This window comes from Curtobacterium sp. MCLR17_044, from assembly GCF_003234435.1.
GTDB lineage: Bacteria > Actinomycetota > Actinomycetes > Actinomycetales > Microbacteriaceae > Curtobacterium > Curtobacterium flaccumfaciens.
Window position 1 is genome coordinate 57672 of record NZ_QKTC01000006.1, and the last position, 54577, is coordinate 112248.

The following is a 54577-nucleotide window of genomic DNA, read 5'->3' on the forward strand; positions in this document are numbered from 1 at the left end:
CTTCGTCGCGGCTGAACTGCCGTCGACCAAGACCGCCCGCACGCTCCTCGAGAAGGTCGCGCCCGTCAAGAACGTGCTCGTCGTGCTCGAGACGGACGACGAGCTGACGCTCAAGTCGATCCGCAACCTGTCGAACGTCCACGCGCTCTCGTACGGCCAGCTCAACGCCTACGACGTGCTGCGCTCGGACGCCGTCGTCTTCAGCAAGAGCGCCCTCGACGCCTTCATCGCGTCGAAGACCGCGAAGGAGATCACCGCATGAGCGGCTTCAACAAGGACCCGCGCGACGTCATCATCTCGCCGGTCGTCTCGGAGAAGAGCTACGCGCTCATCGACCAGGGCAAGTACACGTTCATCGTGGACCCCCGCTCGAACAAGACCGAGATCAAGCTCGCCATCGAGAAGATCTTCGACGTCAAGGTCGCGAGCATCAACACGCTGAACCGCCCGGGCAAGACCCGTCGCACCAAGTTCGGTCTCGGCAAGCGCAAGGACACCAAGCGCGCCATCGTGACGCTCAAGTCCGGTTCGATCGACATCTTCACGGCTGTCGGCTGAGGACCAGAGGGATAAATCATGGCTATTCGTAACTACAAGCCGACGACCCCCGGTCGTCGCGGTTCGTCGGTCGCCGACTTCGCTGAGATCACCCGTTCGACTCCGGAGAAGTCACTGCTTCGTCCGCTGCCGAAGACCGGTGGTCGCAACAGCTCCGGCCGTATCACCACGCGTCACATCGGTGGTGGCCACAAGCGCCAGTACCGCGTGATCGACTTCCGTCGCTCCGACAAGGACGGCGTCGACGCCAAGGTCGCTCACATCGAGTACGACCCCAACCGCACTGCGCGCATCGCGCTCCTGCACTACGTGGACGGCACGAAGCGGTACATCATCGCGCCGAACAAGCTGAAGCAGGGCGACGTCATCGAGCAGGGCCCCGGCGCCGACATCAAGCCCGGCAACAACCTGCCGCTGCGCAACATCCCCGTGGGTACCGTCGTGCACGCCATCGAGCTCCGCCCCGGTGGCGGCGCCAAGATGGCTCGCTCCGCCGGCGCCTCGGTGCGTCTCGTCGCCAAGGACGGCCCCTACGCGCAGCTCCGTCTGCCGTCGGGCGAGGTCCGCAACGTCGACGCACGCTGCCGCGCCACCATCGGCGAGGTCGGCAACGCCGAGCAGTCGAACATCAACTGGGGCAAGGCCGGCCGCATGCGCTGGAAGGGCGTCCGCCCGACCGTCCGTGGTGTCGCCATGAACCCGGTCGACCACCCGCACGGTGGTGGTGAGGGCAAGACGTCCGGTGGTCGTCACCCGGTCAGCCCCTGGGGCCAGTCCGAGGGCCGTACGCGCAAGCCGAACAAGCCGAGCGACAAGCTCATCGTCCGTCGCCGTAACGCCGGCAAGAAGCGCAAGTAGGAGTTCAGAAGATGCCACGCAGTCTGAAGAAGGGCCCCTTCGTCGACGAGCACCTGCTCCGCAAGGTCGTCACGCAGAACGAGGCCAACACCAAGAACGTGATCCGTACGTGGTCGCGTCGGTCGATGATCGTCCCGAACATGCTCGGGCACACGATCGCCGTCCACGACGGCCGCAAGCACATCCCGGTGTTCGTCACCGAGTCGATGGTCGGTCACAAGCTCGGCGAGTTCGCGCCGACCCGCACCTTCCGTGGTCACGTGAAGGACGACAAGAAGGGCCGTCGCCGCTGAGGCGGCGACGCAGAGGAGGAACGAAATGGTGGAGTCGATCGCACGCGTGCGACACATCCGCGTCACGCCTCAGAAGGCCCGTCGCGTCATCGAGCTGATCCGCGGCAAGCAGGCCCACGAGGCCCTCGCCATCCTGAAGTTCGCCCCCCAGGGCGCTTCGGAGCCCGTGTACAAGCTGGTCGCCTCGGCGATCGCGAACGCACGGGTCAAGGCGGACTCGACGAACAGCTTCCTCGACGAGCGCGACCTCTACGTGAGCCGCGTCTTCGTCGACGAGGGCACGACCCTGAAGCGGTTCCAGCCGCGCGCCCAGGGCCGCGCCTTCCGCATCAACAAGCGCACCAGCCACATCACGGTCGTCCTCGCGACGCCCGACGAGGCCGAGGTTGCCGCGACGAGCAAGAAGGCGAGCAAGTAATGGGCCAGAAGGTCAACCCGTACGGCTTCCGTCTCGGGATCACGACGGACCACGTCTCGCACTGGTTCACCGACAGCAAGAAGGCCGGTCAGCGTTACGCCGACTACGTGGCCGAGGACATCAAGGTGCGCGAGTACCTGAAGAAGACCCTCGACCGCGCCGGCGTCGCACGCATCGAGCTCGAGCGCACCCGTGACCGTGTCCGCGTGGACATCCACACGGCTCGTCCGGGCATCGTCATCGGCCGCCGCGGCGCCGAGGCGGAGCGCGTTCGCGGTGAGCTCGAGAAGCTCACCAAGAAGCAGATCCAGCTGAACATCCTCGAGGTCAAGAACCCCGAGACCGAGGCCCAGCTCGTCGCGCAGGGCATCGCCGAGCAGCTCTCCGCTCGTGTCGCGTTCCGTCGCGCCATGCGCAAGGGCCTGCAGGGTGCACAGCGCGCCGGCGCCAAGGGTGTCCGCATCCAGGTGTCGGGTCGTCTCGGCGGCGCCGAGATGTCGCGTTCGGAGTTCTACCGCGAAGGCCGTGTGCCGCTGCACACCCTCCGCGCGAACATCGACTACGGCTTCTACGAGGCCCGGACCACGTTCGGCCGCATCGGCGTGAAGGTCTGGATCTACAAGGGCGACATCACGAACAAGGAGCTCGCTCGCGAGCAGGCGAACCAGCGTTCGTCGCGCCCGGAGCGTCGTGGCGGCCCGCGCGGTGAGCGTGGCGACCGTGGCGGCGACCGTCGTGGCGGCGACCGCGGTGACCGTCGTCCGCAGCAGGCCCCGCAGGACGCGCCGGCCGGCGCAGGAGTTGAGGCGTAACCATGCTTATTCCCCGTCGAGTCAAGCACCGCAAGCAGCACCACCCGAAGCGTTCGGGTCAGGCCACCGGTGGTACCAAGGTCAGCTTCGGCGACTACGGCATCCAGGCCCTCACCCCGGCGTACGTGACCAACCGTCAGATCGAGTCCGCTCGTATCGCCATGACGCGTCACATCAAGCGTGGTGGCAAGGTCTGGATCAACATCTACCCGGACCGTCCGCTGACCAAGAAGCCCGCCGAGACCCGCATGGGTTCCGGTAAGGGTTCGCCCGAGTGGTGGGTCGCGAACGTGAAGCCGGGCCGGGTGCTCTTCGAGCTCTCCGGCGTCAGCGAGGAGATCGCCCGTGAGGCGTTGACTCGTGCAATCCACAAGCTGCCCCTCAAGGCACGCATCATCAAGCGCGAGGAGGGCGACGCATAATGGCGATCGGTTCCAAGGAGCTCCGTCCGACGGAGCTCGACACGTTCGAGAACGAGCGTCTCGCTGACGAGCTGAAGAAGGCCAAGGAGGAACTCTTCAACCTCCGCTTCCAGTCGGCCACCGGCCAGCTGGAGAGCCACGGTCGTCTCCGTGCCGTCAAGCGCGACATCGCCCGCATCTACACCGTCCTCCGCGAGCGCGAGCTCGGCATCCGTGCCACTCCCGCGCCCGTCGAGACCGCCCCCAAGGCCAAGAAGACGACGAAGAAGGCTGACAAGCCGGCCGAGTCGACCGAGGCCGAGACCGCCGAGGAGAAGTAATGGCGAACGAAGAGAAGAACTCCGCCGCCCTCACTCGCGGCTACCGCAAGACGCGTCGCGGCTACGTGACGAGCGACAAGATGGACAAGACCATCGTGGTCGAGGTCGAGGACCGCGTGAAGCACGCGCTCTACGGCAAGATCATCCGTCGCACGTCCAAGGTGAAGGCCCACGACGAGCTCGGCACCGCTGGTGTCGGCGACCTCGTCGTGATCAGCGAGACCCGTCCCCTCAGCGCGTCCAAGCGCTGGCGCCTGGTCGAGATCCTCGAGAAGGCCAAGTAGGCCTCGGCCTGCTTCGGAATAGGAGACAGCAGTGATTCAGCAGGAATCCCGCCTGAAGGTCGCCGACAACACGGGTGCCAAGGAGATCTTGACCATCCGCGTGCTCGGTGGCTCGGGTCGTCGCTACGCCGGCCTCGGTGACGTCATCGTCGCCACGGTGAAGGACGCCATCCCCGGCGGCAACGTGAAGAAGGGTGACGTCGTCAAGGCAGTCATCGTTCGCACCAAGAAGGAGACCCGTCGTCAGGACGGCTCCTACATCAAGTTCGACGAGAACGCGGCAGTGATCCTCAAGGCCGACGGCGACCCGCGCGGTACGCGCATCTTCGGTCCGGTCGGTCGCGAGCTCCGTGACAAGAAGTTCATGAAGATCATCTCGCTCGCGCCGGAGGTGCTGTAAGCCATGGCGAACATCAAGAAGGGTGACCTCGTCCAGGTCATCACGGGCGCGACGCAGGAGCGTGGCGGCGACCGTGGCAAGCAGGGCAAGGTCATCGAGGTCCTCAAGGACAAGAACCGCGTCGTCGTCGAGGGCGTGAACTTCGTCACGAAGCACGTCCGCGTCGGTCAGACGCAGCGTGGTTCGAAGACCGGTGGCATCGAGCAGCACGAAGCCTCGATCCACGTCTCGAACGTCGCACTCGTCGACCCGAAGACGAAGAAGCCGACGCGTGTCGGCTTCCGCACCGAAGAGGTGGAGAAGGACGGCGTCAAGAAGACCGTCCGTGTCCGCTACGCGAAGAAGTCTGGTGAGAAGCTCTGATGACTGACACGACTGCTGCGCCCGCTGGCAAGATCCAGCCGCGCCTCAAGCAGAAGTACCTGGCCGAGATCAAGACGGCCCTCACCGAGCAGTTCGGTTACGCGAACGTCAACCAGGTCCCCGGCCTGGTCAAGGTCGTCGTGAACACCGGTGTCGGCGAGGCCGCTCGTGACTCCAAGATCATCGAGGGGGCCATCAAGGACCTCACGGCGATCACGGGTCAGAAGCCCCAGGTCAACATCGCCCGCAAGTCCATCGCACAGTTCAAGCTGCGCGAGGGTCAGGCCATCGGCGCGCACGTCACCCTCCGTGGTGACCGCGCGTGGGAGTTCCTGGACCGCCTGGTGACGCTCGCACTGCCCCGCATCCGCGACTTCCGCGGTCTCAGCGACAAGCAGTTCGACGGCAACGGCAACTACACGTTCGGTCTCACGGAGCAGTCCGTGTTCCACGAGATCGACCAGGACCGCATCGACCGTGTCCGCGGCTTCGACATCACTGTCGTGACCACCGCGAAGACGGACGACGAGGGACGCGCGCTGCTCCGCCAGCTCGGCTTCCCGTTCCGCTCCAACGAGCAGACGGTCTAAACTACTTCGGGCGGTGCGGGCCGGAGGATTCACGTCCTCCGGCCCGCACGCACGAACACACCGATCTCGGGGAACCGCCCCGGGATCACTCGATCGCTCAGGTCGGCATTCGTGGAACGGGTGTCGAAACCAGGCGAGAAATGGACGAACATCATGACGATGACCGATCCGGTCGCAGACATGCTGACCAGATTGCGGAACGCGAACTCCGCGCACCACGACGCAGTCGCGCTCCCGAGCTCCAAGCTCAAGAAGAACATCGCCGACATCCTCAAGCGTGAGGGCTACATCAGCGAGTGGAAGGTGGAGGACGCCCGAGTCGGGCAGACCCTCACCATCGACCTGAAGTACGGCCCCGAGCGCGAGCGTTCGATCGCCGGCATCAAGCGTGTCTCGAAGCCGGGCCTCCGGGTCTACGCGAAGTCGACGGAGATCCCCCAGGTCCTCGGTGGCCTCGGCGTGGCGATCCTCTCGACCTCCTCCGGCCTCCTGACCGACCGCGAAGCCGAGCAGAAGGGCGTGGGTGGGGAAGTCCTCGCCTACGTGTGGTGATCGACAATGTCACGAATCGGACGTCTCCCCATCGACATCCCCGCCGGCGTCACCGTCTCCGTTGACGGTCAGAACGTGGCGGTCAAGGGCCCGAAGGGCGAGCTCGCGCTCGTCATCGCGGAGCCCATCCAGGCCAAGGTCGAGGAGAACCAGGTCCTCGTCACCCGTCCGGACGACGAGCGCGAGTCGCGTTCGCTCCACGGACTGACCCGGACCCTCATCGCCAACAACATCATCGGCGTGACCCAGGGCTACACCAAGGGTCTCGAGGTCGTCGGTACGGGTTACCGTGTCGCGGCCAAGGGCTCGAACCTCGAGTTCGCCCTCGGGTACTCCCACTCGATCACGGTCGAGCCGCCGGCGGGCATCAGCTTCGCGGTGGAGGGCAACAACAAGGTCACCGTCGCCGGTATCGACAAGCAGGCTGTCGGCGAGGTCGCCGCGAACATCCGGAAGCTCCGGAAGCCCGAGCCCTACAAGGGCAAGGGTGTCCGTTACGCCGGCGAGAACGTGCGCCGCAAGGCCGGAAAGTCAGGTAAGTGATCATGGGACTCCTCAAGACACGAGGCAAGAGCAAGGCGGCCGCCAAGGCGCGTCGTCACAACCGTCTCCGCAAGAAGATCACCGGCACCGAGGCTCGTCCCCGTCTCGCCGTCACCCGCTCGTCGCGTCACGTGTTCGTGCAGGTCATCGACGACTCGAAGGGTCACACCCTCGCAAGCGCCTCGACGATGGAGGCAGACCTCCGCTCGTTCGACGGCGACAAGACCGCCAAGGCCCGTCGCGTCGGTGAGCTCCTCGCCGAGCGCGCGAAGTCGGCTGGCGTCGAGGCCGTGGTCTTCGACCGCGGTGGCAGCAAGTACGCCGGTCGCGTCGCCGCGATCGCCGATGGTGCCCGTGAAGGAGGGCTGAACCTGTGAGCGACAACGCGAACACCAACGAAGACGCCAAGACCGAGGCCGTCGAGGCCACGGAGACCGAGGCTGTCGAGACCACGGAGACCACCGAGGCGAGCACGGAGGCCACGGCCACCGACGCAACCGCCGAGGCGACCACCGAGGGCGCCAAGACCGGCAAGGAGGCGGAGGCACCTGCCGTCGCCGAGCGTCCGGTCGAGACCGCCGCGGGCTCCGCGTCGAACAACCGCGACTCCGCTGACAACCGTGGCCGTCGTGGTGGCGGTCGTGACCGTCAGCAGGGCCGCGACCGCAACAACCGCGGTGGCGACAGCCAGTTCCTCGAGCGCGTGGTGACCATCAACCGCGTCTCGAAGGTCGTCAAGGGTGGTCGTCGCTTCAGCTTCACGGCGCTCGTCGTCGTCGGTGACGGCAACGGCCTCGTGGGCGTCGGCTACGGCAAGGCCAAGGAGGTCCCCACGGCGATCTCCAAGGGTGTCGAAGAGGCGAAGAAGAACTTCTTCCGCGTCCCCCGCGTCGGCAACACGATCCCGCACCCGGTGCAGGGTGAAGCCGCCGCTGGCGTCGTCCTCCTGCGTCCGGCCGGCCCCGGTACCGGTGTCATCGCCGGTGGTCCGGTCCGCGCCGTGCTCGAGTGCGCCGGCATCCACGACGTCCTGAGCAAGTCGCTCGGCTCGTCGAACACCATCAACATCGTGCACGCGACCGTCGAGGCCCTGAAGCAGCTCGAGGAGCCCCGCGCCGTCGCGAGCCGTCGTGGCCTCGACGTCGAGCGGGTCGTCCCGGCCCGTCTGCTCCAGGCCGAGGCCGCAGCCCTGCGTGCCGCGACCGAGAAGGCAGGTGCGTGATGGCGATGCTGAAGATCACGCAGATCAAGTCCGTTATCAGCGAGAAGCAGTACCAGCGCGACACCCTGCGCAGCCTGGGCCTCAAGCGCATCGGCCGTTCGGTCGAGCGTGAGGACAACTCCCAGAACCGCGGGTACATCGCGACGGTGGCGCACCTCGTGAAGGTCGAGGAGGTCGACGCATGAGCGACGAGAAGAACGAGCGCGTGCAGGTGCTGAAGCTGCACCACCTCCGTCCCGCAGAGGGCGCCAAGAAGGACCGCACCCGTGTGGGTCGCGGTGAGGGCTCGAAGGGCAAGACCGCTGGGCGTGGTACCAAGGGCACGAAGGCCCGCTACCAGGTCCGGGTCGGCTTCGAGGGTGGGCAGATGCCGCTGCACATGCGCACCCCGAAGCTCCGCGGGTTCAAGAACCCGTTCCGGGTCGAGTACCAGGTCGTGAACCTGGACAAGATCTCGGAGCTCTACCCCGATGGTGGCGACGTCACCGTTGCGGGCCTGGTCGCCAAGGGCGCCGTCCGCAAGAACGAGAAGGTCAAGGTTCTCGGTCAGGGTGACATCACCGTGAAGATCACGGTCACGGTCGACAAGGTCTCGGCGTCCGCCGCCGAGAAGATCGTGGCTGCTGGCGGCACCGTCTCCCAGTAACCCCCGTCGGCGGCCCGTGCGTTTGCGCACGGGCCGCCGTTACGGTTTCCTTGACAGTGGCCGGCATCCGTCGGCCAGGTCGGCCCTGCCGACCGAAACCGGTCCGGCCGCGATCGACGGCCCCGGTCCCACAAGTTCGGAGTCATCGTGTTCAGAGCGGTCGCGCGCATCATGCGCACCCCTGATCTTCGCAAGAAGATCGGCTTCACCCTCGCGATCATCGCGCTGTTCCGTCTCGGGTCGTACATCCCGGCACCGTTCGTCGACTACGCCGCCGTGCAGAGCTGTCTCGCCAGCGCGTCGTCCTCCGGCGGTCTCTACGACCTCATCAACCTCTTCTCCGGCGGCGCGCTGCTGAAGCTCTCGGTCTTCGCGCTCGGCATCATGCCGTACATCACGTCGTCGATCATCGTGCAGCTCCTGCGTGTGGTCATCCCGCACTTCGACACCCTCTACAAGGAGGGCCAGTCCGGCCAGGCGAAGCTGACGCAGTACACGCGCTACCTCACGATCGCGCTCGGTGTGCTGCAGTCCACGACCCTGATCACGGTCGCCCGCTCCGGCGCCCTGTTCGGCACCAACGCCTCCGCGTCCTGCACGTCGATCATCTCGAACGACAGCTGGTACGCCATCATGCTGATGGTGGTCACGCTGACTGCCGGTACCGGCCTCATCATGTGGATGGGCGAGCTCGTCACCGAGCGCGGCATCGGCAACGGCATGTCGCTCCTGATCTTCACGTCGATCGCGGCGCAGTTCCCGTCGGCGCTCTGGGCGATCGAGCAGTCACAGTCGTTCGAGCTCTTCCTGTTCGTGATCCTGGTCGGACTCGTGATCATGATGGCCGTCGTGTTCGTCGAGCAGTCACAGCGGCGGATCCCCGTGCAGTACGCCAAGCGCATGGTGGGGCGGCGGACGTACGGCGGCAACAACACCTACATCCCGATCAAGGTGAACATGGCCGGCGTCGTGCCCGTCATCTTCGCCTCGTCGCTGCTGTACCTGCCGGCCCTGATCGCGCAGTTCAACCAGCCCTCGGACGGCTCCGAGCCGGCCGCGTGGGTGACCTGGATCCAGAACAACCTGACCTCGGGTGACAACTGGTTCTACATGGTCCTGTACTTCCTGCTCATCGTCGGGTTCACGTACTTCTACGTGGCGATCACCTTCAACCCCGAAGAGGTCGCCGACAACATGAAGAAGTACGGCGGGTTCATCCCCGGCATCCGTGCCGGTCGTCCGACCGCCGAGTACCTCGACTACGTCCTCACCCGGGTGACGCTGCCCGGTTCGCTCTACCTCGGTCTCATCGCGCTCATCCCGCTGGCAGCACTGGCGCTGTTCGGCGCGAACCAGAACTTCCCGTTCGGTGGCGCGAGCATCCTCATCATCGTGGGTGTCGGTCTCGAGACCGTGAAGCAGATCGACTCGCAGCTGCAGCAGCGTCACTACGAAGGGCTTCTCCGTTGAGCGCACGTCTCATCATCGTCGGACCTCCCGGAGCCGGGAAGGGCACCCAGGCCGGCCGCATCGCCGACTCCTTCGGGATCCCCGCGATCTCGACCGGGGACATCTTCCGCAAGAACGTGGCAGAGGGCACGCCCCTCGGTGTGCAGGCGAAGGCGATCATGGACGCCGGCGACTACGTGCCGGACTCCCTGACGAACGAGCTCGTGAAGTCGCGCCTCCAGGAGTCCGACGCCGAGCACGGCTTCCTGTTGGACGGCTACCCGCGCACGGTCGGTCAGGTCGAGTACCTCGACGCACTGCTCGCTGAGCAGGGCACCGGGATCGACGCCGTCGTGCAGCTCGTCGCCGACCAGGACGAGCTCGTCGGTCGCCTGCTCAAGCGCGCCGAGGACCAGGGCCGCAGCGACGACAACGAGGAGACGATCCGTCGTCGCCAGCAGGTCTACGCCGAGCAGACGGCGCCCATCGTTGCGGCGTACGGCGAGCGTGGCCTCGTCGTCGACGTCGACGGCCTCGGTGCCATCGACGAGGTCGGCGACCGCATCCAGACGGCACTGGCGGGCCGCGGGCTCTCCGCGACCGTCTGACCAGCGTGGTGCGGTTCAAGAAGCCCTCGATCTACAAGACCCCGGACGAGCTCCGGGCGATGGTCCGGCCGGGCCTGCTGACCGCCGAGGCGCTCGACGCCGTCCGTGCAGCGATCCGTCCGGGGATCACCACCGGTGAACTCGATGCGATCGCCGAGCGCACCATCCGTGACGGCGGGGGAGTCCCGAACTTCCAGCTCGTGCCCGGCTACCGCCACACGCTGTGCGTGTCGGTGAACGACGAGATCGTGCACGGGATCCCCGGTGAGCGCGTGCTCGCGCCCGGCGACATCGTGTCGGTGGACGCCGGTGCCGAGGTCGACGGCTGGAACGGCGACAGCGCGTTCACGACCGTCGTGCCCGGCGGCGACGCTGCGGTCACCGCAGCCCGTCAGACGCTCTGCGACACGACCGAGCGGTCGCTCTGGCACGGCATCGCCGCGCTCGCCGACGCGAAGAACCTGCACGAGGTCGGCTCCGCCGTGGAGGACGCGATTGACGAGACCGGCGCGTGGGGCATCGTCGAGGACTACACCGGCCACGGCATCGGCCGGTCGATGCACGAGGAACCGCCGGTCTTCAACTACCGCGTGCGCGGGGCCGGACCTGCCGTCAAGCCGGGGCTGGTGGTCGCCATCGAGCCCATGGTCACGGCCGGCGCCATCGACAGCTCGACGGACGACGACGAGTGGACGGTCCGGACACTCGACGGCTCCGACGCCGCGCACTGGGAGCACAGCGTCGCGGTGCACGCGGCCGGCATCTGGGTGCTCACTGCCGCCGACGGCGGCGCTCGGGGCCTGGCCCCGCTGGGTGTGACGCCCGTCCCGATCCCGTAGGACGGGCCTCCAGTCCGCACGCGGTGCCCACGCTGGGTGTCTCCGCACGACGCGACGGCCAGGAGGCCCGGCTGGCGTCAGCCGCGTCGACGACGTCGCGTGGACCCACCCGACCACCGCCGGGCGCACGCGCCGTGGCATCGCGTCAGTTGCCGACGGAGCAGGTCTCCTCGGAGGCGCTCTGCCCGGTGATCGACGAGGGGAGCGGCGTCGCCGACGCGGTCGGCGTCCGCGTGGCGGTCGCGCTCGGCGTCGCCGACGGTGTGCCGGCGGACGACGAGGTCCCGGACGAACCCGAGGTACCGGACGAACCCGAGGAGCCGGACGACCCGGTGCCGCTCGACGTCCCGCCGCTCGACGGCGACTCCTCGGAGGCGCGACCGGTGCTCGAGTCGCTCAGCGACGACCGGACGTCGTTCTGCAGCGCCACGTTCAGGGTGTGGGCCGTCTCCTGGTCGACGATCACGCGGGCGTTGTCGGCGGGGTCGTCGGCCACCGGGTACTGCACGAAGAGCATGTTGGCCGTGCTCATCCCGCGCAGGGCTGCCGCGAGCTTGACGAGGGTGCCGGTCTGGGCCAGGCCGTCGGACAGCGTCATGTTGGACAGGGCGGCGCCGGCCAGCTTGTAGAGCGTGATCGGGTTCGAGAGCGTGCCGTCCGAGGTGACCTTGCGGAGGAGCGCCGACAGGAACACCTGCTGTGAGCTGATGCGGGCGAGGTCGCTGCCGTCGCCGACCCCGTGGCGGGTGCGCAGGAAGGCCAGGGCGTCCGAACCCTCGAGGGAGTGCGAGCCCGTCGTGAGGTGCAGGCCGGTGAACGTGTCGTCGATCGGCTCGGCGACGCAGACGTCCACACCGCCGAGGGCGTTCGACATCTCGATCACGCCGTCGAACGTGATGAGCCCGGCGTAGGGGATGCTCAGACCGGTCAGGTTCTCCACCGTGTCCACGACGCAGGAGACACCGCCGTTGCCGAGCGCCGTGTTGAACATCGCCGAGGTGGACGCCGGGTAGGTCGTGCCGGTCGCGGGGTTCGTGCAGGCCGGGATGGGGACCATCAGGTCGCGGGGGAAGCTGACCGCGGTGAGCTGCTGGTGGTCCGCCGAGATGTGGATGAGCATCGTGACGTCGTTGCGGGCGCCCTCGACGTCCTCGTCGGAGTCGAACTGGCCGACCCGGGTGTCGCTCCCGATGAGCAGGATGTTCGCCCCGCCCTTGATCGCCGAGATGTCCGCCGTCTTCGCGGTGCTCTGGTCGTCGGTGCTCAGCGCGACGGTCTGCGGCGCGGTGGCGAGCTGTGCCCCGGCGATCGCGGCGACGCTCGTGCCGCTGACGAGCAGGACGGCGACGGCGGACGCGACGACGGTGACGAGCGTGCCCCAACCCCGGCGACGGGCCTGCTTGCCGTGGCTGGCGAAGGGGCGTCGGGTGGCGTCGGGCACGTGTTCTCCGTTCGGTGGTCCGGCGCGAGCTGCGGGTGCGACGGACGTGGCTGCGGAGCAAAACTACGGTTCGCGCGCATGTGTGCGCCCGGAGCGCGCCGTCAAACCACTGTGCAACGCTCAGGCACGGCCCCGGAAGCCCCAGACGTGGGGTGTTCCGCGTCCCCACTTGGCAATTGTGGGTTTACCACATAAGATCGATCTTTGGTGTGTCATGCCCTCTCGGGTGTGGCGACCGACCCGCAGACCGGTTCGGGGATCACACCTGTTCCACAACCAAGCGACAGTGAGGCTATGGCCAAGAAAGACGGCGTCATCGAGATCGAAGGCTCGGTGCTCGAAGCTCTGCCCAACGCGATGTTCCGCGTTGAGCTGACGAACGGACACAAGGTCCTCGCGCACATCTCCGGGAAGATGCGCCAGCACTACATCCGCATCCTCCCCGAGGACCGCGTGATCGTGGAGCTGAGCCCGTACGACCTGACCCGCGGCCGGATCGTCTACCGCTACAAGTGATCCGCGAGCTGGAAAGGAACGGCACGGCAATCCTGCCGAGCACGAAGCCAGCGAGCACGAGGAAAGAACCATGAAGGTCAACCCCAGCGTCAAGCCCATCTGCGAACACTGCCGTGTGATTCGCCGCAAGGGCCGCGTCATGGTGATCTGCAAGAGCAACCCGCGTCACAAGCAGCGCCAGGGCTAGTCCCGGGCGCGTGACCGGCGCCGACGGTGTCCATCGGACACCAGGCTGCTCGAGCACGACCCACAACTGAAGATCGACAACGCAGTACCAGAACCCGGTCGCACGACGACCGGGGGACACCTCGGGGCGGAGGCCCGTGCACCGGTACTGCGCCACACCTCCATCGACAACAGGAGCAGCCATCACATGGCACGTCTAGCAGGCGTCGACATCCCGCGCGAGAAGCGCGTGGAGATCGCACTCACGTACATCTACGGCGTCGGCCGTACCCGCGCCGTCCAGGCACTGACGGAGACCGGTATCTCCGGTGACATCCGCGTCAAGGACCTGACCGACGACCAGCTCGTCGCCCTCCGTGACTTCATCGAGGGCAACTTCAAGGTCGAGGGTGACCTCCGCCGTGAGGTCGCCGCCGACATCCGCCGCAAGGTCGAGATCGGCAGCTACGAGGGTCTTCGCCACCGTCGTGGTCTCCCGGTGCGCGGTCAGCGCACCAAGACCAACGCTCGTACCCGCAAGGGACCGAAGCGCACCGTGGCAGGCAAGAAGAAGGCTCGATAGGAGACCCCGATGGCTACCCCCAAGACTGCCGCGCGCAAGCCGCGCCGCAAGGAGAAGAAGAACGTCGCTGTGGGCCAGGCTCACATCAAGAGCACGTTCAACAACACGATCGTCAGCATCACCGACCCGTCGGGTGCCGTCCTCAGCTGGGCGTCCTCGGGTGCCGTGGGCTTCAAGGGTTCGCGCAAGTCGACGCCGTTCGCGGCGCAGCTCGCTGCCGAGTCCGCTGCGCGTCAGGCGCAGGAGCACGGCGTCAAGAAGGTCGACGTCTTCGTGAAGGGCCCGGGTTCGGGTCGCGAGACCGCGATCCGCTCCCTCCAGGCCGCTGGCCTCGAGGTCGGCTCGATCAACGACGTCACGCCGCAGGCGCACAACGGGTGCCGCCCGCCCAAGCGCCGTCGCGTCTGACGCGAGGAGCAACCGGCCGCGCCCTGCTCGTCCCCTGACCGGATCCGTTCCGGCGAGGGCGGGCAGGGCCCGCGGCCATTCCTGGTCGTTCGATCGCGCACGTGTGTGCGCGTGATCACAACTCAACAGACCCGTCGGGGCCCATGCGGCCCCGTCGTACCGCCAAGTGTCATATAGCGGACACTTCGCCGAAAGGAATCCCACAGTGCTCATTGCACAGCGCCCCACCCTGACCGAGGAGCCGATCTCCGAGCACCGCTCGCGCTTCGTCATCGAGCCGCTCGAGCCGGGCTTCGGTTACACCCTCGGCAACTCGCTGCGCCGCACGCTCCTCTCCTCGATCCCCGGCGCGGCTGTCACCAGCATCCGCATCGACGGCGTCCTCCACGAGTTCAGCACCGTTCCCGGTGTCAAGGAAGACGTCACCGAGATCATCCTCAACATCAAGAGCCTGGTCGTCTCCAGCGAGCACGACGAGCCCATCACGGCGTACCTGCGCAAGCAGGGTGCCGGTCAGGTCACCGCGGCGGACATCTCCGCTCCGGCCGGCGTCGAGATCCACAACCCGGAACTCGTCATCGCGACCCTGAACGACACCGCGCGCTTCGAGCTCGAGCTCACGATCGAGCGTGGCCGTGGCTACGTCTCGGCGACGCAGAACCGTTCCGAGTTCAGCGAAGCCGGTCAGATCCCGATCGACTCGATCTACTCGCCCGTCCTGAAGGTCACCTACCGCGTCGAGGCGACGCGTGCCGGTGAGCGCACGGACTTCGACCGCCTGGTCGTCGACGTCGAAGCGAAGCCGGCCATCACGCCGCGCGACGCCATCGCGTCGGCTGGTCGCACGCTGGTCGAGCTGTTCGGGCTCGCTCGCGAGCTCAACACGGCGGCAGAGGGCATCGAGATCGGCCCCGCGCCGGTCGACGCCGTGCTCTCGAACGAACTGCAGACCCCGATCGAGGACCTCGACCTGTCGGTCCGCAGCTACAACTGCCTGAAGCGGGAGGGCATCAACACGGTGTCCGAGCTCGTCGCCCTGTCGGAGACGCAGCTCATGAACATCCGCAACTTCGGTCAGAAGTCGGTGGACGAGGTCAAGGACAAGCTCACCGAGCTCGGCCTGTCCCTCAAGGACACCGTCCCCGGATTCGACGGCGCCCACTTCTACAGCGGGTACGACGAGGACGAGTCCAACAACTGACCTCGCGCTCACGCGCAAGCGCGCTGACACCGCGCGCACCACTTTCACCACTGGAGAACTGACATGCCGAAGCCCACCAAGGGCCCCCGCCTCGGTGGCGGTCCCGCCCACGAGCGCCTGCTCCTGAGCAACCTCGCCAACGCCCTCTTCACGCACGGTCGCATCACGACCACCGAGACGAAGGCCAAGCGCCTCCGCCCGGTCGCCGAGCGTCTCATCACGTTCGCGAAGCGCGGCGACCTGCACGCGCGTCGTCGTGTGATCAGCATCCTGCGCGACAAGTCCGTCGTGCACACGCTGTTCACCGAGATCGCTCCCCAGGTCGAGGACCGCCAGGGCGGTTACACCCGCATCACGAAGCTCGGCTTCCGCAAGGGCGACAACGCCCCGCTGGCGTCGATCGAGCTCGTCCTCGAGCCCGTCTCGAGCACGCCCGCTCCGGTCAAGCGCAACTCGGCTCCGGCCGCTGCTGCCGCCCCGGTCGACGAGCCCGCCGCCGACGAGACCACCGAGGAGGCCCCGGTCGAAGAGACCGAGACCACCGAGGAGTCCGCCCCGGTCGAGACCGAGTCCGAGACCGAGGCTGCTGCCGAGGTCGAGGCCGACGCCGCCGAGAAGTCGGACGACGCCGACACCAAGTAGTCCGGTGCCCTCCGGGGCGCTGCACCACCACGAGGAAGCCCCCGCGACCCAGGTCGCGGGGGCTTCCTCGTGTCCGAAGCTGGTCACGGGTCCGGACACCACGACACGCACGACGCGCCGCGTAGGGTGGCCGACCGGTACGACAGGGAAGGAAGTCATGGCGTTCCAGCACGTTGCGGGTCTGGGGACCCGGGTCTGGCGGTGGAGCCGGACCTCGGGCACGCAGCCGCGCCTGCTGCACGCAGGCAAGGCCGCTGCCGCTGCGGTGATCGCCTGGTTCGTGGCGCAGCACATCCCGGGCGTCGCGGCCGAGTACCCGTACTACGCACCACTCGGCGCCGTCGTCGCGATGCAGACCACGGTGTTCGCGGGCATCCGGAGCGGCGTGCAGACCCTGGTCGGGATCGCCCTCGGCATCCTCATCGCCGCGTTCACGATGTGGGTCGGCGACCCCGGCTTCCTCGCGATCGCGCTCGCGGTCGGCGTCGGGGTGCTGGTCGGCGGGTTCCGCGTGCTGGGCGAGGGCAGCTCGTGGGTGTCCACCGCGGCGCTCTTCGTCCTGCTCGTCGGCGGTGCGCACGCCGAGGGCTACTCGCTCGGGTACCTGGTGCAGATGGCCGTGGGCGTCGTGGTCGGGCTGCTGGTCAACTTCCTGGTGTTCCCGCCGCTGCACTTCTGGGACGCCGAACACCGCATCGACGCGGTGAACGGCGTGCTGGCGGACCACCTCGACGGGCTGGCAGCCGTGCTCGAGGAGGGCAAGCGCGACGAGAAGGCGTGGGACCACCAGCAGGACCGCCTGGACCGTGCGATCGCGGACGTCCGGTCACGGGTGGCGATCGCGCACGAGAGCCGTCGGCTCAACCCCCGCGGTGCCCTGCGCGGGTCGCGAGCACGGCTCCAGAAGGACGGCGGACGTTTCCGCGCACTGGAGCGGGTCGCCTGGTACACGACCGACCTCACCGAGCTCGTCGCACGCTCCGGCCCGGTGTCCGAGGGCGTCGGGCGTCCCGACCCCGCGTTCGCCACCCCCATCGCCGAGGCACTGCGGAAGATCGCCAGCACGATCCGCGGCGACTCCCCGGAGGACCAGGCCGAAGAGGCCATCGCACGACTCGAGAGCGCGCTCGACGCATCGCGCGAGAACCCCTCGCACGTCGCGGTCACCTCGGCCGCGCTCGTCGCCCTGCGCGGGATCGTCGAGTCCGAGCGACGCGCCACCGACGACCTCGACACCCGGACCGGTCCGTCGGCGTTCGGCCGTCCGCGCGGCTGAGCGGGTACGGGCGGCCGCCGTCCGGCAGACCGAGCGCGGGCCGGGAGGCACGGATCACCCCCGCTACGGTGGTCACGTGGACGAGACGGTCGGCTTCCAGGACCCCGACAGCACGGGCGACGTGCGGCTCCGGCTGGACATCGCCTACGACGGGGCGGCGTTCTCCGGGTGGGCCCGGCAGCCCGGGCTCCGGACCGTCCAGGGCGCCCTCGAGGCCGCACTCGCCACCGTCTTCACCCGCTGGGGCGAACCGCCGTTGCTCACCGTCGCCGGACGCACCGACGCCGGGGTGCACGCCACCGGGCAGGTCGCGCACCTGGACCTGTCGGCGGAACAGTGGGCAGCGCTCACCGCCAAGCGCGGGACGGGCCGGTCACCGCTCGACGGGCTGCTCAAGCGGGTCAACGGCATCGCGGCACCCGAGGGGGACGTCGTCGTGACCGGTGCCTCGGTGGCGCCCGCGGGGTTCGACGCCCGGTTCTCCCCGCTCTGGCGCCGGTACGAGTACCGGATCGCGGACGCCGACGCCCCGCGCGATCCACGTCAGCGTGGGCACACGGTCTGGCACGCGGCGAGGCTCGACCCGGCAGCGATGGAGCGCGGTGCGCTGACGTTGCTCGGGCTGCACGACTTCGCGACGTTCTGCAAGCCGCGCGAGGGGGCGACGACCATCCGGACGTTGCAGCAGTTCCGCTGGGACCGCGAGCCGGACGGCGTGCTGGTGGCGCGCCTCCAGGCCGACGCCTTCTGCCACTCGATGGTGCGGGCCATGGTCGGCGCGACCATCGCCGTCGGCGAGGGCCGCTTCGGCCCGGACCGCCTCGAGGAACTGCGCGTCGCCGAGGAGCGCACGAGCGCCTTCAAGACGGCGCCGGCGAAGGGACTGACGCTGACCGAGGTGGGCTACCCGGCAGACGCGGAGCTCGCGGAGCGGGCGGAGCAGACCCGGGCCCGACGGTCGGTGGACGGTACCGTCGAGGGATGAGCCCGCGCGAACCCCGTTCCGTCGTGTCCGTCGCCCCCGGAGTCGTCTTCGTCGAGGGCCCTGTGTCCAACTGGGTGGTGCTGGCCGAGGAGGACGGCGTCGCGCTGATCGATGCCGGCTACCCGGCCGACACCGACCTCGTGCTCGACACGGTGCGCGCCGCCGGACACGACCCCGCTGACCTGCGTCGCGTCTACGTCACGCACGGACACGTCGACCACGTCGGCGGCATCCCCGGGATCCTCGAGCGGTACCCCGACGTCGAGGTGCTCGCCCACGCCGACGAGCTCGCCAACGTGCGCGGACCGGAACGGCAGCAGGTCACCCCGGCGGAGATCGGCGGCCGGCTCGCCAGCCCGCGCGTGCTCGCCTGGCTGGCACGGGCGATCCGATCCGACGCCCTCCGACCCACCACCGTCCCGTCCGCTCGCGCGTTCACCGGTGCGGACTTCGCGGGTCGGGCGATCTCGCCGTTCCCGGCCGTCGGCCACACCGACGGCTCGACGGCGTACATGCTGCCCGCGGCGGACGCGATCGTCACGGGCGACGCGGTCGTCAGCCGGCACGACACCCAGCCCGGTTCGTGGGCCCCGCGGCCGCGGATGATCACGCCGTTCTTCACCGCCGACCAGGACCGCGCGCTCGAGTCGGCACGGGTGCTGCCGTTCCCGGCGCTCGTGCTGCCGGGACACGGACCGGCCGTCCGACGCGTGGGCGGGACCTGGCTGCCGATCGGCTGATGCCGCGCGATCGGCTGATGTTGCCGAACGCAATCGGCTGGTGCCGCGCGATCGGCTGATGTTGCCGAACGCAATCATTTACCTCGACGCAACCTGAACGACCCCGCAGGTCGGTAGCGTGCGGGCATGGCCAACACCCTCGGGCGCACTCTGCTGTGCGCCACGGCGGCCGCGACGCTCCTCGCGGCCCCACTCGTCACCGTCACCGCAGCGACCGCGAACCCCGAGGGGACCGGCCTCGTCATCGAGGAGGCCTACCTGAAGGCGGGGAGCAAGGGCGCGTTCTACAACGAGAAGTTCGTCGAGATCGGCAACCCGACCGACGCCGCCGTGTCGCTCGACGGCTGGTCGCTGCAGTACCGGTCCGCCACGGGCACCGGCACGTTCTCGGCCAGTGCACTCCAGGGCACCGTGCCGGCGAAGGGCACGTTCCTGGTGTCGATGGCGGGCAACGGCGGGGCCACCCCGGCCGGCGAGGACCTGCCCGCCGCCGACGACACCGCGACGCTCAACCCCTCGGGCACCACGGGCACGCTCGTGCTGTCCGACACCACCGCGCCCCTGGCGCTCGCCGCCGGACCCGTCACCACCGGCACCGACGGCGTGGTCGACCTGCTCGGCTACGGCGCCTCGAACACGTTCGAGTCGGCCGTGCGCACCGTGACCGGGGACAACTCCGTCCCGAACGGTCTGGTCCGTCAGGGCACCACGGACACGGACGTCAACGGTGCGGACTTCTCCGTGACGACGACGCTCACCCCGCGGAACGCCGCGGGCGAGACGACGGCACCGACCGAGCCCACGGACCCGACCGACCCGGGTGACGGCGGGACCCCCTCGCCCGGCACCCCCACCGAGACGGTGACCATCGCCCAGCTGCAGGGCACCACGGACACCTCGCCGTACGCCGGCAAGAACGTCACGACCGACGGCGTCGTCACCGCGGTGTACGGCACCGGCGGCTTCAACGGCTACACGATCCAGACCCCCGGCACCGGCGGCGCCATCGACCTCGGCGCCCACACCGCGTCCGACGCGGTGTTCGTCTTCTCGTCGGCCACCGCCGGCCTGGTGCACGAGGGCGACCACGTCCGGGTCACCGGTGCCGTGTCCGAGTACTTCGGTCTGACCGAGCTCACGGTGTCCGGGGCCTCGTCGCTGCAGCAGCTGGACGGCACCGTCGCGGCACCACAGCCCGCAGCGGTCGCGTTCCCGTCGTCCGACGCCCAGCGCGAGTCGCTCGAGAGCATGCTCGTCGCTCCCCAGGGCGCGTACACCGTCGCCGACAACTACACGACGAACCAGTACGGCGAGGTCGTGCTCGCCAGCGGCACGAAGCGCCTGGTCCAGCCGACGGAGGTCGGCCGGCCGGGCAGCGCCGAGGCGAAGGCCGTCGAGGCCGACAACGCCGCGCGCAAGGTCACGCTCGACGACGGTGCGAGCACCAACTTCCTGACCCAGGCGAACCAGGGCATCCCGGTGTCGTGGCTCACCCAGGGCCCGGTCACGGTCGGGGCCGCCGCCACCTTCACCGAGCCGGTCGTCCTCGACTACCGCAACAACGGGTGGAAGTTCCAGCCGACCGCCCCGATCACGGGTGCGACCCCGGCCGCCGAGCTGCCGGCGTCGTTCTCGAAGGTGCGCCAGCCGGCACCGCAGGACGTCGGTGGCGACCTGAAGCTCGCCGGCTTCAACGTGCTCAACTACTTCCCGACCACGGGCGACGAGCTCACCGGCTGCAAGTACTACACGGACCGTGCCGGGGACCCCGTCACGGTGAACTCGGGCTGCGACGCCCGCGGTGCCGCCGAGCAGGAGGACTTCCTGCGCCAGCAGGTCAAGATCGTGAAGGCCATCAACGGCCTGGACGCCGACGTCGTCTCGCTCGAGGAGATCGAGAACTCCGTCCGCTTCGGTCAGGACCGTGACGCCGCCGTGGCCACCCTGGTCGACGCGCTCAACGCCGCCACCGGCCAGGACACCTGGGCCTACGCGAAGTCCCCGGCCGTCGTGCCCGCGAGCGAGGACGTCATCCGCCTCGCCCTCATCTACAAGAAGGACCGCGTCGAGCCCGTCGGCGAGTCGACGATCCTGCTCGACGACGCGTTCACGAACGCCCGCCAGCCCGTCGCGGACGCGTTCCGCCCGGTCGGCGGCACCGCGGACGACGACTTCCTGGTGATCGCGAACCACTTCAAGTCCAAGGGCTCCGGCACCGGCGAGAACGCCGACCAGGGCGACGGGCAGGGGGCCTCGAACGCCGACCGCGTCGAGCAGGCGAAGGCCCTCGTGACCTTCTCCACCGACATGCAGGAGCAGTACGGCACCGACAAGGTGTTCATGCTCGGCGACTTCAACGCCTACAGCAAGGAGGACCCGGTGGTGGTCCTCGACGAGGCCGGCTACACCGACCTCGGCCCGGCGCTCGACAGCACCGAGTACTCGTACGTGTTCTCCGGCCTGAGTGGCTCGCTCGACCACGTGTTCGCGTCGAAGGCCGCGCTCGAGACGGTCACGGGCGTGGACATCTGGAACATCAACTCGGTCGAGTCGGTGGGCCTGGAGTACAGCCGCTACAACTACAACGCGACGAACCTGTACACCGACGACGTGTACCGGGCGAGCGACCACGACCCGATCCTGGTCGGGTTCGACCTGGACGCCGCGGGCACCGACCCGGGCACGGACCCGACGCCGGTGCCGACGCCGACCCCGGTGCCGAACCCGACGCCGACCCCGACCCCGACTCCGGTGCCGCCGGTCGACGGGATCACCCCGCCGGTTGCTCCGGTGGCGCCGTCGGAGTCGTTGTTGACGGAGGCGAACCGTGGCGGGGTGTCTGCTCCGGCGACCGCTCGTGCGGGGGAGACGATCACGGTGACGGTCGGTACTGCATCTGCCGGTGACACGGTGAACGTGTGGCTGTTCTCGGAGCCGACCCTGATCGGTACGGCTGTGGTGTCTGCTGACGGGACGGTTCGGGTGACGATCCCGGCGGACACGATGGCCGGCGTGCACCGCCTCGCGGTGACGGCTGCGGACGGGAGCCTGATCGGGTGGACCCCGATCACGATCACCGTGGACGGGCAGCTCGCGTTCACGGGTGCTGCGGGCCTCGGTGCCGGTGCGTTGGTGGCGTTCCTGCTGCTCGCGGCGGGCGCGGGTGTGCTGATCGTGCGTCGCCGACGTCGGACTGCGGCCGCCGCGGAGTAGTCCCCACGCCCCGCGGGCGCACTTCGAGAGCAGGAATGGTCGGGTTCGCACAGCGGACCCGACCATTCCTGCTCACCATGCGCGGTGGGCGCGACCGCGCGACGGACGGGAGGCGCGGTGCGGGGCCGCCCCGTGCCTCCAGGCCGGCAGCCGGCCGCGTTTGACCGACGTACCCCGCGTCGGCTAGGCTCTCACCTTGGTCTGTGCGCCCCGCGCGCGGACAGTCAGATGAGCCCTCCAACCGAGGTGTTCCCGGTGCTTCTGCCCGTGGAACTCCCGACCGGAGTGGGATTCACGGACTCCTCACCTCGACACGAAAGCAGCACTCCTGTGACTCGCACGTTCTCACCGAAGCCGGCAGACGTCCAGCACGACTGGATCGTCATCGACGCCACCGACGTCGTCCTCGGCCGTCTCGCCACCCACGCCGCGGCGCTCCTGCGCGGCAAGCACAAGGCCACCTTCGCCCAGCACATGGACATGGGTGACTTCGTCATCATCGTGAACGCCGACAAGGTCGCCCTGACCGGTTCGAAGCTCGCGAAGAAGGTCTACTACCGTCACTCGGGTTACCCGGGCGGCCTGACGGCGACCTCCTACCCGGAGATGCTCGAGAAGCACCCCACCCGCGCCGTCGAGAAGGCGATCCGCGGCATGCTGCCGAAGAACACCCTCGGCCGCGAGCAGCTCAAGAAGCTGAAGGTCTACGCCGGCGCGGAGCACCCGCACGCCGCGCAGCAGCCCAAGCCGTACATCTTCGACCAGGTCGCACAGTAGTTCCGGCCACGACGACTTCAAGGACACAGAAAACTCATGGCTCAGATCGCTGATTCCCTCGACCAGACCCCGGAGAGCTTCACCACGGAGAGCGCACCCGCCGCTGCCGAGGCCGCTCCCCGTCAGATCCTCAACGTCTCCGGCGGTGCCGTCGGGCGCCGCAAGGAGGCCATCGCGCGCGTCCGGCTCGTCCCGGGCTCCGGCACGTTCGTCGTGAACGGCCGCACGCTCGAGGACTACTTCCCGAACAAGCTGCACCAGCAGCTCATCAACGACCCCTTCAAGGTGCTCGAGCTCCTCGGCTCGTACGACGTCGTCGCCCGCATCACCGGTGGCGGCCCCTCGGGTCAGGCCGGCGCGCTCCGCCTCGCCATCGCCCGCACCCTGAACGAGATCGACCGCGAGAACAACCGCGCGACCCTCAAGAAGGCCGGCTTCCTCACCCGTGACGCCCGCGTCATCGAGCGCAAGAAGGCCGGTCTCAAGAAGGCCCGCAAGGCTTCGCAGTTCTCGAAGCGCTAGTCGTCACCGGCTGAAGATCGCAATGCCGCGTCTGTTCGGTACCGACGGGGTTCGTGGTCTCGCCAACGGCGAGCTGACGGCCGCGCTCGCACTGGGTCTTGCCCAGGCGAGCGCGGCCGTCCTCACACACGGACACCATGCCGACGCCCGCCGGGCGTCGGGCCGACCGCGCCCGCGCGCGGTCCTCGCGCGTGACCCGCGCGTCTCCGGCGAGTTCCTCGGTGCCGCCGTCGCGGCCGGGCTCGCCTCGGCCGGCGTCGACGTGCTCGACGCCGGGGTCATCCCCACCCCCGCCGCGGCGTTCCTCGTCGCGGACATCGACGCCGACTTCGGCGTGATGATCTCCGCATCGCACAACCCCGCTCCCGACAACGGGATCAAGTTCTTCGCCACGGGTGGCCGCAAGCTGCCGGACGAGGTCGAGGACCGCATCGAAGCGGCCATGCACGACCACTCCGCACCCACCCCCACCGGCATCGACGTCGGGCGCATCTCGCGGTTCGCCGACGCCGAGGACCGCTACGTGGTGCACCTGCTCGGTACGCTGCCGCACCGGCTCGACGGCATCCACGTGGTGCTCGACTGCGCGAACGGTGCCGCCGCCGGCGTCTCGCCCGAGGTCTTCGTCAACGCGGGTGCCCGCGTGACGCTCATCGGCGCCGACCCCGACGGCTGGAACATCAACGACGGCGTCGGTTCGACCCACATCGACAACCTCGCCCGCGCGGTGCTCGAGCACGGTGCCGACGTCGGCATCGCGCACGACGGCGACGCGGACCGCTGCCTGGCGGTCGACGCCGCGGGCAACGCGATCGACGGCGACCAGATCATGGCGATCCTCGCGCTGTCCCTGCAGGAGCGCGGCCGCCTGAAGGACGACACCCTCGTCGCGACGGTCATGTCGAACCTCGGGCTGAAGCGCGCCATGGCCGACGCGGGCATCACCGTGATCGAGGCCGGCGTGGGCGACCGCTACGTGCTCGAGAAGATGACCGAGGGCGACTACTCCATCGGTGGTGAGCAGTCCGGCCACATCATCTTCAACGAGTTCGCCACCACGGGTGACGGCATCCTGACCGGGCTGCACCTGGTCGCCGAGATGGCGCGTACGGGCAAGACCCTGCAGGAGCTCGCCTCGTGCATGACGGTGTTCCCGCAGGTGCTGCTCAACGTCCGGGGCGTCGATCGTCACGGGCTCGCCGACCAGGGCGTGCAGGACGCCATCGCCGCCGCCAGTGAGGCGCTCGGGGACAGCGGTCGTGTGCTGCTCCGTCCGTCGGGCACCGAGCCCGTCGTTCGCGTCATGGTCGAGGCCGCCTCGCAGGACGATGCCCAGCGCATCGCCGAGGAGCTCGCCGCCGTCGTGCAGGACCGCCTGGCGCTCGACGCCGCGTAGGTTCCCCTCCGCAAGACACCGGTGTTCGCCGGTTGAACACGCGCAGAACGCGGTTCAGCTCGCGAACACCGGTGTTTTGCGCTGCCCTGCTGGCTGCGCTGCCCCCCCGCTCAGATCTTGCGGAGCAGGACCGAGTTCACCTTGTGGTTCGCGCCCTTCTTCAGCACCAGCGTGGCGCGGGAGCGCGTGGGCAGCACGTTCTCGAGCAGGTTCGGCTCGTTGATCGCCCGCCAGACCTCGGTCGCCGTCCGGACCGCGTCTTCACGCGACAGCGAGGCGAACCGGTGGAAGAACGAGTCGGGGCTCGAGAACGCCTCTTCCTGCAGGGCGAGGAAACGGTCGACGTACCAGGACTCGATGTCCTTCGTCTTCGCGTCCACGTAGATCGTGAAGTCGAACAGGTCGGACAGCGCGAGCCGCCCGTGCACCGGGGGCGCCAGCACGTTGAGGCCCTCGACGATGAGCACGTCGGGCTGCCGGACGACGATCTCGGCATCGGGCACGATGTCGTAGACCAGGTGCGAGTAGTACGGCGCGCGGACCTCGGTCGCCCCGCTCTTCACCTGGCTCACGAAGCGCAGCAGGGAGCGGCGGTCGTACGACTCCGGGAAGCCCTTGCGGTCCATGATCCCGCGGCGCTCGAGCTCGGCGTTCGGGTACAGGAAGCCGTCGGTCGTCACGAGCTCGACCCGAGGGGTGTCCGGCCAGCGCTTCGTCAGCTCGCGCAGCAGACGGGCGACGGTGGACTTGCCGACCGCGACGGAGCCCGCGACGCCGATGACGAACGGCGTGCGTCCGGCGCGCTCCCCGAGGAACCGGCTCGTCTCGGCGTGCAGGTTGCGCGCACCTGCGGCGTAGAGCGTGAGCAGGCGGGACAGGGGCAGGTAGACCTCCTGCACCTCCTGCATGTCCAACCGGTCGCCGAGACCGCGCAGCTGCACGATCTCGGTCTCGGTGAGCGACAGGTGCTCCTTCGGGGCGAGCTGGGACCACTCGTCACGCGGGATCTCCACGAACGGGGTCGGGTGCGCGACGGCGGTCTCCGAGAACGGCATGGGATCGAGCGTACAGACGGGAGGCCCGGGGCACGTGAGCCGACCGGCTCGCGCGCCCCGGGCCTCCAGTCCATTGCTCGGTGCGCGTCCGCAGGACGCGATGCGTCAGGCGGGGAGGGCCGCCTCGATGGCGGCGACGACCTCGGGGGCGTCCGGCTTCGTGGTGGGGCGGAAGCGCGTGACGGTGCCGTCGGGGGCGACGAGGAACTTCTCGAAGTTCCAGGCGACCCGGCCGGCCTTGCCGTCGGCGTCCGGGGTCTCCTTGAGGGCCTGGTAGAGCGGGTGGGCGCTCTTGCCGTTGACCTTGACCTTCTCGGACATCGGGAACGTGACGCCCCAGGTGGTGGAGCAGTACTCGTCGATCGCCTCGGACGAGCCGAGCTCCTGCAGGAACTGGTTGCTCGGGAAGCCCAGCACCGTGAACCCGCGGGGGCCGTACTGCTTCTGCAGGGCCTCGAGCTGCTCGTACTGCGGGGCGAGGCCGCACCGGGAGGCGACGTTCACGACCAGTACGGCCTTGTCGGCGTAGGCGCCGAACGTGGTGTCCTCGCCGTGCAGCGTGGTGATGGCGATGTCGTCGAAGCGTCCCATGGCCGAAACGTTATCCCCACCCCCGGGACTTCGCAGGGTGGGCGTCCAGGCAGACCGTAGGATCGGTCCCATGTGTGGAATCGTCGGCTACGTCGGCAGCAACAGCAGCCAGGACGTCCTCCTCGGTGGCCTCCGTCGCCTCGAGTACCGCGGCTACGACTCGGCGGGCATCGCCGTCGTCGACCCAGCCGGAGACCTCGTGTCGGCCAAGAAGGCGGGCAAGCTCCAGGCCCTGGTCGACGAGCTCGAGTCGTCGCCGATCCCGGACGGCACGACGGGCATCGGGCACACCCGCTGGGCGACCCACGGTGGCCCGACCGACGGCAACGCCCACCCGCACCTGGCCGACGGCGACAAGCTCGCCCTGATCCACAACGGCATCATCGAGAACTTCTCCGAGCTCCGCGCCGAACTGCAGGCCGAGGGCATCGAGTTCCGCAGCGAGACCGACTCCGAGGTCGCCGCGCACCTGGTCGGACGCGCCTTCCGCGACACCGGTGACCTGACCGCCGCCATGCAGCAGGCCGTGCAGCGGCTCGAAGGGGCCTTCACGCTCCTCGTCGTGCACGCCGACCAGCCCGGCGTCGTCGTCGGTGCCCGTCGCAACTCGCCCCTGGTGGTCGGGCTCGGCGACGGTGAAAACTTCATGGGCTCGGACGTCGCCGCGTTCGTCGCCTACACGCAGCGCGCGCTGTCGATCGGGCAGGACGAGATCGCCACGATCCGCCCCGACGGCGTCGACGTCATCCACTTCGACGGCACTCCGGCCACGCCGAGCGAGTTCGAGGTCAACTGGGACGCCTCCGCCGCCGACAAGGGCGGCTGGAGCTCGTTCATGGCGAAGGAGATCAGCGAGGAGCCCGAGGCCGTCGCGAAGACGATCCTCGGTCGCGTCCACGACGGCGCCGTCACGCTGACCGACCTCGACCCGATCGCCGAGCGCCTGGCGACCGTCGACCGCGTCATCGTGATCGCCTGCGGCACCGCCGCCTACGCCGGCATCCTCGGCAAGTACGCCATCGAGCAGTGGGCCCGCATCCCGGTCGAGGTCGAGCTCGCGCACGAGTTCCGCTACCGCGACCCGGTGCTGAACGAGCGCACCCTGGTCGTCTCGATCAGCCAGTCCGGCGAGACCATGGACACGCTCATGGCCGTCAAGTACGCCCGCGAGCAGGGCGCGCAGGTCCTGTCGATCTGCAACACCCAGGGCGCCACGATCCCGCGTGAGTCCGACGCCGTGATCTACACGCACGCCGGGCCCGAGGTCGCCGTCGCGTCGACCAAGGCCTTCATCGCCCAGGGCGTCGCGCTCTACCTGCTCGGGCTGCACCTGGCGACGCTGCGCGGCACGCTCACCACCGAGCAGATCGCCGAGCAGGTGGCCGAGCTCGAGGGGCTCGCCCCGAAGCTGCAGCAGACCATCGAGGACGCCGCCGGCATCAAGGACCTGGCGCGCTGGATGGCGGACACCCGGAGCGTGCTGTTCCTCGGCCGCCACGTCGGCTACCCGATCGCACTCGAGGGCGCCCTCAAGCTCAAGGAGCTCGCGTACATCCACGCCGAGGGCTTCGCCGCCGGTGAGCTCAAGCACGGCCCGATCGCCCTGATCGAGCCGGGCCAGATCGTCTTCGTCATCGTGCCCTCGCCGCGCGACCCCCGATCCCTGCACCCGAAGGTCGTCTCGAACATCCAGGAGATCCGCGCACGCGGTGCCCGGGTGATCGCGATCGCCGAAGAGGGCGACGCCGCGGTGCTGCCGTTCGCCGACGAGGTCCTGCGGATCCCGCTGGCGACCCCGCTGTTCGAGCCGCTGCTCGCCGTGGCACCGCTGCACATGTTCGGCATGGAGCTCGCCGCCGCCAAGGGCCTCGACGTCGACCAGCCACGCAACCTCGCGAAGTCGGTCACCGTCGAGTAGTCGCGACGGTGATCATCGGGATCGGGGTCGACGTGGTCGACCTGGAGCGGTTCGAACGGGTGCTGGAGCGCACACCGGCGATGCGGGCGCGGCTGTTCACGCCGTCCGAGCAGGTGCGTGACGGCGAACCCCGGCCGATCGCGTCCCTCGCCGCACGGTTCGCTGCGAAGGAAGCCCTGATCAAGGCCTTCGGGTCGAGTGCCGGGCTGAGCTGGCAGGACCTCGAGGTCGTGTCCGACGACCAGCGGAACCCGTCGCTCACCCTGCACCAGGGGGCCCGGCAGGTGGCGGACGCGCGTGGCGTGACGTCCGTGCACCTGTCGCTCTCGCATGATGGAGGGATCGCGACCGCGTTCGTGGTCCTGGAAGGAACAGACGTGGTCCTGGAAGGAACTGCCCGGTGAGTGCGTTCACCGGCATCACCGTCGATCGCGGAGCCCTGATCGAGAACTACGCGACGATCGCCGACCGGGTCGCACCGGCCGGGGTCATCGCCGTCGTCAAGGCGAACGCCTACGGCCACGGGGCCCTCGACGCCGCGCAGGCCTTCGTGGACGCCGGAGCCGAGTGGCTCGGGGTCGCCGACATCGACGAGGCCGTCGCGCTCCGTCAAGGCGGCATCGACGAGGGGGTCCGGATCCTCGCGTGGCTGCACGCCCCCGACGAGGACTTCCGTCGCGCCGCGCAGTTCGACGTCACGCCCGCGGTGTCGAGCGTCGAGCAGCTCTCCGCAGCAGCCGACTCCGACGTCCGCGCCGTGCACCTGTGCGTCGACACCGGCCTCAGCCGCAACGGTGCGGTCGAATCCGAGTGGGCCGAGCTCTTCGCGACCGCCGGCACCCTGGCCCGCGGCGGCAACCGCACCCGGGTCGAGGGGCTCATGTCCCACCTGTCGAACGCGTCGCGCACCGACGACCTCGACCAGGACGCCGCACTGCAGCGGGCGCTGGACGGCCTCGCCGCGAACGGCATCGTGCCGGACGTGGTGCACCTCGCCGCGAGTGCCGCGAGCATCGCCGTGCCGGAGACCCGCCACGACCTGTCCCGCGTCGGACTTGCCCTGTACGGGCTGAGCCCCTTCGACGGTCGCACCTCGGCCGACCTCGGGCTGCGCCCGGCGATGCGGGTCACCGCCGCCGTGCTCCGCACCGTGCCGGTCGCTGCGGGCGACGGTGTCTCCTACGGCTACACCTGGCGCGCCGAGACGGACACCCGTCTCGCCGTGATCGGCCTCGGCTACGCGGACGGCTTCGACCGCGACTTCGGCAACCGGGTCTCGGTGCGGATCGGAGACCGGACGTTCCCGGTGGTCGGACGCGTCGCGATGAACGCCATGCACGTCGACATCGGCGACGCCGACGTGCAGGTCGGCGACGAGGCGGTGCTGTGGGGCGACCCCGCGAACGGCGACCCCGCCGTCGAGGACTGGGCCGACGCCATCGGCACGATCAACTACGAGGTGGTCGCCCGGATCGGCCGCAGCGTGGAACGGAGGACGACGTGAGCTCCGCACCGCTGCGTCAGGCGCGCATCGACCTCGACGCCTACCGGGCCAACCTCGACCGTGTCCGCGAGTGGATGGACCCGGTCGCCGTGATGGCGATCATGAAGGCCGACGCGTACGGGCACGGCCTCGAGCCGATCGCGCTCGCCGCCGTCGACGCCGGCGTCCGCTGGATCGGTGTGCTGACGGTGCCCGCGGCCCTGCGCCTGCGCTCGATCGGCGTCGGCGAGGACGTCCACCTGTTCACCTGGCAGCACGACCCCGACCTGGACTTCCGTGACGCCATCGACTCGGCCGTCGACCTCGGCGTCTCGAACGTCGCCGAGCTGCAGCGCATCGTCGACGCCGTCGACCAGCGACCGGCCCGGGTGCACCTCGGCGTCGACTCCGGCCTGCACCGCGACGGCGCGACCCCGGCGGACTGGCCGGCGCTCGTCGAGCTCGCCCGGGACGCCCAGCGGAACGGCCGCATCGAGGTCGTCGCCGCGTACACGCACCTGGCCGAGGCGTCCGACCACGAGGACAGCGCCGCGGTCGCCGTGTTCGACGCCGCGATCGAGATCGCCGAGGACCTGGGGCTCGACGTCCCGATGGAGCACGTCGCCGCGTCGCTCGCGGGGCTGGAGCGCAAGGAGTTCCGCAAGGACATGGTCCGGATGGGCGCGAACCTGTTCGGCATCCCCGGAGCCGACGGCGTCTCGGCGGCCGACCTCGGACTCGAGCCGGTGATGACCCTGACCGCGTCGGTCGCGAAGACGAAGCGCGTCCCCGTCGACACCGGCGTCTCCTACGACTACACGTACCGCACGGCGACCGAGACGACCCTGGCGCTCGTGCCCGTCGGGTACGCCGACGGGGTCCCGCGTCTGGCGCAGGGCCGCATCGAGGTCGCGATCCGCGGCAAGCGCTACCCGATCGCCGGCCGCGTCGCGATGGACCAGTTCCTGGTGGACGTCGGCGAGGACGACGTGCAGACCGGCGACACCGTCGCGCTGTTCGGCACCGGCGAGCACGACGAGATGACCGTGCTCGAGTGGGGCGCGGCGCTCGAGACCATCGGCGAGGAGATCGTCTGCCGGATCGGCAGCCGTGTGCCCCGGTTCTACGAGGGCCACGACATCGAGGGACGGGTCGGGGAGTACCTGCGGGGCGAGCGGCCGTGACCGAGTTGCCGCACGTCCTGCTCGACACCACCGTCGACGGCACCGACGCGATGGGGGAGCTCGGCGCCCGGCTGGCCGCCGTGCTGCGCGCGGGGGACCTCGTCGTGCTGACCGGGCCGCTCGGTGCCGGCAAGACGACCCTGACGCGCGGGCTCGGCGCCGCACTCGGTGCGCGCGGCCAGGTGTCCAGCCCGACCTTCGTCCTCGCCCGGACGCACCCGACGACCGCCGGCCCCGACCTGGTGCACGTCGACGCCTACCGTCTGTCCGACCCGGTCGAGCTGGACGACCTCGACCTCGACTGGGACGCCGCCATCGTCGTCGTCGAGTGGGGTCGCGGCATGGTCGACGGCATCAGCGACAGCGTGCTCGACGTCGAGATCACCCGGGCCACCGGCGCCGACGCGGCCGACCACGGTGTCGACGACGACCTCGATCCGGACGACGTGCCCGACGAGCCGCGCCGGGTCGTCGTCACCGCGACGGGGCCGCGCTGGACGGGCGTCGACCTCTGACCCTGCAGCGCGTGGACACCGGTGCGGTCGACGACCTCCGCACCTTCCTCGTCGGTGCCGACCTGACCGTCGCCGGGCTCGACCGTGCTGGCCACGACCGTGCCGGTCTCGAGCCGACCGTCCGGCTGTGGGTCGACCGTGCCGAGGACGGCCGCGTGGTCGGCAGCACCGGGTACGAGACGAGCGCCGACGGCGTCCACGTGCTCGTCCGCAGCGTGGCGGTCGCGCCGCAGCTCCGGGGGCTCGGCCACGGCACCCGGCTCGCGCGCTTCGCCGTCGACCACGCCGCGGTCACGGGCGCGCGACGGGCGTGGCTGTTCTCGCGGCGCTCCGGTCCGTTCTGGCAGTCGCTCGGGTTCACCCTCGCCGACCGCGACGACCTGGCGGCCGCCCTGGCCGCCACCCACCAGGTCCGGTCGTTCCGGCGGACCGGGCAGCTCGCGCGCGAGGTCGCCTGGTCCCTCGACCTGACCGCGGTGTGAGCCGGCGCGGCCGGGCGACAGCGGGTGTCCCGGTACCACCCAGCCGGCTCCGGGAGGATGCGGTGTGCCGACGCTCATCGTGACCGCCCACCCGGACCCCGACTCCCTCACCCACCACCTCGCGGCTCGCCTGCGGGACGCCCTGCCCGCGGGGACGGTCGAGACCGCCGACCTGGCGGCCGAGGGGTTCGACCCGCGCTTCACCCTCGCCGACCGGCAGACCTACCGGACCGGCACGGACGCGCTGGCCGACGTCGTCGCCGAGCAGCAGCGCATCGACCGCGCCACCGACCTCGTCCTCGTGTTCCCGGTCTGGTGGTGGTCCGTGCCCGCGGTGCTCAAGGGGTGGATCGACCGCGTGTTCGTGAACGGCTGGGCGTTCGACGTCGACCCGGACGGCGGCATCCGTCGGGCGCTCGAACGGCTCACTGTCCACCTGGTGCCGATCGCGGGCGACGACGCCGGCGTGTACGAACGGCACGGGTACGCCGAGGCGCTCCGGACGCAGGTCGAGCACGGCATTGTCGACTTCTGCGGTGCCCGGCGGGGCGCCACCGTGTTCGTGCACGACTCCGAGACCGAGGACGCCGAGGCTCGCGAGCGCGCGGTCGCCGCGGCGGTGGAGGGTGTCCGTCGGGCGGTCGTCGACCGTGCCCCGGCCGGCGACCGGTAGCCTCGCAGCAGATCTGGTCAGCGCGAACGGGGGAACCATGCGCATCGTCCTCGACACCGGCGGCTTCAGCGACGTGGAGGTCGGCACGGTGGACCGTGACGACACCGAGTTGGTGTTCCGGTCGCCCGCAGGAGCGGTCGTGGCACGCCATCCGGTGACCGCCGTCGTCTGCCTGGAGGTCCGGGCGACCGGCCCGCGGTCAGCGTCGGCGCCGGTGCCAGCCGTCGCCACGACGTCCGGAGCGGACGACCCGTCGTCCCCGCTGGTGGTCCGGGCTGCACCGACCGGCAACCCGCAGGTCGACGCTGCTCGGCTCGACCGGCCCGCCGCCTACGCGCCGTGGACGCAGCAGGAGGACACCGGGCTCGAGGCAATGACGGCCGCGGGGATGTCCGTGGCGGACGTTGCGATCGTCCTGCGTCGCCAGGACGGCGGTGTGCGGTCCCGGCTGCGGCACCTTCGAGGAGCAGCGGACGAGGCCGCGACGGGTACGGGCGCGACGTCGCCCACCAGCACGGTCCGTTTCGACTAGCCGCGGCCCCCTGACTTGCATGACGGATCGAACGTCCCCGCGTCCCGACGTGCAGGTGCTTGGAAGTTCGATCTGAAGTTATAGGGCAGAGGGCACTTTGCTTATGATGAGGAGATGCGCCGAGAAGACTTCCGATCAGAACGCTTCGGCACACTCGCCACGCGTCCGTTGTCCGAGTGGCCGCACGCCTACTTCTTGCCCGCGCCGTTACCACGTGAGCTCGTCCTCGAGCCGATGACGAACGCCGCAGTGTCCCGCGCGGACATCGCGATCGGTCGGCTCGCCGGGCTCGGGCAGCTCATCCAGGAACCAGAACTCCTGCTCGGCCCGTCCATGGCGCAGGAGGCGCTGGCGAGTTCGCGCATCGAGGGGACCCAGGCGTCACTGAGCGATGTGCTCAGCGTCGAGAACGACGACGAGATCCTCGACGAGGATCTCCGCGAGGTGGACAACTACCTCCGGGCCGCCCGCGAGGGAGTGGCGCTCCTCGCAGATCTCCCCATCACCCAACGGTTCATCTGTTCGCTCCACGAGACCCTGATGCGGGAGGTCCGTGGAGACGAGAAGTCGCCCGGTGAGCTTCGTCGCTCACCAGTGTGGATCGGATCTCCGAACGCTCGACCGGAGACTGCCCGGTTCATCCCGCCGCACCAGGACCACCTTCCCGAGACCCTTGACGACTGGGAGCGTTTCGTCAACGCACCACTGGAGTCGATGTCGGTCACGGTGAAGTGCGCTCTGATGCACTACCAGTTCGAGACGATCCACCCGTTCCTCGACGGCAATGGTCGGATCGGGCGCCTCCTGATCGGGTTCTCGCTGATCGCAGACGGCATCCTGCCCGCGCCGATCTTGCACATCTCGGGGTACTTCGAACAACACCGAACCGAGTACTACGAGCGGTTGCAGGCCGTTCGGGAGCGCGGAGAGGTCAACGAGTGGATCCAGTTCTTCGCCGAGGCGGTGACCGTCCGAGCGAATGACAGCGCCGAGCGGATCCGGAAGCTCGTGGAGATCCGCGAGCGATACCGCCTCGCTGCGCGGACGGAGCGTTCGGCGCTCCCCGGGCTCGTCGACGTGATCTTCAAGAACCCCGTCCTCACGGTGGCGTCGGTCCGGAGGGCGCTCGGCGTGTCACAGCCGACGGCATCCGCGTTGCTCCGTCGAGCCGAGGAGTACGGCTGGCTCCGGTCGCTCGGGCGAGCGGGCAGAGGCGGTCGCGAGCGCTGGCGTGCCGACGAGATCTGGAACGCGGTCGCTGGCAGCCTCGACGAGGACTGACTCCTTGCCCCGCCCCGCCTACGATGGACGGGTGCTGCTCGCGATCGACACCTCCGCCGGGACCTCCGTCGCCGTCGTCGACCCGGCCACCGGCCAGGCCCTCGCGACCCGCGACACCGAGGACAGCCGCCGGCACGCCGAGGTGATCGGTCCGTTCCTCGCCGAGACCCTCGCCGAGGCTGGCATCACCGGAGCCGACGTCACCGGCGTCGTCGCCGGCATGGGCCCGGGCCCCTTCACCGGCCTGCGGGTCGGCATCGCTGCCGCCCGCACCTTCGCCGCAGCCCGCGGCGTCCCCGTCCTGCCCCTCGTCAGCCACGACGCCGTCGCCCTCGACCAGCGCGATTCGGGCGCCGCCGGTCCGTTCGTCGTCCTCACGGACGCCCGCCGCCGCGAGGTCTACTGGAGCGCCTACGACGCCGACGGCGTCCGCGTGGCCGGCCCCGGACTCGCCAAGCCCGCCGATCTCGACGACGCGATCCGCGCCTCCCGGCCCGCAGCGGTGGGCTGGGACCGCGTGACGGTCGCGTCCATCCCGGCCTGGAGGCTCGGCTCGCTCGCCGCGGACCGGCTCGCGTCCGGTGCGGCGTTCGACCAGGACACGCCCCTGTACCTGCGCGACCCCGACGTCACGGTGCCGGGTGCGCCGAAGCGGGTGAAGCAGTGACCCTGCCGGACGGGCTCCGCCTGCGGCGAGCACACCCGCAGGACCTCGACGACATCATGTGGCTCGAGCACGTCTCGTTCCCGACGGACGCCTGGTCAGCGTCGCAGATGTCCGGCGAGCTGTACTCACCGCACGGGTACTACGTCGTGATCGAGACGGCCGACGACACGTCCGCGCCGGTGGTCGTCGGGTACGCCGGGCTCTCGTCGCTCGCGGGCAACCCGGTCGCCGACGTGCAGACCATCGCCGTCGCCGCGGACCAGCGCGGCAAGGGGCTCGGGCGGGTCCTGTTCACGGAGCTGCTCGACGAGGCGCGGCGCCGCGGTGTGCGCGAGGTGTTCCTCGAGGTGCGCGCGGACAACCCCGTCGCGCAGGCGATGTACACGGCGTTCGGGTTCGAGCACATCGCGACCCGGCCGCGCTACTACCAACCGGACGGCGTCGACGCGTGGGTGATGCGGGCGGAACTGCCCGGCCCGGACGCCGAGCGGTCTTCCGACGTCGGACCCATCGGACAGGAGGCCCTCGGTGAGCGCGACTGAACCACTGGTGCTCGGCATCGAGACGAGCTGCGACGAGACGGGCGTCGGCATCGTGCGGGGGAGCACCCTGCTCGCGAACGTGATCGCCTCGAGCATGGACGAGCACGCGCGCTACGGCGGAGTCGTGCCCGAGGTCGCCGCACGGGCCCACCTGGAGGCGATGACCCCGACGCTGCACGAGGCGCTCGAGCGTGCCGGCGTCACCCTCGACGAACTCGACGCCGTCGCGGTGACCGCCGGGCCGGGCTTGGCGGGGGCGCTCATGGTCGGGGTGGGAGCCGCGAAGGCGCTCGCCGTGGCCACCGGCAAGCCCCTGTACGGCGTGAACCACCTGGTCGGGCACGTCGGCGCCGACGTGCTGCGCGAGGACGGCAGCGAGATCGAGCTGCCGACGATCGCGCTGCTGGTCTCCGGTGGCCACACGTCGCTGCTGCTGGTGCGGGACCTGGTGGGCGACGTCGAACTGCTCGGCGAGACGATCGACGACGCGGCGGGCGAGGCGTTCGACAAGGTCGCGCGGCTGCTCGGACTGCCCTACCCCGGCGGCCCGCAGATCGACCGTGCCGCGGCCGAGGGCGACCCGACGGCGATTCGGTTCCCCCGGGGACTGACGCTGCCGAAGGACATGGCCGCGCACCGGTACGACTTCTCGTTCTCAGGGCTCAAGACCGCCGTCGCACGGTGGGTCGAGCGCTGCCGCGACGAGGGCCGCGAGGTGCCGGTGGCCGACGTCGCCGCGAGCTTCCGCGAGGCCGTCGTCGACGTCCTGCTGACCAAGGCCCTGAACGCGTGCCGCGACACCGGCGTCGACCGGCTGCTGCTCGGTGGCGGGGTCGTCGCGAACGCCCGACTGCGACAGGTCGCCGAGGAGCGCTGCGCGGCCGCGGGCGTGCGGCTCCGGATCCCGCCGTTCGACCTGTGCACGGACAACGGCGCGATGATCGCCGCCGTCGGTGCCCGACTCGTGGCCGAGGGGCACGCGCCGAGCGACCTCGGCATCGCGGCGGACTCGACCCTGCCGGTGACGACCGTCCAGGTCTGACCAGTTCGGCCCCGGTTCTTCTTCGGGAGCCTGTGGGAGGATTCACACGGGCGTCGGAGAGACCGGACGCCCGAGAGGGGTGGACGGTGTCCGATCAGAACGAGTGGCCGAAGCCGGGCGAGACGCCGAACGGCCCGGCGAACGGACAGCCCGACGGCACGCCCGCCCCGGACGCCCCGCAGGCTCCTGACGCACCGCAGGCGCCGTCGGCCCCGGAAGCGCCCCAGAACCCGTACGGCCAGCAGCAGGACCCGTACGCGGCCCCGCAGCAGCAGAACCCGTACGGTGCTCCGCAGCAGCCGCAGAACCCGTACGGGCAGCAGCAGCAGCAGTCGAACCCGTACGGTCAGCAGCAGAATCCGTACGCGGCACCGCAGGCCTCGTCGAACCCGTACGCGGCCCCGCAGCAGCAGAACCCGTACGCGGCTCCGCAGCAGCAGAATGCCTACGGCGCCCCGCAGAACCCGTACGGCCAGCAGCAGAACCCGTACGCGCAGCCGCAGCAGCAGCCCTACGCGTCGAACCCGTACACGTACCAGCCCTACGCACAGCGCCCGAAGACGAACGTCCTGTCGATCCTGTCGATCGTCTTCGCGTTCGGCGGCATCATCATCTGGCCGATCATCATCCTGACGAGCCCGGCCGGCGCGATCATGGGCCACATCGCCCTCGGCAAGATCAAGCAGACCGGTGAGGGTGGCCGCGGCCTGGCGCTCGCCGGCATCATCGGTGGCTGGATCCTGACGGGCCTGTTCATCCTGATCGTCGCCCTGGTGTGGATCTCGATCGCGAACGCGTCGGACTACTCCGACTACTCCGACTACAGCTCGAACTCCGGCGCCTTCGTCAACTGACGCTGACGCCGACGCTGACGCGCTCGCAGCACCGCACGCGGCCCCCGGCCGTCAGCCGACCGTGTCGGTGAGCCGCTCGCACAGGATCGCCGTGTGGCGTCCCTCCAGGCGGGTGAGCACGAGCGTGACGCGACCCGATCCGCGCAACCGCAGCCGCTTGCGGAACTGCGCCGGGTCGACGTCGACGCCGCGCTTCTTGATCTCGACGGTGCCGATGCCGTCGGCGGCGAGCCGTGCGGCCAGTCGCTTGACGTCGAGCGGCATCGTGTCGAGCACCCGGAAGCCCTGCGCGAAGGGGGTCGTGGCGGCGCGGTCGGACGTGACGTAGGCGATGCCCTCGGACAGCATGTGCCCGTCGAGGCCCCGTGCCAGGTCGCCGATCAGCCGTGCGCGGATCACGGCGCCGTCGGGCTCGTACAGGTAGGCACCGAGCGGTCCGACCTCGGCGTCGTCGGCGTCGGCCGCTCCGGTCATCTCGGCGATGCCGTGTGCACCGATGACGGTCGCAGCGCGGCGGATCCCGGGGCGGGCGAGGGGGCCGAACCACAGGGCGAGCTCCACGACCTCGCGGTCGACGGAGGTCCACTGCGCCTCGGCGGTGTCCGGGATCAGGTCGCGGTCGATGCCCGGTCCGAGCTTCACGCCGGTCGGCGTCGTCGTCGCCGCGGCGAACACGGTGTCGAGCGAGGGGGACCAGTCGTCGGGGTCGGCGAGGCGACGGGTGTCCGAATGGCCGGAGGTGCGTCGTGCGGGGTCCATCCACACGCCGTCCACCGCGGACAGGTCGAAGGACGCGGCATCACCGAGCTCCACCCGCGCGTTCGGCCACACCGCGAGGTTGTGGGTCGCGACGGCCGCCGTCACCTCATCACGGTCGACGGCGGTGACGTCGAGGTCGAGCGCCGCCATCGCCATGGCGTCCCCGCCGATGCCGCAGCCGAGGTCGGCGACCCGGGTGAGGCCGGCCGCCGCGAAGCGTCCGGCGTGCTGGGCCGCGACCTGCAGCCGGGTGGCCTGCTCGAGCCCGGCCTCGGTGAAGAGCATGCGGGAGGCGAAGTCGCCGAACTTGCCGCGGGCCTTCAGCCGCAGTTTCGCCTGGGTCAGCACCGCGGCGACCAGTCGGGGATCGTGTCCCTCGGCGCGCAGCCGGGACACCACGCGGACGATCTCGCCACCGTCGGAGACACCCGGGGTACGGTCGAGCAGGGCCATCCCGTCGGGGGTCAGCAGTGCGGTGAGTTCGGCGGCGTCCATGCGTTAATCCTCGCAGGTGCTGCGTGTTCTCCGGATGTGCTGGCACTCGGATTGACCGAGTGCCAGAGGCCCCCTAGAGTTGGCGTTGGCACTCTCCTGTGCGAAGTGCCAACCCGGTTTTCATCTGTACCGAGTCCGTACCGAGAAAGAAGAGGTCACCGTGGCCGTCAGCATCAAGCCGCTCGAGGATCGCATCGTCATCCGCCAGGTCGAGGCGGAGCAGACCACCGCTTCCGGTCTGGTCATCCCCGACACCGCGAAGGAGAAGCCCCAGGAGGGCGAGGTCGTCGCCGTGGGTCCGGGTCGCATCGACGACAACGGCAACCGCGTCCCGCTCGACGTCGCCGTGGGTGACAAGGTCATCTACTCCAAGTACGGCGGAACCGAGGTCAAGTACTCGGGCGAGGACCTGCTGGTCCTGTCGGCCCGCGATGTCCTCGCGGTCATCGTTCACTGAGTCGAGTACTCACCGCGGACGCCCCGTCCGGCCTTCGGGCCGACGGGGCGTTCGTGCGTCCGGGGCCGGTCACCCGGGTGCGCCGGTCCTGATCAGCCCGCGCACCCCGCCTGGAGGCCCGGTGCGCGTCCCACGCGTCGGCGGTCGTTCCTAGGATGGTTCCGTGAGTGAACCGAGTCCGGCGCGACCCGTCCGCAGCGAGGCATCCGTCGGCGTGGTGCAGGCGATCGTGGCGTACGGGCTCTGGGGACTGATGCCCCTGCTCTTCGCGGCCATGGCCCCCGCGGCGGCGTTCGAGATCGTGTCGTGGCGGATCGTCTTCGGCCTGGTGTTCTGCGCGGTGGCGATCGCGGTGACCCGGTCGTGGCTCCGCACCCGGACCCTGATGGCCCAGCGCCGCGTGATGCTCGTCATGGGGCTCGCCGCCGTCCTGATCCTGGTCAACTGGACCGTCTACGTCCTCGCGACGACCACCGGCCACACCGTCGAGGCCGCGCTCGGCTACTTCATCAACCCGCTCGTCACGATCGCGCTCGGCGTCGTGGTCCTGCGCGAACGCCTGCGTCCGGCGCAGTGGGCAGCCGTCGGGCTGAGCGTCGTGGCGGTCGTCGTCATCGCGATCGGCTACGGGCAGATGCCGTGGATCTCGCTGGCCCTGGCGTTCTCGTTCGGACTGTACGGCCTGGTGAAGAAGCGGGTCGGCGGCACCGTGGACGCCCTGAGCGGCCTGACGATCGAGACCGTGTGGCTGCTGCCGATCGCGGTCGTGGCGCTGGTGGTGCTCGGTGTGACCGGGCTCGGTGGCGGTGTGACGTTCACGAGCGAGGGCTGGGGGCACGCGGTGATCACGGTGCTGACCGGGCCGGCGACCGCGGTGCCGCTGCTGCTCTTCGCGTCGTCGGCACGCCGGGTGAGCCTGTCGACGCTCGGGCTGACCCAGTACCTGGCGCCCGTGATGCAGCTGCTCGTCGGGGTGCTCGTGCAGCACGAGGAGATGTCGGCCGGACGCTGGTTCGGCTTCGGCATCGTGTGGCTCGCGCTCGTGGTGCTGACGGCGGATTCGTTCGCCGCGGCGCGGGCGTCCCGTCGCCGGGCGCTCGCACCCACCCAGGCCGAGCCGGTCTGACGGACGCACCACGGGCCTCCAGGCCGCCCGTCGGTCCGTCCTGCTGCGGCGACGGACCCTGCCCTGCCGCGCATCCCGGTCACCGACGTGAAAGCGACAGGCCCCCACGGAAGTTCCGTGGGGGCCTGTCGCTTTCGCGAGCGGTGCTGGGCTGCGCCCTACTTCTTCACCGCACCCTGGATGGCGCTCTGGTAGACGGGCTTGTTGTCGCCGTCGAACTTGTAGATGCCGATGTAGGCGGCCGACGGGTCGTTGTTCTCGTCGAACGGACCGATGCCGGACGGGCCGGTGTAGTGGATGTCCTTGCCGTCGTCCAGGAGCGTCTTGCACTCCTTGAACGTGGCGCACTCCGTGCCGCCGTCAGCACCCGACACCGCAGCCATGTTGGCCTGGATCGTGCCGGAGTCGGTGCCCTTGCCCTTCACCGCGGCCAGGGCGGCGAGGACGGTGGCGTCGTAGGACTCCGCCGCGTACGAGTAGTCGGCGAGCGTCTTGCCCGACGAGTCCTTGTAGAACGCAGCGAGCTGCTTCTTGAAGTCGTCCTTCGGCGAGGCACCGGGGATGGTGCCCTGGGCGCCGGTCAGGGTGCCCTTGTCGAAGTCCTTCGAGTAGTCCGCCGTGTTGCCGTCGGACATGTAGATCTTCGCCTCGTTGCCCTGCGACACGAGCTCCGGGATGATCGACTTCGTCTCGTCGAAGGCGAGGACGACGATCGCGTCGGGCTTCGCGGCCAGGGCCGCGGTCACCTCGGACGAGAACGTGGTCTGGCCGGGCGGGAACTCCTGGCCCTCACCCTTGCCGCCGTAGACGACCTGGCCGCCCGACGCCTCGACCGCAGCCTGCACCGAGTTGCGGAGACCGGTGCCGTACGTGTCGTTGAAGACCAGGAAGGCGACCTTCGCGTTGCCGTCACCGGTCACGAGCTGGCCGAGCGCGGAACCCTGCACCGAGTCCGGCGGTGCGGTCCGGTAGTAGTACGACGAGTAGCCGGAGAGGTCGGTCGCGGTGTTCGCGGGCGAGATCTCGACGATGCAGTTGCTCGTCAGCTGGTCGATGACGTTCAGCGTCACGGACGAGGACTCGGCGCCGATCGCGACCGGCACCTTCGCGTTGACGAGCTTCGTCGCGGCGGAGCTCGACACGGTCATGTCGTTGCTGTCACCGGAGTCGGTCGCCGGGTCGATCGTGACGTCCTTGTCGAGGACGCCGCCCGCGGCGTTGATGTCCTTGACGGCCAGGCCGACACCGGACTCCGCAGGCGGGTTGAGGTAGGCCAGCGAACCGGTCAGGGGCAGGATCGTGCCGATCTTCAGCGCGTCCGTACCGGGGGTGTCCGGGGCCTTGCAGCTGGCGGCGGGATCCTTCTTCGCATCGCTCGACGCCGAGCTCGAGGGGGAAGCACTGCCGGTGGTGGAACACGCGGCGAGGAGGACGGCTGCTGCGCCCGCCAACGCCAGTGCCGCGGTGGCACGGGTGGTTCTGATCATCCGTGGAGCCCTTTCTCTGCGCGGAGGCCGTGCCGCTTCGGGTGAATGCGACGCCTCCACTGGATGTCGAGAAACGTAGGGTCCATGTGTTTCGCCCGTGTGACGGGGCGGTACGCAAAGGTGTTTCGTTACCGAGCCGTGACGTTCCTGTGCGCAGGGACAGGGATCGGTGCAGGAACGACGGTGCCGGCGTGACGACCCGACCTGCGCCAAGCGGATGGTCCGGCAGGGCGCCCGGGAGGCCCGGCGTACGTTCCGCCGCATGAGCGACTTCCAGCCCACCACAGCCATCGTCACCGGTTCCGAATCCGGGATCGGCCGTGCGACCGCCGTCGCGCTCGCCGAAGCCGGCATGGACATCGGCATCACCTACCTGTCCGAACCCGACCGTGCCGAGGAGACCGCGGAGGAGGTCCGGAAGACCGGCCGTCGTGCCTTCGTCGAGCAGATCGACGTCTCCGACCTCGCCGGGGCGGCAGCCGTCGTCGACCGCCTCGTCTCGCAGCTGGGTGGCGTCGACGTCTTCGTGGCCGACGCCGGCACCGGCGACAACGCCCCGTTCCTCGAGATGACCCTCGACCAGTGGCGCCACACGGTGTCGACCGACCTCGACGGGGCCTTCGTCACGATGCAGGCCGCCGCGAAGCACATGGTGCAGGCCGGCGCCGGCGGCCGGATCATCGGCATCACGAGCGTGCACGAGCACCAGCCCCGCTACGGCTCGAGCGCCTACGACGCCGCGAAGCACGGGCTCGGCGGCCTGCTGAAGACCATGGCGATCGAGCTCGCCGAACACGGCATCACCGTGAACGCCGTCGCCCCCGGCGAGATCGCCACCCGGATGACCGGCGCCGAGGACGAGGACCCGCACACCATCGACCGCCCCGGTGTGCCGCTCGGCCGTCCGGGCAACGCGTGGGAGATCGCGGCAGCCGTGGCGTTCCTGGCCTCGCGGGCGTCGTCCTACATCACCGGGGTGTCCCTGCCGGTGGACGGCGGGATGCTGCAGATGGGCCCGCACGGCGGCTCGCACATCACGTCGAACGACTGGCGTTCGGCGTAGGAGCTCGGCCGGCGGTCCGGCGGTCCGGCCAGCCGGCCGGTCGCCGGGTCGGTCAGCTCTGCATGGCGGCTTCTTCGTCGAGTTCGGCCTGGGACCGCAGGACGCAGAACTCGTTGCCCTCCGGGTCGGCGAAGACCACCCATCCGCCGTCCGGGTGGCGCAGGTCGGCGAGCTCCACGGCACCGATGCCGCGGAGCCGCTCGACCTCTTCGTCGCGGGTGCGGTCGGTGGGGCGCAGGTCGAAGTGGATCCGGTTCTTCACGGTCTTCCCCTCGGGCACCTGGATGAAGAGCACGGTGTGCGACCGGTCGGGTGCCGTGATCTCGCACTCCTCGTGCCCGGGCGCGTTCGGGTCGTCGGGCAGATCGACGTACCCGAGCACCTGCTTCCACCACTCGGACTGGGCGTAGGCGTCGCGGGAGTCGATCGTGGTGTGTGAGACGGCGCTGACCATGCGGCGACACTACCGCCGGGGAATGCAGCACGCCCCCGCTCCACAGGGGAACGGAGGCGTGCTGTCGAACGCTGTCTAGCTGCGGTAGTTCGGTGCCTCGACGACCATCTGGACGTCGTGCGGGTGGGACTCCTTGAGCCCCGCCGCCGTGATGCGGACGAACTTGCCACGGGCCTTCAGCTCGGGGATCGTGCGACCGCCGACGTAGAACATCGACTGCCGCAGCCCACCGGTGAGCTGGTAGACGACGTTGCCGACCGAACCGCGGTAGGGCACCTGGCCCTCGATGCCCTCGGGGATGAGCTTGTCGTCGTTCGGCACGTCCGCCTGGAAGTAGCGGTCCTTCGAGTACGAGGTCTTCTTGCCGCGGGTCTGCAGGGCCCCGAGTGACCCCATGCCGCGGTACGCCTTGAACTGCTTGCCACCCACGAACACCAGGTCACCGGGGGACTCGTCGGTGCCGGCGAGCAGCGAGCCGAGCATGACGGTGTCGGCACCGGCCACCAGGGCCTTCGCGATGTCGCCCGAGTACTGCAGGCCACCGTCGGCGATGATCGGCACACCGGCTTCGCGTGCGGCGAGGGAGGCCTCGTACACGGCGGTCACCTGCGGCACACCGACACCGGCGACGACGCGCGTGGTGCAGATGGAGCCCGGGCCGACACCGACCTTGACGGCGTCCACACCGGCGTCGATGAGCGCCTGGGCACCCGCGCGGGTGGCGACGTTGCCGCCGATGACGTCGATCGCGTCGAACGTCGGGTCGGCCTTGAGGCGGCGGACCATGTCGAGCACGCCTTCGCTCTCACCGTTGGCGGTGTCGACGACGAGCACGTCGACGCCGGCGTCACGCAGGGCCTCGGCACGCTGCCAGGCGTCGCCGAAGAAGCCGATCGCGGCACCGACGCGGAGCCGGCCCTCGTCGTCCTTCGTGGCGTCGGGGTACTGCTCGCTCTTGTCGAAGTCCTTGACGGTGATGAGGCCGCGGAGCTTGCCGTCGGCGTCGACCAGCGGCAGCTTCTCGATCTTGTGCTGCGCGAAGATGGCGATCGCCTCTTCGGGGTCGATGCCCTCCATCGCGGTGATCAGCGGGGCCTTCGTCATCACGTCGCGCACGTACGTGGTGGCCTGCTCGAACGTGGCCACGAAGCGCATGTCGCGATTCGTGATGATGCCGACGAGGGTGCCGTCCTGCTCGACGACCGGCAGGCCGGAGACGCGGAACTGGCCGCAGAGCGCGTCGACCTCGGCCACGGTGGCGTCCGGGGTGGTGGTCACCGGGTTGGTGATCATGCCCGACTCGGAGCGCTTGACCTTGTCGACGTAGGCAGCCTGGTCCTCGATGGACAGGTTGCGGTGCAGGATCCCGATGCCGCCCTGGCGCGCCATGGCGATGGCCATGCGGGCTTCGGTGACGGTGTCCATCGCGGCGGAGAGCAGCGGGACGTTGACGGAGATCCGCTTGGTGAGCCGGGACGCCGTGGACGCCTCGCTCGGGATGACGTCGGTGTGCCCGGGCAGCAGCATGACGTCGTCGTACGTGAGTCCGATGAATCCGAACGGATCCGGCTGGTCCATGGGTCCCCTTCGTGGGCGAGTGAAGTGTCGAGACACCGGGAACACGACGACGGGTTCCGGATAGGACATGGTAACGCGAGCGGCTGTCGCCGCATTCCGCCTGGAGGCACGGATCGCGCCCGCCTCGCAGCGTTCCTCCACAACGTCACAGTTCGGGTACGAATCACACAGGGAACGTGTTGGAAACACGGGTGTCACAAAATCCCCATAGGTTCCTCGTCATCCGAACGAGAGGCTCTTCCGTGGGATCCATCACTCCTCCGGGACGGGCGCAGCCGCGCCTGTTCCGCCTCCGCCACGCACGACGACGACCGGTCCTCGCGGCCGTGCTCGTCGCCGCGTTCCTGGCGACCTTCCTGATCGACTGGGCGGTCACCCTGCCGGCCTTCAGTGCCACCTCGGCACCGGCCACCAGCCAGGCGTGCACCGTCAGCCCCGACAACGGGTGCATCCAGGGCACGATCACCGACTCCGAGCGTGAACCGGCCGAGGGCGTCGACGTCGACGTGACCGGCCCGAGCGGCTTCGACCAGACGGCCACGACGAACGACGACGGCCGCTGGTCCGTCAGCGTCGACACGGCCGGCGAGTACACCGTGAGCGTCGACCAGGGCACCCTGCCGAAGGGCCAGTACCTGACGAACGCCGCCGACGCCGAGCGCAAGGTGCAGGCCACCCTGAACGCCAACGTCGGGCAGATCTTCCAGCTGTCCGACCAGAAGGGCGCCACGACCTCGACGGACTCGTCGGGTGTGAGCATCCAGCGGGCCTGGCAGCAGTTCGCCTCCGGGCTCCGGCTCGGGCTGCTCATCGCCCTGGCGTCCATCGGGCTCTCGCTCATCTACGGCACGACGGGGTTGTCGAGCTTCTCGCACGGTGAGCAGGTCACCCTCGGCGGTCTGCTGGCGTACGTGTTCGCCAACCAGCTCGGCTGGAACATCTGGGTCACCGGCATCGTCGTCACGCTGTTGTGCGCCGCGACCGGGTACCTGCAGGACGCCGCGATCTGGCGGCCGCTCCGGCGACGGCGCATCAGCCTGACGCAGCTCATGATCGTGACGATCGGTCTGTCGATCGCCGCCCAGTACGCGTTCCAGTACTTCTTCGGAGCCTCGACGGTCCGCATCCAGCAGGGCAACCCGGAGACCGTGCGGTTCGCCGGCGTCACCCTGACGGTGCAGTCCTACGTCGCCATGGGGATCGCGCTCGTGGTCCTCGTCGCGACCGGGCTCTTCCTGGCGAAGACGCGCTTCGGCCGGGCGACCCGCGCCGTGTCGGACAACCCGGCGCTCGCCGCGGCCTCCGGCATCGACGTCGACCGGGTGATCCGCTTCGTGTGGACGCTCGCCGCCGGCCTCGCGGGACTCTCCGGTGTGATGCTCGGACTCGTCCTGAACGGCGTGAACTGGCAGACCGGGCTCCAGCTGCTCCTGCTCATGTTCGCCTCGGTCACGCTCGGTGGCCTCGGCACCGCGTACGGCGCCCTGGTCGGCTCGATGATCATCGGCGTCGTCGTGGAGCTCACGAACCTGGTGCTCCCCGGTGACTTCAAGTACGCCACCGCCCTCGTCATCCTCATCCTCATCCTGCTGTTCCGGCCGCAGGGCATCTTCGGCCGCGCCGAGCGGATCGGCTAAGGGAGCACGCGCATGGACTACATCCTCAACCTGCTGTCCTCGCTCACCCAGGAGGCACTCGCCCCGACCACGGCGGCGTTCGCGCTGGCCGCGATCGGCCTGAACGTGCACTTCGGGCTCACCGGCCTCGTGAACATGGGCCAGGCGGCGTTCCTGCTGCTCGGCGCCTACGGCTTCGCGATCTCGATCACCAACGGACTGCCGTTCGTGATGGCGGTCCTCATCGCCCTGCTCGTCGCGATCGTGTTCGCGATCATCCTCGGCATCCCGACCCTGCGGTTGCGCGGCGACTACCTGGCGATCGTCACGATCTCCGGCGCCGAGATCATCCGCATGGTGGGCCGCTCGAGCCTGCTCACCTCGACCACGGGTGGCTCGAACGGCATCACCGGGTCGAGCTACCGCGACCCGTTCACCGCCCTCAGCCCGCTGCCCGACGGCACCACCACGATCCTGTGGTTCACGTACGCGAACAACGGCGTCAACGGCTGGTGGATCCGCATCGCGGCGTGGGCCATGGTCGCCCTGTTCACCCTGGTGCTCTTCCTGCTCATGCGCAGCCCGTGGGGCCGCGTGGTGAAGGCCATCCGCGAGGACGAGGACGCCGTCCGCTCGCTCGGCAAGAACGTCTACTCGTACAAGATGCAGGCGCTCGTGTTCGGTGGGGCGCTCGGTGCGATCGCGGGCATCATCTACGTGCTGCCGAGTTCGGTGCAACCGGACGCCATGGGCCGCTCGATGACGTTCTTCATCTGGACGGCGCTCATCCTCGGTGGTGCGGCGACGGTGTTCGGACCGGTGCTCGGAGCCGTGCTCTTCTTCGTCGTCCGGCTCTTCATCCGCACGCTGGCCGGCGACTTCATCCCCGACTCGATCATGAACGCTCAGCAGGCCGAGCAGTTCTCGTACGTGCTCGTCGGCGTCGCGCTCATGCTGCTCATCGTGTTCCGTCCACAGGGTTTGCTCGGCAACAAGAAGGAGCTGACGTTCAGTGTCTGAGACCTACGGCCACCCCAAGGCCGACCCGATCCTCACCGTCGACGACGTCACCCGCCGGTTCGGGGGCATGACCGCCGTGGACGTCGACCACCTCGAGGTCCAGCGCGGCTCCATCACGGCCCTGATCGGCCCGAACGGCGCCGGCAAGACCACGTTCTTCAACCTGCTCACCGGGTTCGACAAGCCGAGCCCCGGAGCGAAGACGCAGTTCAACGGCGCCACGCTGCAGAAGACGAGCGCGACGCACATCGCGAACAAGGGCATGGTCCGCACCTTCCAGCTGACCAAGGCGCTGTCGCGGCTCACCGTGATGCAGAACATGCTCCTCGGTGCTCGCGACCAGCCCGGCGAGAACTTCTTCGCCGCCCTGGTCAAGCCGGTGTGGGCGAAGCGCGAGCGCGAGATCACGGCCAAGGCCGAGGACCTCCTCGCCCGGTTCAAGCTCGACACCAAGGCAGACGACTACGCCGGTTCGTTGTCCGGCGGGCAGCGCAAGCTGCTCGAGATGGCCCGGGCGCTGATGTCCGACCCGACGATGATCATGCTCGACGAGCCGATGGCCGGCGTGAACCCCGCGCTCACCCAGTCGCTCCTCGGGCACATCCAGTCCCTGCGCGACGACGGCATGACCGTGCTCTTCGTCGAGCACGACATGCACATGGTCCGGCACATCTCGGACTGGGTGGTCGTGATGGCCGAGGGCAAGGTCGTGGCCGAGGGCCCGGCGGACACGGTGATGGACGACCAGGCCGTGATCGACGCCTACCTCGGTGCGCACCACGACACCGACCTGGGTGACGACTCGCTCCTCACCGAGGAGACCTTCGAGGAACTGGCGGAGGAAGTCGCCGAAGAGGACGCAGCAGAGGAGACGACCCGATGACGGACGCAACGGACCCCACGAACGCGAGCAGTGCCTCCAGTCCGTCCCCGGCGGCCACGCTGGAACGCGAGCCGGTGCTCAGCGCGAAGAACCTCGTTGCCGGCTACCTGCCGGGCGTGAACATCCTGAACGGCTGCGACCTGGACTGCTACCCGGGCGAGCTCATCGGCATCATCGGGCCGAACGGTGCGGGGAAGTCGACGCTCCTCAAGGCGCTGTTCGGGCTCGTGTCCATCCGCGAGGGTTCGGTGACCCTGCAGGGTGACGACATCACGAACCTCAAGGCGAACAAGCTCGTGCAGGCCGGTGTCGGCTTCGTGCCGCAGACGAACAACGTGTTCCCCTCGCTGTCCATCGAGGAGAACCTCCAGATGGGGCTGTACCTGCGGCCCCGGAAGTTCGCCGAGCGCCTTGAGGTCATCTACGACCTGTTCCCGGTCCTCGCGCAGCGGCGGAACCAGCGGGCCGGATCGCTCTCGGGTGGTGAGCGGCAGTCCGTCGCGATGGCCCGTGCGCTGATGATGGACCCGAAGGTGCTGCTGCTCGACGAGCCGAGCGCCGGACTGTCCCCCGTGCGTCAGGACGAGACGTTCCTGCGGACCCGCCGGATCAACAAGGCCGGTGTGTCGATCATCATGGTGGAGCAGAACGCGCGACGCTGTCTGCAGATCTGCGATCGTGGGTACGTGCTCGACCAGGGGAAGAACGCGTACTCGGGCACCGGGAAGGAACTCGCTGACGACCCCAAGGTCATCGAGCTCTACCTGGGGACGCTCGCCAAGGACGTCGACGCACAGCGCTAGCGCTGTCGTCGGCTACGGGTACCGCTGTGGGGGTGGTATCCGTGACGGGTGGGGCCGTGCGTGGTCGCTTCGCGCCGCACGGCCCCACTCCTGTACCCGGCCAGGAGGCGCGGCTCGCCCCGCGCGGGTCGGTATCGTTCCGCGGGTGCGCACCTCCGGACCCCTCGTGCTCGACGCCCTCGTCTGGCTCGTGTTCATCGCGCTCTTCGTCGGGGCGGCGCTGCTCGTCAAGGTCGCGGCCGTGCTGCTCGTCGTCCTCGTGGTGCTCGCGCTCTTGCTCGGCTTCGTGCTGCGGGCGCTCCGGAAGCGCCGACGGGCCCCGCGGCGTCCGCGCTGACGGTTGCGTGGTGCGAGGTTCCGCACGTCGTGCGACCCTCGCGACCTCGCACCGGACACGGAACCTCGCACCGTACGCGGCGGGAATCGCACGGTGCGAGGTTGCCCGCCGCCCGCACCGTCCGGCCCGTGCACGCCGCAGAGCCCGCCCGGTAGGCTGTCCGAGTGAGCGAAGTCGAGATCGGTGCAGGCAAGCGCGGACGTCGGGCGTACGCGTTCGACGACATCGCGGTGGTCCCCTCCAGGCGGACGCGTGACCCGCGCGACGTCAGCGTGCAGTGGTCGATCGACGCGTTCACGTTCGCGTCGCCGATCCTGTCGGCACCGATGGACTCCGTGTCCTCGCCGGCGACGGTCATCCAGATGGGCAAGCTCGGCATCCTCGGTGTGCTCGACCTCGAAGGTCTGTGGACCCGCTACGAGGACCCGACCCCGTACTACGACGAGATCAAGTCGCTCACCGACGGCAACGTCACGAAGCGCATGCAGGAGATCTACTCCGAGCCGATCAAGGCCGAGCTGATCACCGCACGCCTGGCCGAGATCCGCGCAGCCGGGGTGCCGGTCGCCGGTTCGCTCAGCCCGCAGCGCACCCAGGAGTTCTCGAAGACGGTCGTCGACGCCGGTGTCGACCTGTTCGTCATCCGCGGCACCACGGTCTCCGCCGAGCACGTCTCCCAGACCGAGGAACCCCTCAACCTCAAGAAGTTCATCTACGAGCTCGACGTCCCGGTGATCGTGGGCGGTGCCTCGACGTACACGTCGGCGCTGCACCTCATGCGCACCGGTGCCGCCGGTGTGCTCGTCGGCTTCGGTGGCGGCGCAGCGTCGACCACCCGCGCCGCGCTCGGGATCCACGCCCCGATGGCCACCGCCGTCGCGGACGTCGCCGGTGCCCGTCGCGACTACCTCGACGAGTCGGGCGGCCGGTACGTGCACGTCATCGCCGACGGCGGGCTCGACACCGCGGGCGACATCGTCAAGGCCATCGCCGTGGGTGCCGACGCCGTCATGCTCGGCACCGCGCTCGCCCGTGCGACCGAGGCCCCGGGTGGCGGCTACCACTGGGGTGCCGAGGCGCACCACCCCGAGCTGCCCCGCGGCCGCCGGGTCGAGGTGGGCACGATCGCCCCGCTCGAGAACGTCCTGAACGGTCCGACGCCGACCCACGACGGCCGCGCGAACCTGGTCGGTGCCCTCCGCCGCTCGATGGCGACGACCGGATACTCCGACGCCAAGGAGTTCCAGCGAGTAGAAGTGGTCGTGGCGCCGTACCACCAGTGACGGTGGCACCCGGGCACGAACGCGGGTGACGCCACGGCGCCGACCGTGACCCGGAGGCGACGATGGCCAAGTCCAGCACGACGAAGCAGACCAGCACGGCCGGACGTCCGCGTGACGTCACGCCCGGCGTGGGGTTCGACCCCGCGGCGAAGCTCGGGCCGGACGAACGTGCGGCCGCGATCGAGACGCTGAAGACCAAGGAGCTCGACGTCCTGGTCGTCGGCGGCGGGATCGTCGGTGCGGGCAGCGCGCTCGACGCCGTGACCCGCGGCCTGAGTGTCGGCATCGTCGAGGCCCGCGACTGGGGCTCGGGGACGTCGAGCCGTTCGTCGAAGCTCGTGCACGGCGGCATCCGCTACCTCGAGCAGCTCAACTTCGCACTCGTCCGCGAGGCCCTCATCGAGCGCGGCCTGCTGCTGCAGCGCATCGCTCCGCACCTGGTGAAGCCCGTGCGCTTCCTCTACCCGCTCAACCACCGGGTCTGGGAGCGCTTCTACATCGGCATCGGCATGGCGATGTACGACGTGTTCAGCTGGTCCGGCGGCCGTCCGCCCGGCGTCCCGCACCACCGGCACCTCAGCCGGAAGCAGGTGCTCAGGAACATGCCCGGGCTCAAGAAGGACGCCTTCGTCGGCGGCATGACGTACTACGACGCCCAGGTCGACGACGCGCGCTACGTCGCGTCCCTCGTGCGCACCGCCGCCTCGTACGGTGCCGAGGCAGCGAGTCGCGTCCGCATCGAGGGGTTCATCAAGGTCGGGGAGCGCGTGGTCGGCGCGCAGGCCCACGACATCCAGACCGGTGAACGGTTCGAGATCCGCGCGAAGCAGGTCGTCAACGCCACCGGTGTCTGGACCGACGACACCCAGGCGATGATCGGCACCCGCGGCCAGTTCAAGGTGCGGGCGTCGAAGGGCGTCCACCTCGTCATCCCCCGTGACCGGTTCCAGTCGAACACGGGCATGATCCTGCGCACCGAGAAGAGCGTGCTCTTCGTCATCCCGTGGGGCCGGCACTGGCTCGTCGGCACGACCGACACCGACTGGTACCTCGACAAGGCGCACCCGGCAGCGACCGCGGCGGACATCGACTACATCCTCGAGCACGTCAACAAGGTGCTCGCCGTCCCGCTCACCCGCGAGGACGTCGAGGGCGTCTACGCCGGCCTCCGCCCGCTGCTGGCGGGGGAGTCCGACCAGACCTCGCAGCTCAGCCGCGAGCACGTCGTCGCGCACACCGTCCCGGGCCTCGTCGTGGTCGCCGGCGGCAAGTGGACCACCTACCGGGTGATGGGCAAGGACGCCATCGACGAGGCCGTCGCGGCCATGGACGGCAGGATCCCGGAGTCGACGACCGACGACATCCCGCTCCTCGGCGCCGAGGGGTACCCCGCCGCGTGGAACCGACGCGCCCGCACCGCACGGAGCTTCAACGTGCACAAGGTCCGCATCGAGCACCTGCTCAACCGGTACGGGACCCTCGCGACCGAGGTGCTGCAGCTCGTCGAGCAGGACCCGGCACTCGCCGAGCCGCTGCCGGGGGCCGATGACTACATCGGCGCCGAGGTCGTCTACGCCGCCTCGCACGAGGGCGCCCTGCACCTGGAGGACGTCCTCGCCCGCCGCACCCGCATCTCCATCGAGGCGTGGGACCGCGGCGAGTCAGCAGCGCCCGTCGCCGCGAAGCTCATGGCGGACGTGCTCGGCTGGGACCAGGAGACGACCGAGCACGAGGTCGCGAACTACCTGAAGCGCGTCGCCGCCGAACGGGAGTCGCAGCTGCAGCCCGACGACGAGAGCGCGGACCGCGTGCGGCTCGAGGCCCCGGACATCGCGTTCGGCTTCGACGAGGACGACGTGGTCGTGGGCGGCGGCCGTTCGGACGGCGCCGAGGGCGCGAAGGCGTCCGACGAGCAGGTCGTCGGCGAGAAGACGAGCGAGCCGGAGTAGCGAGCAGCGTCGCGCACGCACCACGGGCCTCCAGACCAGCAGACCGGACTGGAGGCCCGTGGTGCGTCCGTCAGGCGACCTCCGGTCCCGACGTGGCCCGGAGGGCGCGTCGCCGCTCGCCGAACACGATCACCACCGGGATCGCGACCAGCGCGATCAGGCTCGTGACGTACAGGACACCGGCCCAGGCGGTGTGGGCGCCGCCGCTGACCCCGTAGCCGTCGGCGATGTCCATGCCGAGTTGGAAGCCGGCGACGAAGAACGGGACCGCACCCGCCGCGATGATCCCGAGCATCCAGGCGACGACGAAGTGCGGTTCCACGCGCCGCCAGAGCGTCACCGTCGCGACCACGAGCGCCAGCGCGACACCGATCGCCGCGGTGACGAGGACGGCGACGACGTCACCGCGGACGTCGAACCCCTGCCCCTCGAGGTGCGCGTGGATCGCGTCCAGCGAGGTGCCCGGCACCGCCGCGAGCGGATCCAGCACGAGTTGCTGCACCGCGAGCAAGGCCGCGTACAGCGTCACGACCAGCACCCCGACGACGGCCACGACGATCCGTGTTCTCCCCATCCACAGAACAGTAGCGGGAGGAATGCGCGGGGTCACCGGGTGGTTAGCATGGGGGTACTCGAAGAGGGAGCCATCATGGTCGACGTCCATCGCGTCAAACTCCCCGGAGTCGGCGTGCTGCACAGCTTCTACACCGACGACGGTGGCAAGTGCGGTGTCATCACGCACCGGTCGGGGCACTCCGACCTCATCTCGTTCGCCGACGTCTCCGACGGCGCGGACAAGTCCGAGAAGGTCTCGCTGCGTCTCAGCGAAGACGAAGCGCACACGCTCGCCGAACTCCTCGGCGGCACCCGGATCACCGAGGGCCTCGACAAGCTCGACGAGATCCCTGGATTGTCCATCGACTGGTTCTCCGTCGACTACGACGACGCCATCGCGGGCAAGCCCCTCGGCGACCTGCACGACTCCGGCTTCATCGGCCTGACCGTCGTCGCAGTGGTCCGTGGCGACAGCGCCAACCCGGCGCCCTCGTCGGACTTCGTCGTCTTCCCCGGAGACACGATCGTCGTCGCCGGATCCCCCGAGAAGGTCGCCAAGGCGTTCTCCTTCTACCGCAGCGGAGAGCTTGCGGCCGCCTCGGCCGAGGCCCCGCGGAAGAGCTAGCGCATGCACCTGGGTGGTGAGCTGCTCACCATCGGTGTGCTCTTCGTCATCGCCTACGTCCTGGGCCGGCTCGGCAAGACCATCGGTCTGCCGGCCATCCCGATCTACATGGTGGTCGGACTCGTCGCGAGTCCGAACACGCCGTGGTTCGGGCTGAGCGTCGAGTCCCACACGATCGAGCTCATCGCGACGTTCGGGCTGATCCTGCTGCTGTTCAACCTCGGGC

67 protein-coding genes (2 of these 67 only partly in view) are annotated in these 54577 nt (G+C 69.6%); 59 read left to right on the top strand and 8 right to left on the bottom strand.

Translation table 11 applies throughout. The annotated features are described in order from the left end of the window. From rplD to map, 21 genes are all read left to right on the top strand, one after another. Positions 1–262, top strand: the 3' portion of a protein-coding gene (rplD, locus tag DEJ04_RS05460; RefSeq protein ID WP_027466730.1) for a 50S ribosomal protein L4. 398 nt of this gene lie to the left of the window's left edge; the window shows 262 of its 660 coding nt (coding positions 399–660); the start codon falls outside the window, past its left edge; its stop codon occupies positions 260–262. Then, positions 259–558, top strand: coding sequence for a 50S ribosomal protein L23 (gene rplW, locus DEJ04_RS05465; protein ID WP_027466729.1), 300 nt, complete (start codon positions 259–261; stop codon positions 556–558). Before rplD ends, rplW begins: the two co-directional genes overlap by 4 nt. Before the next feature lie 18 nt (positions 559–576). Continuing rightward, complete coding sequence (gene rplB / locus DEJ04_RS05470; protein WP_027466728.1) at positions 577–1416, top strand: 50S ribosomal protein L2; 840 nt, start codon at positions 577–579, stop codon at positions 1414–1416. 11 nt (positions 1417–1427) lie between these two features. Beyond that, complete coding sequence (gene rpsS / locus DEJ04_RS05475; protein WP_017885529.1) at positions 1428–1709, top strand: 30S ribosomal protein S19; 282 nt, start codon at positions 1428–1430, stop codon at positions 1707–1709. 25 nt (positions 1710–1734) lie between these two features. Beyond that, positions 1735–2127 (top strand): 50S ribosomal protein L22, encoded by a 393-nt coding sequence (gene rplV / locus DEJ04_RS05480; protein ID WP_035809257.1) that lies wholly within the window; start codon positions 1735–1737, stop codon positions 2125–2127. After that, positions 2127–2939 (top strand): 30S ribosomal protein S3, encoded by an 813-nt coding sequence (gene rpsC / locus DEJ04_RS05485; RefSeq protein ID WP_017885527.1) that lies wholly within the window; start codon positions 2127–2129, stop codon positions 2937–2939. The genes rplV and rpsC overlap by 1 nt, the downstream gene beginning before the upstream one ends. A gap of 2 nt (positions 2940–2941) precedes the next feature. Next, complete coding sequence (gene rplP / locus DEJ04_RS05490; protein WP_017885526.1) at positions 2942–3361, top strand: 50S ribosomal protein L16; 420 nt, start codon at positions 2942–2944, stop codon at positions 3359–3361. Next, entirely contained in the window at positions 3361–3681 is a 321-nt protein-coding gene (gene rpmC, locus DEJ04_RS05495; RefSeq protein WP_017885525.1) for a 50S ribosomal protein L29, read from the top strand. The genes rplP and rpmC overlap by 1 nt, the downstream gene beginning before the upstream one ends. Next, on the top strand, positions 3681–3965 hold the full coding sequence (gene rpsQ / locus DEJ04_RS05500; protein WP_017885524.1) for a 30S ribosomal protein S17: 285 nt from the start codon (positions 3681–3683) through the stop codon (positions 3963–3965). The genes rpmC and rpsQ overlap by 1 nt, the downstream gene beginning before the upstream one ends. 31 nt (positions 3966–3996) lie before the next feature. Further along, a complete protein-coding gene (gene rplN, locus DEJ04_RS05505) occupies positions 3997–4365 on the top strand; it encodes a 50S ribosomal protein L14 (RefSeq protein ID WP_017885523.1) in 369 nt (122 codons plus the stop codon). 3 nt (positions 4366–4368) lie between these two features. Continuing rightward, positions 4369–4728 (top strand): 50S ribosomal protein L24, encoded by a 360-nt coding sequence (gene rplX, locus DEJ04_RS05510; protein WP_017885522.1) that lies wholly within the window; start codon positions 4369–4371, stop codon positions 4726–4728. After that, on the top strand, positions 4728–5318 hold the full coding sequence (gene rplE / locus DEJ04_RS05515) for a 50S ribosomal protein L5 (RefSeq protein WP_042537502.1): 591 nt from the start codon (positions 4728–4730) through the stop codon (positions 5316–5318). Before rplX ends, rplE begins: the two co-directional genes overlap by 1 nt. Before the next feature lie 153 nt (positions 5319–5471). Further along, entirely contained in the window at positions 5472–5870 is a 399-nt protein-coding gene (gene rpsH, locus DEJ04_RS05520; RefSeq protein WP_017885519.1) for a 30S ribosomal protein S8, read from the top strand. Between the two features lie 6 nt (positions 5871–5876). Further along, positions 5877–6413 carry a 50S ribosomal protein L6 gene (gene rplF / locus DEJ04_RS05525; RefSeq protein WP_017885518.1) on the top strand — a complete coding sequence of 179 codons (537 nt, stop codon included), beginning with the start codon at positions 5877–5879 and terminating at the stop codon, positions 6411–6413. Between the two features lie 2 nt (positions 6414–6415). Continuing rightward, the gene (gene rplR / locus DEJ04_RS05530) at positions 6416–6790 is read left to right on the top strand and encodes a 50S ribosomal protein L18 (protein WP_027466725.1); all 375 of its coding nucleotides are present in this window, start codon (positions 6416–6418) and stop codon (positions 6788–6790) included. Further along, on the top strand, positions 6787–7635 hold the full coding sequence (gene rpsE, locus DEJ04_RS05535; protein ID WP_071406161.1) for a 30S ribosomal protein S5: 849 nt from the start codon (positions 6787–6789) through the stop codon (positions 7633–7635). Before rplR ends, rpsE begins: the two co-directional genes overlap by 4 nt. Beyond that, positions 7635–7820, top strand: coding sequence for a 50S ribosomal protein L30 (rpmD, locus tag DEJ04_RS05540; RefSeq protein ID WP_017885515.1), 186 nt, complete (start codon positions 7635–7637; stop codon positions 7818–7820). Before rpsE ends, rpmD begins: the two co-directional genes overlap by 1 nt. Further along, positions 7817–8281: a 50S ribosomal protein L15 gene (gene rplO / locus DEJ04_RS05545; RefSeq protein ID WP_027466723.1), complete on the top strand. Its 465-nt coding sequence runs from the start codon at positions 7817–7819 to the stop codon at positions 8279–8281. Before rpmD ends, rplO begins: the two co-directional genes overlap by 4 nt. A 147-nt stretch (positions 8282–8428) precedes the next feature. Continuing rightward, positions 8429–9751 carry a preprotein translocase subunit SecY gene (gene secY, locus DEJ04_RS05550; RefSeq protein WP_027466722.1) on the top strand — a complete coding sequence of 441 codons (1323 nt, stop codon included), beginning with the start codon at positions 8429–8431 and terminating at the stop codon, positions 9749–9751. Then, positions 9748–10338: an adenylate kinase gene (locus DEJ04_RS05555; RefSeq protein WP_111046468.1), complete on the top strand. Its 591-nt coding sequence runs from the start codon at positions 9748–9750 to the stop codon at positions 10336–10338. The genes secY and DEJ04_RS05555 overlap by 4 nt, the downstream gene beginning before the upstream one ends. Positions 10339–10397: 59 nt before the next feature. Then, complete coding sequence (gene map, locus DEJ04_RS05560) at positions 10398–11177, top strand: type I methionyl aminopeptidase (RefSeq protein ID WP_375334725.1); 780 nt, start codon at positions 10398–10400, stop codon at positions 11175–11177. A 145-nt stretch (positions 11178–11322) separates the two neighbouring features. On the opposite strand, the gene DEJ04_RS05565 is transcribed toward map, so the two are convergent. Next, entirely contained in the window at positions 11323–12618 is a 1296-nt protein-coding gene (locus DEJ04_RS05565; protein WP_111046470.1) for an LCP family protein, read from the bottom strand. Positions 12619–12912: 294 nt separating this feature from the next. Between DEJ04_RS05565 and infA the strand changes: the two genes are divergently transcribed. From infA to glmM, 13 genes are all read left to right on the top strand, one after another. Further along, positions 12913–13134 (top strand): translation initiation factor IF-1, encoded by a 222-nt coding sequence (gene infA / locus DEJ04_RS05570; RefSeq protein WP_017885509.1) that lies wholly within the window; start codon positions 12913–12915, stop codon positions 13132–13134. 70 nt (positions 13135–13204) lie between these two features. Continuing rightward, a complete protein-coding gene (gene rpmJ / locus DEJ04_RS05575; RefSeq protein ID WP_022903266.1) occupies positions 13205–13321 on the top strand; it encodes a 50S ribosomal protein L36 in 117 nt (38 codons plus the stop codon). 186 nt (positions 13322–13507) lie between these two features. Continuing rightward, entirely contained in the window at positions 13508–13882 is a 375-nt protein-coding gene (rpsM, locus tag DEJ04_RS05580) for a 30S ribosomal protein S13 (protein ID WP_017885508.1), read from the top strand. 9 nt (positions 13883–13891) lie between these two features. Then, a complete protein-coding gene (gene rpsK / locus DEJ04_RS05585) occupies positions 13892–14290 on the top strand; it encodes a 30S ribosomal protein S11 (RefSeq protein WP_017885507.1) in 399 nt (132 codons plus the stop codon). A gap of 205 nt (positions 14291–14495) precedes the next feature. Beyond that, on the top strand, positions 14496–15491 hold the full coding sequence (locus tag DEJ04_RS05590) for a DNA-directed RNA polymerase subunit alpha (RefSeq protein WP_017885506.1): 996 nt from the start codon (positions 14496–14498) through the stop codon (positions 15489–15491). A gap of 63 nt (positions 15492–15554) precedes the next feature. Then, complete coding sequence (gene rplQ / locus DEJ04_RS05595) at positions 15555–16133, top strand: 50S ribosomal protein L17 (protein WP_071245471.1); 579 nt, start codon at positions 15555–15557, stop codon at positions 16131–16133. A gap of 157 nt (positions 16134–16290) precedes the next feature. After that, on the top strand, positions 16291–17409 hold the full coding sequence (locus DEJ04_RS05600) for an aromatic acid exporter family protein (RefSeq protein WP_111046471.1): 1119 nt from the start codon (positions 16291–16293) through the stop codon (positions 17407–17409). A gap of 76 nt (positions 17410–17485) precedes the next feature. Further along, positions 17486–18394 (top strand): tRNA pseudouridine(38-40) synthase TruA, encoded by a 909-nt coding sequence (truA, locus tag DEJ04_RS05605; protein ID WP_258371317.1) that lies wholly within the window; start codon positions 17486–17488, stop codon positions 18392–18394. Continuing rightward, on the top strand, positions 18391–19134 hold the full coding sequence (locus tag DEJ04_RS05610; protein ID WP_111046472.1) for an MBL fold metallo-hydrolase: 744 nt from the start codon (positions 18391–18393) through the stop codon (positions 19132–19134). Before truA ends, DEJ04_RS05610 begins: the two co-directional genes overlap by 4 nt. A 126-nt stretch (positions 19135–19260) precedes the next feature. Beyond that, the gene (locus tag DEJ04_RS05615) at positions 19261–22347 is read left to right on the top strand and encodes an ExeM/NucH family extracellular endonuclease (protein ID WP_146248646.1); all 3087 of its coding nucleotides are present in this window, start codon (positions 19261–19263) and stop codon (positions 22345–22347) included. 330 nt (positions 22348–22677) lie between these two features. Further along, positions 22678–23124, top strand: coding sequence for a 50S ribosomal protein L13 (rplM, locus tag DEJ04_RS05625; protein WP_027466717.1), 447 nt, complete (start codon positions 22678–22680; stop codon positions 23122–23124). A 36-nt stretch (positions 23125–23160) separates the two neighbouring features. Then, the gene (rpsI, locus tag DEJ04_RS05630) at positions 23161–23646 is read left to right on the top strand and encodes a 30S ribosomal protein S9 (RefSeq protein ID WP_027466716.1); all 486 of its coding nucleotides are present in this window, start codon (positions 23161–23163) and stop codon (positions 23644–23646) included. A 22-nt stretch (positions 23647–23668) separates the two neighbouring features. Next, entirely contained in the window at positions 23669–25042 is a 1374-nt protein-coding gene (glmM, locus tag DEJ04_RS05635; protein WP_071406153.1) for a phosphoglucosamine mutase, read from the top strand. A gap of 110 nt (positions 25043–25152) precedes the next feature. Here glmM and coaA read toward each other — a convergent pair whose 3' ends face one another. Further along, positions 25153–26097, bottom strand: coding sequence for a type I pantothenate kinase (gene coaA / locus DEJ04_RS05640; RefSeq protein ID WP_111046473.1), 945 nt, complete (start codon positions 26095–26097; stop codon positions 25153–25155). Positions 26098–26202: 105 nt separating this feature from the next. Then, positions 26203–26688 carry a glutathione peroxidase gene (locus tag DEJ04_RS05645; RefSeq protein WP_071245463.1) on the bottom strand — a complete coding sequence of 162 codons (486 nt, stop codon included), beginning with the start codon at positions 26686–26688 and terminating at the stop codon, positions 26203–26205. A gap of 70 nt (positions 26689–26758) precedes the next feature. On the opposite strand from DEJ04_RS05645, the gene glmS reads away from it, so the two are divergent. The 13 genes from glmS (at position 26759) to DEJ04_RS05710 (ending at position 37861) form a co-directional block, all read left to right on the top strand. Continuing rightward, complete coding sequence (gene glmS / locus DEJ04_RS05650) at positions 26759–28606, top strand: glutamine--fructose-6-phosphate transaminase (isomerizing) (RefSeq protein WP_111028979.1); 1848 nt, start codon at positions 26759–26761, stop codon at positions 28604–28606. Between the two features lie 8 nt (positions 28607–28614). Further along, positions 28615–29010 carry a holo-ACP synthase gene (locus DEJ04_RS05655; protein WP_111046474.1) on the top strand — a complete coding sequence of 132 codons (396 nt, stop codon included), beginning with the start codon at positions 28615–28617 and terminating at the stop codon, positions 29008–29010. Further along, the gene (gene alr / locus DEJ04_RS05660; RefSeq protein ID WP_111046475.1) at positions 29007–30110 is read left to right on the top strand and encodes an alanine racemase; all 1104 of its coding nucleotides are present in this window, start codon (positions 29007–29009) and stop codon (positions 30108–30110) included. Before DEJ04_RS05655 ends, alr (DEJ04_RS05660) begins: the two co-directional genes overlap by 4 nt. Next, positions 30107–31273: an alanine racemase gene (alr, locus tag DEJ04_RS05665; protein WP_181437743.1), complete on the top strand. Its 1167-nt coding sequence runs from the start codon at positions 30107–30109 to the stop codon at positions 31271–31273. The genes alr (DEJ04_RS05660) and alr (DEJ04_RS05665) overlap by 4 nt, the downstream gene beginning before the upstream one ends. Beyond that, complete coding sequence (gene tsaE / locus DEJ04_RS05670) at positions 31270–31788, top strand: tRNA (adenosine(37)-N6)-threonylcarbamoyltransferase complex ATPase subunit type 1 TsaE (RefSeq protein ID WP_181437744.1); 519 nt, start codon at positions 31270–31272, stop codon at positions 31786–31788. The genes alr (DEJ04_RS05665) and tsaE overlap by 4 nt, the downstream gene beginning before the upstream one ends. Before the next feature lie 11 nt (positions 31789–31799). After that, positions 31800–32270: a GNAT family N-acetyltransferase gene (locus DEJ04_RS05675; RefSeq protein ID WP_111032258.1), complete on the top strand. Its 471-nt coding sequence runs from the start codon at positions 31800–31802 to the stop codon at positions 32268–32270. Positions 32271–32334: 64 nt separating this feature from the next. After that, positions 32335–32943, top strand: a complete 609-nt coding sequence (locus DEJ04_RS05680) for an NAD(P)H-dependent oxidoreductase (protein ID WP_071406146.1) — start codon at positions 32335–32337, stop codon at positions 32941–32943. A gap of 37 nt (positions 32944–32980) precedes the next feature. Further along, a complete protein-coding gene (locus DEJ04_RS05685) occupies positions 32981–33475 on the top strand; it encodes a hypothetical protein (RefSeq protein WP_111053736.1) in 495 nt (164 codons plus the stop codon). Between the two features lie 234 nt (positions 33476–33709). Then, positions 33710–34756, top strand: a complete 1047-nt coding sequence (locus DEJ04_RS05690) for a Fic family protein (RefSeq protein WP_258371320.1) — start codon at positions 33710–33712, stop codon at positions 34754–34756. A gap of 31 nt (positions 34757–34787) precedes the next feature. Beyond that, entirely contained in the window at positions 34788–35423 is a 636-nt protein-coding gene (tsaB, locus tag DEJ04_RS05695; protein WP_111046479.1) for a tRNA (adenosine(37)-N6)-threonylcarbamoyltransferase complex dimerization subunit type 1 TsaB, read from the top strand. Further along, positions 35420–35965: a ribosomal protein S18-alanine N-acetyltransferase gene (gene rimI / locus DEJ04_RS05700; RefSeq protein ID WP_111046480.1), complete on the top strand. Its 546-nt coding sequence runs from the start codon at positions 35420–35422 to the stop codon at positions 35963–35965. Before tsaB ends, rimI begins: the two co-directional genes overlap by 4 nt. After that, entirely contained in the window at positions 35952–37007 is a 1056-nt protein-coding gene (tsaD, locus tag DEJ04_RS05705; RefSeq protein ID WP_111023300.1) for a tRNA (adenosine(37)-N6)-threonylcarbamoyltransferase complex transferase subunit TsaD, read from the top strand. The genes rimI and tsaD overlap by 14 nt, the downstream gene beginning before the upstream one ends. A gap of 86 nt (positions 37008–37093) precedes the next feature. Next, positions 37094–37861 (top strand): DUF4190 domain-containing protein, encoded by a 768-nt coding sequence (locus DEJ04_RS05710; protein WP_111046481.1) that lies wholly within the window; start codon positions 37094–37096, stop codon positions 37859–37861. Positions 37862–37912: 51 nt separating this feature from the next. Here DEJ04_RS05710 and DEJ04_RS05715 read toward each other — a convergent pair whose 3' ends face one another. Next, positions 37913–39115: a class I SAM-dependent methyltransferase gene (locus tag DEJ04_RS05715; protein ID WP_111046482.1), complete on the bottom strand. Its 1203-nt coding sequence runs from the start codon at positions 39113–39115 to the stop codon at positions 37913–37915. Positions 39116–39275: 160 nt separating this feature from the next. Here DEJ04_RS05715 and groES point away from each other — a divergent pair, with 160 nt between their 5' ends. Next, positions 39276–39572 carry a co-chaperone GroES gene (gene groES / locus DEJ04_RS05720; protein ID WP_017885484.1) on the top strand — a complete coding sequence of 99 codons (297 nt, stop codon included), beginning with the start codon at positions 39276–39278 and terminating at the stop codon, positions 39570–39572. 163 nt (positions 39573–39735) lie between these two features. Further along, entirely contained in the window at positions 39736–40698 is a 963-nt protein-coding gene (gene rarD / locus DEJ04_RS05725) for an EamA family transporter RarD (RefSeq protein ID WP_071406138.1), read from the top strand. Between the two features lie 158 nt (positions 40699–40856). On the opposite strand, the gene DEJ04_RS05730 is transcribed toward rarD, so the two are convergent. Next, on the bottom strand, positions 40857–42185 hold the full coding sequence (locus DEJ04_RS05730; RefSeq protein ID WP_071404636.1) for an ABC transporter substrate-binding protein: 1329 nt from the start codon (positions 42183–42185) through the stop codon (positions 40857–40859). 262 nt (positions 42186–42447) lie between these two features. Between DEJ04_RS05730 and DEJ04_RS05735 the strand changes: the two genes are divergently transcribed. Beyond that, positions 42448–43248 carry an SDR family oxidoreductase gene (locus tag DEJ04_RS05735; protein ID WP_111046520.1) on the top strand — a complete coding sequence of 267 codons (801 nt, stop codon included), beginning with the start codon at positions 42448–42450 and terminating at the stop codon, positions 43246–43248. Between the two features lie 52 nt (positions 43249–43300). Here DEJ04_RS05735 and DEJ04_RS05740 read toward each other — a convergent pair whose 3' ends face one another. Further along, positions 43301–43702 carry a VOC family protein gene (locus DEJ04_RS05740; protein WP_111046483.1) on the bottom strand — a complete coding sequence of 134 codons (402 nt, stop codon included), beginning with the start codon at positions 43700–43702 and terminating at the stop codon, positions 43301–43303. A gap of 75 nt (positions 43703–43777) precedes the next feature. After that, the gene (gene guaB / locus DEJ04_RS05745) at positions 43778–45280 is read right to left on the bottom strand and encodes an IMP dehydrogenase (RefSeq protein ID WP_071404638.1); all 1503 of its coding nucleotides are present in this window, start codon (positions 45278–45280) and stop codon (positions 43778–43780) included. 326 nt (positions 45281–45606) lie between these two features. Between guaB and DEJ04_RS05750 the strand changes: the two genes are divergently transcribed. The 7 genes from DEJ04_RS05750 to DEJ04_RS05780 all read left to right on the top strand — a co-directional run bounded on the left by DEJ04_RS05750 (position 45607) and on the right by DEJ04_RS05780 (position 53171). Further along, the gene (locus tag DEJ04_RS05750; protein ID WP_111038505.1) at positions 45607–46917 is read left to right on the top strand and encodes a branched-chain amino acid ABC transporter permease; all 1311 of its coding nucleotides are present in this window, start codon (positions 45607–45609) and stop codon (positions 46915–46917) included. A gap of 12 nt (positions 46918–46929) precedes the next feature. Next, positions 46930–47916 (top strand): branched-chain amino acid ABC transporter permease, encoded by a 987-nt coding sequence (locus DEJ04_RS05755; protein ID WP_027466698.1) that lies wholly within the window; start codon positions 46930–46932, stop codon positions 47914–47916. Further along, positions 47909–48799 (top strand): ABC transporter ATP-binding protein, encoded by an 891-nt coding sequence (locus tag DEJ04_RS05760; RefSeq protein WP_027466697.1) that lies wholly within the window; start codon positions 47909–47911, stop codon positions 48797–48799. The genes DEJ04_RS05755 and DEJ04_RS05760 overlap by 8 nt, the downstream gene beginning before the upstream one ends. Beyond that, positions 48796–49602, top strand: a complete 807-nt coding sequence (locus DEJ04_RS05765; RefSeq protein ID WP_027466696.1) for an ABC transporter ATP-binding protein — start codon at positions 48796–48798, stop codon at positions 49600–49602. The genes DEJ04_RS05760 and DEJ04_RS05765 overlap by 4 nt, the downstream gene beginning before the upstream one ends. Before the next feature lie 145 nt (positions 49603–49747). Further along, positions 49748–49939 (top strand): hypothetical protein, encoded by a 192-nt coding sequence (locus DEJ04_RS05770; RefSeq protein ID WP_027466695.1) that lies wholly within the window; start codon positions 49748–49750, stop codon positions 49937–49939. 164 nt (positions 49940–50103) lie between these two features. Beyond that, complete coding sequence (locus DEJ04_RS05775) at positions 50104–51222, top strand: GuaB3 family IMP dehydrogenase-related protein (protein WP_027466694.1); 1119 nt, start codon at positions 50104–50106, stop codon at positions 51220–51222. Positions 51223–51284: 62 nt separating this feature from the next. After that, entirely contained in the window at positions 51285–53171 is a 1887-nt protein-coding gene (locus DEJ04_RS05780) for a glycerol-3-phosphate dehydrogenase/oxidase (RefSeq protein ID WP_111046484.1), read from the top strand. 70 nt (positions 53172–53241) lie between these two features. Here the strand turns inward: DEJ04_RS05780 and DEJ04_RS05785 are convergent, their stop codons facing one another. After that, positions 53242–53745 carry a hypothetical protein gene (locus DEJ04_RS05785; protein WP_146248647.1) on the bottom strand — a complete coding sequence of 168 codons (504 nt, stop codon included), beginning with the start codon at positions 53743–53745 and terminating at the stop codon, positions 53242–53244. 75 nt (positions 53746–53820) lie between these two features. Between DEJ04_RS05785 and DEJ04_RS05790 the strand changes: the two genes are divergently transcribed. Both DEJ04_RS05790 and DEJ04_RS05795 read left to right on the top strand, forming a co-directional pair. Next, complete coding sequence (locus DEJ04_RS05790) at positions 53821–54351, top strand: cation:proton antiporter regulatory subunit (protein WP_017885470.1); 531 nt, start codon at positions 53821–53823, stop codon at positions 54349–54351. A 3-nt stretch (positions 54352–54354) separates the two neighbouring features. Beyond that, on the top strand, positions 54355–54577 hold the start of the coding sequence (locus DEJ04_RS05795) for a cation:proton antiporter (protein WP_111028990.1). The gene runs 1229 nt beyond the window's last position; only the first 223 of its 1452 coding nucleotides appear in the window; it begins with the start codon at positions 54355–54357; its stop codon lies beyond the right edge, outside the window.

Excerpts from the sequence above, each read along its gene's own strand:
- rpmC (WP_017885525.1), top strand. The coding sequence starts at position 3,361 with ATGGCGATCGGTTCCAAGGAGCTCCGTCCGACGGAGCTCGACACGTTC.
- rpmD (WP_017885515.1), top strand. The coding sequence starts at position 7,635 with ATGGCGATGCTGAAGATCACGCAGATCAAGTCCGTTATCAGCGAGAAG.
- DEJ04_RS05610 (WP_111046472.1), top strand. The coding sequence starts at position 18,391 with ATGAGCCCGCGCGAACCCCGTTCCGTCGTGTCCGTCGCCCCCGGAGTC.
- guaB (WP_071404638.1), bottom strand. The coding sequence starts at position 45,280 with ATGGACCAGCCGGATCCGTTCGGATTCATCGGACTCACGTACGACGAC.
- map (WP_375334725.1), top strand. The coding sequence starts at position 10,398 with ATGGTCCGGCCGGGCCTGCTGACCGCCGAGGCGCTCGACGCCGTCCGT.
- DEJ04_RS05690 (WP_258371320.1), top strand. The coding sequence starts at position 33,710 with ATGACGAACGCCGCAGTGTCCCGCGCGGACATCGCGATCGGTCGGCTC.
- glmM (WP_071406153.1), top strand. The coding sequence starts at position 23,669 with ATGCCGCGTCTGTTCGGTACCGACGGGGTTCGTGGTCTCGCCAACGGC.
- DEJ04_RS05755 (WP_027466698.1), top strand. The coding sequence starts at position 46,930 with ATGGACTACATCCTCAACCTGCTGTCCTCGCTCACCCAGGAGGCACTC.
- rpsH (WP_017885519.1), top strand. The coding sequence starts at position 5,472 with ATGACGATGACCGATCCGGTCGCAGACATGCTGACCAGATTGCGGAAC.
- rpsK (WP_017885507.1), top strand. The coding sequence starts at position 13,892 with ATGGCTACCCCCAAGACTGCCGCGCGCAAGCCGCGCCGCAAGGAGAAG.
- rplE (WP_042537502.1), top strand. The coding sequence starts at position 4,728 with ATGACTGACACGACTGCTGCGCCCGCTGGCAAGATCCAGCCGCGCCTC.
- DEJ04_RS05600 (WP_111046471.1), top strand. The coding sequence starts at position 16,291 with ATGGCGTTCCAGCACGTTGCGGGTCTGGGGACCCGGGTCTGGCGGTGG.
- DEJ04_RS05715 (WP_111046482.1), bottom strand. The coding sequence starts at position 39,115 with ATGGACGCCGCCGAACTCACCGCACTGCTGACCCCCGACGGGATGGCC.
- DEJ04_RS05730 (WP_071404636.1), bottom strand. The coding sequence starts at position 42,185 with ATGATCAGAACCACCCGTGCCACCGCGGCACTGGCGTTGGCGGGCGCA.
- DEJ04_RS05790 (WP_017885470.1), top strand. The coding sequence starts at position 53,821 with ATGGTCGACGTCCATCGCGTCAAACTCCCCGGAGTCGGCGTGCTGCAC.
- DEJ04_RS05735 (WP_111046520.1), top strand. The coding sequence starts at position 42,448 with ATGAGCGACTTCCAGCCCACCACAGCCATCGTCACCGGTTCCGAATCC.
- DEJ04_RS05685 (WP_111053736.1), top strand. The coding sequence starts at position 32,981 with ATGCGCATCGTCCTCGACACCGGCGGCTTCAGCGACGTGGAGGTCGGC.
- DEJ04_RS05740 (WP_111046483.1), bottom strand. The coding sequence starts at position 43,702 with ATGGTCAGCGCCGTCTCACACACCACGATCGACTCCCGCGACGCCTAC.
- rplF (WP_017885518.1), top strand. The coding sequence starts at position 5,877 with ATGTCACGAATCGGACGTCTCCCCATCGACATCCCCGCCGGCGTCACC.
- rpsS (WP_017885529.1), top strand. The coding sequence starts at position 1,428 with ATGCCACGCAGTCTGAAGAAGGGCCCCTTCGTCGACGAGCACCTGCTC.
- rpmJ (WP_022903266.1), top strand. The coding sequence starts at position 13,205 with ATGAAGGTCAACCCCAGCGTCAAGCCCATCTGCGAACACTGCCGTGTG.
- rplW (WP_027466729.1), top strand. The coding sequence starts at position 259 with ATGAGCGGCTTCAACAAGGACCCGCGCGACGTCATCATCTCGCCGGTC.
- rpsI (WP_027466716.1), top strand. The coding sequence starts at position 23,161 with ATGGCTCAGATCGCTGATTCCCTCGACCAGACCCCGGAGAGCTTCACC.
- rplB (WP_027466728.1), top strand. The coding sequence starts at position 577 with ATGGCTATTCGTAACTACAAGCCGACGACCCCCGGTCGTCGCGGTTCG.
- DEJ04_RS05615 (WP_146248646.1), top strand. The coding sequence starts at position 19,261 with ATGGCCAACACCCTCGGGCGCACTCTGCTGTGCGCCACGGCGGCCGCG.
- rplO (WP_027466723.1), top strand. The coding sequence starts at position 7,817 with ATGAGCGACGAGAAGAACGAGCGCGTGCAGGTGCTGAAGCTGCACCAC.
- rplV (WP_035809257.1), top strand. The coding sequence starts at position 1,735 with ATGGTGGAGTCGATCGCACGCGTGCGACACATCCGCGTCACGCCTCAG.
- rplR (WP_027466725.1), top strand. The coding sequence starts at position 6,416 with ATGGGACTCCTCAAGACACGAGGCAAGAGCAAGGCGGCCGCCAAGGCG.
- DEJ04_RS05765 (WP_027466696.1), top strand. The coding sequence starts at position 48,796 with ATGACGGACGCAACGGACCCCACGAACGCGAGCAGTGCCTCCAGTCCG.
- glmS (WP_111028979.1), top strand. The coding sequence starts at position 26,759 with ATGTGTGGAATCGTCGGCTACGTCGGCAGCAACAGCAGCCAGGACGTC.
- DEJ04_RS05645 (WP_071245463.1), bottom strand. The coding sequence starts at position 26,688 with ATGGGACGCTTCGACGACATCGCCATCACCACGCTGCACGGCGAGGAC.
- coaA (WP_111046473.1), bottom strand. The coding sequence starts at position 26,097 with ATGCCGTTCTCGGAGACCGCCGTCGCGCACCCGACCCCGTTCGTGGAG.
- rplX (WP_017885522.1), top strand. The coding sequence starts at position 4,369 with ATGGCGAACATCAAGAAGGGTGACCTCGTCCAGGTCATCACGGGCGCG.
- rpsC (WP_017885527.1), top strand. The coding sequence starts at position 2,127 with ATGGGCCAGAAGGTCAACCCGTACGGCTTCCGTCTCGGGATCACGACG.
- infA (WP_017885509.1), top strand. The coding sequence starts at position 12,913 with ATGGCCAAGAAAGACGGCGTCATCGAGATCGAAGGCTCGGTGCTCGAA.
- DEJ04_RS05785 (WP_146248647.1), bottom strand. The coding sequence starts at position 53,745 with ATGGGGAGAACACGGATCGTCGTGGCCGTCGTCGGGGTGCTGGTCGTG.
- rpsQ (WP_017885524.1), top strand. The coding sequence starts at position 3,681 with ATGGCGAACGAAGAGAAGAACTCCGCCGCCCTCACTCGCGGCTACCGC.
- rpsM (WP_017885508.1), top strand. The coding sequence starts at position 13,508 with ATGGCACGTCTAGCAGGCGTCGACATCCCGCGCGAGAAGCGCGTGGAG.
- rplQ (WP_071245471.1), top strand. The coding sequence starts at position 15,555 with ATGCCGAAGCCCACCAAGGGCCCCCGCCTCGGTGGCGGTCCCGCCCAC.
- DEJ04_RS05780 (WP_111046484.1), top strand. The coding sequence starts at position 51,285 with ATGGCCAAGTCCAGCACGACGAAGCAGACCAGCACGGCCGGACGTCCG.
- rplP (WP_017885526.1), top strand. The coding sequence starts at position 2,942 with ATGCTTATTCCCCGTCGAGTCAAGCACCGCAAGCAGCACCACCCGAAG.